Source organism: Mycobacterium lepromatosis (assembly GCF_000975265.2).
GTDB lineage: Bacteria > Actinomycetota > Actinomycetes > Mycobacteriales > Mycobacteriaceae > Mycobacterium > Mycobacterium lepromatosis.
The window spans coordinates 2,767,903-2,825,573 of sequence record NZ_CP083405.1; the positions used below are offsets into that span (position 1 = coordinate 2,767,903).

The window sequence follows — 57,671 nt, forward strand, 5'->3', positions numbered from 1 at the left end:
GGTTGACTGACGGTGACACCACCCGCGGCGGCACAGCGTGGTTCACAATGCTCCATACCGATGATTACGCCCTATAATGAAGTATTTAACGCAATCCGATGACAGTGCGGTGGGAGGTGGGTTGCCCGGTATCACCGTCATCACCGTCGACGGGCATATCGCTTTCGACACCGCCCAATTGGACTCGCAGCCGTTCGTTCTGGCGACTACTGGCATAGGCAAAGTCAATGTGCGGCTGACTTCGACCATTACCCATTAGGACGATCTTTGACGGCGACCTCTCGCGGACATCCCTACCAAGCTTGCGACGCGCCGTTGCCAGAACAAACTACACACCGTCCTGGCCGTTTCCGACGGGTCCACCGGAGGTAGCCGATTCGACCTACAGATCACCGACAATCGTGCCCGGTGCCTGCCCACCGACGCGCCGGCCAAGATCGAAATGAACTTTTTACTGTGACGGGCAGTCTGTACCTGAACACTCATCGCGCTTTAGAACTGACTTGGGGATAGCTATTGACGCCGTCGCACTGGTTGAACATGTTTATACGGCATTCGCCCACGCTGTCTCTACCCAGACCGATTATCGGTTTTAGCGCTCCGGCAGCGAGATTGAGCCGACCACTAAAGGCACCCGCAACACTCGGGCGGACCAGCTGATGCCGGTGCCGGCACGGAAATAATCACAGCGGCCACTAGACCAGCGTCCAGCCCAGTTAGCACCTCCCGTCAGCACGCACAGGTCCCCAGGCCGACCGGCGTACAACGCCCGCGTACGGTCCAGTTATCGGACCACCCCAAAACATCGTCAATACTATTTGTGTCGAGACACATTCGCTTGGGCTAAGAACAGCACCGGTAAGTACAGTATAGTACACTGCGGCGCGCGTAACCTCCACGGGTCACTGCAGCCTAACGGCATGTCGGTCAACAGCGCCCACACACTTTCTTCCAGCAGAAATGCAACGCACCCATAGCTGACCATGGTCGACAGCCGGAATCTTGGCAGTATCTGGCGCAGCCACGTTCGACTAAGGTGAGCTGCATCAATAAATATACACAGCGATGTCAGCGAGTTCGATCAGATTGTCTTCGGACACAACGGCTGGGGGTGCTCGATGCGGTAGCGCCGATGACTACCCGCCCCCGTGCACAGGGTCGCAATAGTCACCACCAGCTGGGCTGCGGATACCGTTACTGGCCGATCCCGCGGTGACCGGTCGATGAATTGGGCCGTCAAGGCGTCTAGGTCGAGAAAAATCATCCTGCAGGATTTCCCTACCCGGTAACAGAAAATGCACCACGGTTACATGAGCTGATCTGCGGCACCGTCGAAACTGGGTGCTGATGGGGGTGGCGGCCGTCGTCGGGTTCGGGCACCGGGTGATGATCCTGTTACTCAACAGCCCGCAAGACCTCGCGCCGTTGCTGGCCGCCAACATACTTGGGTCCCATTGCGGCCGTGCCGAACTTCCGGTTCACTTTGGCCTAGACCGTCGCCCTGCTCGAGGAGTACGAATCACGGGTGATGTTCGCCGAAGCCGTACTGGCGCCAGGGGTCACCGCTGTTCGTGACATCCAACCCGTGCTAAGTAATGATTGTCTCCACCGATGGCTCCTCTGAGGAGCATATGTCCAGCTAGAAAGATCTAGTCAATGAGCCCGGCGAGGTACCCGAATCGGTGGATATCGCGAAAGACTCACCGCCTCTCATACATACATTATGATGTATGTATGAGTCGTCCCATTAGGGTACCGTGTTGGCGCACATCAACTTGCTTGGCCGGGCAATCACGTCGTTTTATCTAAGCGGAGCCAATATTAACAGCGATATCGGTTTCATCGGCGTCCTGTTGTTCCACATTGCTGGCACCGGCCACATGCTGACCGGTGTTCTGCTGGGCATATCTGTAGCCAATGCCGGCGACTTTCTCCGAAGCCCTGATGCGGGCAGCATTCGGTCCGGCCGAGATGTCGCTGGTCACTTGCCTGCGGGCTGGGCGACGCGCGAACCGTAAGCGCGGATCGGTCGGCGCGGTAATCCAGACAGTCGCCGCCCGGGTGATGGTCGACGAGAACATGAACGACGTAGCTGTTGGCTGAAGTGGTGGAAACCATTTACCGACCGCCGACATGGATGAGCGGTTAATTTGGAACAACTCGGCAGCTACCTCGGAGGTGTTTGCTGGCGGCTGGTTCCATTCCGAAAACCTCACTTAAAGAGGCCAGGATAGCTACTCTGGGAGGTGGATCGCAAGAAGTACACGAGATCACCACCGGCGGTGAGAACATACTCACCAGCCATCCCGACATGGTCGAGGTCTCCACCAGCGGGTAGGCTCACAAAAAGTGGAGCGAGATGCCGATCGCGGCTGTAAAGAATTGAGCATTTGCGGCTCGCAAGGACTAACTGAGTTCTTGACTGAATCGGCTCGCGCGCTACAAAACACCCTGCAACGCTTGAGATTGTAATGCGACTGCTTCGCAACCCAGCAGGTAAGGTGCTCAAAAATTAAAACTGCCATTGCGTTTTATGTTTTTAGTGAGGGGTACGAAAGAAATTCGGTACCACGATATTTTAGATAACCAAAAGGGATTGTTGACAGAGTCGAGGGGTGCGCTCTGAGCGTTGATAAAAGATCAATTCGGCAGATGCGGTACACATGCGGTAGACCATCGGGTACATTCCTCTGGTCTCCGTTACCGCTTGTGGGTAGGGAGCCGATGGGTTACTGCAGTACGGTCGGAACAAGAACCAAGGAGGTGGCGTTGTGACACGATCTGCCGCGGCATCTATGGTTCCGGCGTGAGGGGTCAGCGGTGATGACGAAGACGCGCTCGAGGCTGGTCGAGTATGCCCGCACCAAACACCAGACGCCCCTGGTTCTTGTTGGCGGGTTCTTCCAAATGCTCGTGTTGACCGGAAAGGCGTTGTTCCGTCGGCCATTCCAATGGAGCGAGTTCGTACTACAGTGCTGGTTCATTATGCGGGTTGCATTCCTGCCGACCGTCATGGTGTCGATTCCGTTGACCGTCCTGCTGATCTTCACCCTTAACGTCCTGCTGGCTCAGTTCAGCGCCGCAGACTTATCCGGCGCAGGCGCGGCGATCGGGGCGGTCACCCAGCTCGGTCCGTTGACCACGGTGCTGGTGGTGGCCGGTGCCGGATCGACGTCAATCTGTGCGGACCTGGGTGCGCGCACTATCCGCGAGGAGATCGACGCGATGGAGGTTCTCGGCATCGACCCCATCCATAGGCTGGTAGTGCCCCGGGTCCTTGCCGCGACGCTGGTCGCCACGCTGCTCAACAGCTTGGTTATCACCGTGGGCCTAGTGGGCGGCTACCTCTTCGGGGTTTATCTGCAGAATGTTTCGGGCGGTGCCTATCTTGCTACTCTGACAACTATTACCGGTCTTCCCGAAGTGGTGATAGCGACTGTCAAAGCCGCGATGTTTGGACTCATCGCTGGCTTGATCGGCTGTTATCGTGGGCTTATTGTACGCGGTGGCCCCAACGGACTTGGCATCGCCGTTAACGAGACCGTGGTGCTTTGCGTGGTCGCGTTATACGCGGTCAATGTGGTTCTGACCACCATTGGCGTGCGATTCGGAACAGGGCGCTGACATGTCAACCGCTGCCGTGTTGCGCGCCCGTTTTCCGCGGGCCGTCGCCAATCTGAATCGTTATGGCGGAGCTGCGGCCCGCGGAATTGACGACATCGGCCAGATGAGCTGGTTTGGCCTGGTAACCCTCGGAAACATCCCTAATGCGCTGAGCCGCTATCGCAAAGAAACGCTGCGCCTGATCGCCCAGATCGGGATGGGCACTGGTGCAATGGCCGTCGTTGGTGGCACCGCTGCGATCGTCGGGTTCGTTACACTCTCCGGTAGCTCCCTGGTCGCTATCCAGGGTTTCGCGTCGCTGGGTGCCATCGGGGTCGAGGCGTTTACCGGCTTCTTCGCCGCCCTGATCAACGTGCGCATCGCTGCCCCCGTGATCATGGGTATCGTCATGGCTGCCACCGTCGGCGCCGGCGCCACCGCCGAATTGGGGGCGATGCGTATCAGCGAAGAGATCGATGCCCTGGAAGTGATGGGCATCAAGTCGATCTCGTTTCTGGTGACTACTCGGATTCTGGCCGGGCTGGTCGTGATCATTCCGCTTTACGCGTTGGCGATGATCATGGCGTTCCTGTCTCCACATATCACCACGACAGTGCTCTACGGGCAGTCAAATGGCACGTATGAGCACTACTTCCGGACATTCCTGCGTCCCGAGGACGTTCTTTGGTCGTTCTTGGAGGCCGTGATAATCACAGCGGTTGTGATGATCACGCATTGCTACTACGGGTATACCGCCAGCGGCGGACCTGTCGGCGTCGGTGAGGCCGTCGGGCGATCGATGCGCTTCTCTTTGGTGTCGGTGCAGGTTGTTGTTTTGTCCGCCGCGTTGGCGCTTTATGGCGTAGACCCCAACTTCGCTTTGACGGCATAGCGATGACATCATCAGCAAAAATCAACGCGTCACGAAAGCCGCCATACAAATTGGCCGGAGTCGGCCTGCTGGTCGTAACTTTAGTGATTTTCGGGTTGGTCTACGGACAGTTTCGTGGAAATTTCACCCCTAAGATCAAGTTGACGATGCTGGCCGATCGAGCTGGGTTGGTGATGGATCGGGGCTCGAAGGTAACCTATAACGGGGCTGAAATTGGCCGGGTCGCCAACATCGCGGAGACTGTGCGGGACGGCAAGCGGGTCGCCGAATTCACCTTGGATGTATATCCACGGTACCTGTCTCTAATTCCGGCCAATGTGAACGCCGACATCAAGGGGACCACGGTCTTCGGCGGCAAGCACGTGTCCTTGACAACGCCGGAACATCCGTCGCAGAAAAGGCTCACACCGCAGACCGTGATCGACGCCAGGTCGGTGACCACGGAGATCAACACTTTGTTCCAGACCATAACATCAATTGCGGAGAAAGTGGATCCGATCAAGCTCAACCTGACGCTGAGCGCGGCTGCGCAATCACTGGCTGGGCTTGGCGAGAGGTTCGGACAATCAATCGTCAATGGAAACGCGGTTCTTGACGACGTCAATTCGCAACTGCCGCAGGCCCGTCACGACATCCAACAGCTGGCGGCCCTGGAGGACATTTACGCCGACTCCGCTTCGGATTTGTTTGATTTCCTTAATAATTCAATCATCACATCGCGCACGATCAACCAACAGCAAAAGGACTTAGACCAAGTGTTATTGGCTGCGGTCGGGTTCGGCAACACCGGCACGGACATCTTCTCCCGCAGCGGGCCGTATCTGGTGCGGGGTACCGCTGACCTGGTGCCCACGGCCCAGTTGTTGGATGCCTACAGTCCGGCGATCTTCTGCACCCTGCGCAACTATCATGACGTCGAACCCAAGGTTGCATCGTTTCTCGGCGGCAACGGCTACTCCCTCAATGATCATATCGAACTGCTGTCTGGGTTGGGATTCCTGTTGAATCCGACATCAGCGATATCCATCCTCGGGGCAGGAGTTCTCTCGCAAGGACTGCTAACGCCACTCGGGCTAGCCGGAGTGGTAAACGGGGCAGTTAATCCCTACATCTATCCGGAAAATCTGCCGCGGGTGAACGCTCGAGGTGGGCCGGGGGGGGCGCCGGGTTGCTGGCAGCACATCACCCGTGATCTCTGGCCCGCACCCGAGTTAGTCATGGACACCGGCAGCAGCATTGCGCCGTACAACCACTTGGACACCGGTTCACCCTACGCCATCGAGTACGTCTGGGGCCGTCAAGTAGGGGATAACACAATCAACCCATGAAAATTACCGGTACTGTCGTCCGCCTCAGCATCTTTTCGTTGGTGCTGTTGCTGTTCACTGTGATGATCATCGTGGTGTTCGGTCAGATGCGTTTCGGCCGGACCAATGGGTACACGGCGGAGTTCACCAACATCAGCGGTCTGCGGCCGGGCCAATTTGTTCGTGCTTCGGGAGTGGAGGTGGGCAAAGTCGACTCTGTTGCGCTGATCGATGGTGGCACGCGGGTGCGGGTGAAATTCAACGTCGATCGCTCGGTGCCGCTGTATCAGTCGACGACAGCACAGATCCGCTACCTCGACCTGATTGGCAATCGCTACCTGGAGCTCAAGCGCGGCGAGGGACAAGGATCAGAAAAGATAATGCCGCCGGGCGGATTCATCCCGCTGTCACGGACGTCGCCGGCGCTTGACCTCGACGCATTGATTGGTGGTTTCAAACCGCTGTTTCGGGCGCTCGACCCCGACAAGATCAACACCATCGCCTCGGCCATCGTCGCCGTGTTCCAGGGTCAGGGCGGAACTATAAACGACATCCTCGACCAAACCGCTCAGCTGACCACTGCTATTGGCGAGCGGGACCAGGCTATCGGTGAGGTGGTTAAAAATTTAAACGTCGTGTTGGACACGACTGTTCGGCATCGCAAAGAATTCGACCAGACCGTCAACAACCTAGAGATATTGATCACCGGGCTCAAGGATCACGGTGATCAGTTGGCGGGCAGCTTTGCGCACATTAGCAACGCCGCGGGGACGGTGGCTGATCTGCTGGCTGAGGACCACACGCTGTTGCACAAATCAATCAACTATCTGGATGGGATTCAGCTGCCGCTGATCGATCAGCGGCAGCAGCTGGAGGACTACCTTCATAAATTACCGACCGCGTTGAACCAGATCGGGCGCACGGTCGGTTCCTACGGGGATTTCGTGAACTTCTACTCCTGTGACATCACGCTCAAGATCAATGGGTTGCAGCCTGGTGGGCCCGTCCGCACGGTCCGGCTTTTCCAGCAGCCGACGGGTCGGTGCACGCCGCAATGAGAACGCTGGAACTCCCCAATCGACTTCGCATCGGACTCACCGGCATCCTGGTGGTCCTTCTACTAATCGGCGTGGGCCAAAGTTTCACCAGTGTCCCGATCTTGTTCGCCCGACCCAGCTACTATGGGCAGTTCACCGACACCGGCGGACTCAAAAAGGGCGACAAGGTGCGCATCGCCGGCATGGATGTCGGCCGGGTGGAAGCGCTGCAAATCGACGGTGACCACGTCGTGATCAAGTTCTCCATCGGCACTAAACGCATCGGCACCAAGAGTCTGCTGGGGATCCGCACCGACACCGTACTCGGCAAGAAGGTCCTCGAGATCGAGACGCGCGGCACCCAGCTGTTACGGTCCGGGGACAGTTTGCCGTTGGGCCAAAGCACGACTCCCTATCAGAGCTATGATGCGTTCTTCGACGCCACCAAGGTCGCCTCGGGCTGGAACATTGACACCATCAAGCAGTCGCTGAAGGTGGTGTCGGAAACCATTGATCAGACATATCCGCATCTAAGCGCTGCACTCGATGGTATGGCCAAGTTCTCCGACACCATCGGCACACGCGACGAGGAGATCAAACACCTAATTGCTCAGGCCAACCAGGTGGCCAGTGTCCTCGGTGACCGCAGCGCGCAAGTGGACCGATTGTTGGTCAACGCCAAGACCTTGATCGCGGCATTCAACGAACGTGGACGTGCCGTCGACGCGTTGTTGGGTAACGTCGCTGCGTTTTCTACCCAGGTGCAAGGATTGATCAACGACAACCCGAACCTCAATAACGTGCTGGAACAGTTGCACCAGCTAAGTGGCATCTTGGTTCAGCGCAAAGACGACCTAACTAATGTTCTCATTCAGGTCGGCGCCTTCTTACCATCGTTGAATGAGGCCATCGGGTCGGGACCTTTCTTCAAGGTGGTTCTGCACAACCTGGTGCCGTATCAGATTTTGCAGCCGTGGGTCGACGCCGCGTTTAAAAAGCGCGGTATCGACCCAGAGAACTTCTGGCGCAGCGCCGGGTTGCCGGAATTCCGGTTTCCCGACCCCAACGGCACCCGTTTCCCGAATGGCGCACCGCCGCCTGCGCCACCGGTGAAGGAGGGCAGCCCGGAAAATCCGGGACCGGCTGTTCCACCGGGATCGCCATGCTCCTACACTCCGGCGAATCTGGGCGGCAATAACACCATCGGGGACGAGATGGGTTTGCCGCGGCCGTGGAATCCACTCCCGTGTGCTGGTGCGACAACAGGACCGTACGGTGGACCTGCATTCCCGGCGCCGATGGACGTCCAAACGTCGCCGCCGAACCCCGATGGGTTACCCCCGATGCCAGGAATCGCGATCGCTGGGCGACCGGGCGATCCAACTCCGAATGTCCCGGGCACTCCGGTGCCGTTACCGCCGGACGCGCCGCCAGGTGCGCGCACCGAGCAGCTGGCACCTGTTGCCCCGGAGCAGGATTCGTCAGCACCGTTCATTAACCCGGGAGGCACAGGAGATAACGGCGTCACGGGAGGTAGTCGGAATTGAGCACCATCTTTGATGTCCGCAACCTGAAGCTACTGAGGCTGTCACAACCACCAGTTATGGTCGGGTCGTTGGTGGTGGTACTAGCCCTCGTCGTCGGATTCGTCGGTTGGAGGCTGTACCAGAAGCTGACAAACAACACCGTCGTTGCTTACTTCTCTGCGGCGAACGCGCTCTATGCCGGAGACAAGGTCCAGATCATGGGTTTGCGCGTTGGCTCGATAGACTCGATCGTGCCAGCCGGCGACAGGATGAAGGTGACTTTTCACTATCAAAACAAGTACAAGGTTCCTGCCAATGCGTCCGCGGTTATCCTCAACCCCACCTTGGTGGCGTCCCGCTCGATCCAGTTGGAGCCGCCTTATAAGGGTGGCCCTGTGTTGGGAGATAATGCGGTGATACCGCTCGAGCGCACCCAGGTTCCGGTGGAATGGGACGAACTGCGGGATAGCATAACCAAAATTATCTCCAAACTCGGCCCGACTAAAGAGCAGCCGAAAGGTCCGTTCGGTGACGTCATCGCATCGTTCGCCGATGGGCTGGCCGGTAAAGGCAAGCAGATCAATACCACGCTGGACAGCCTCTCGAGGGCGTTGACCGCACTGAACGAGGGTCGTGGCGACTTTTTCTCGGTGCTACGCAGCTTGGCGCTGTTCGTCAACGCACTGCACACCGACGATCAGCAGTTTGTTGCCTTGAACCAAAACCTGGCCGACTTCACCACTCGACTTGCACATTCCGACACCGATTTGTCCAGTGCGTTACAGCAATTCGACAGTGTGTTGTCCACAGTGCGTCCGTTCCTCGTTAAGAACCGCGAGGTACTAGCCGCCGACGTCAATAACCTGGCCACAGTGACCACCACGGTGGTTCAGCCGGAATCGCTGAATGGGGTGGAAACCTTTCTGCACATCGCCCCGACGGCCACGGCGAATCTCAACCAGATTTATCACCCGGCTCACGGTTCCGTTGTCGGTGTTCCGTCGATCACCAACTTCGCAAACCCGATGCAGTTCATTTGCAGCGCAATTCAAGCTGGCAGCAGATTAGGGTATCAGGAGTCCGCCGAACTTTGTGCACAATATCTTTCCCCAGTCCTGGATGCAATCAAGTTCAACTATTTCCCGTTTGGTTTAAACCTGTTCAGTACGGCGGAAGTGCTTCCCAAGGAGGTCGCCTACTCTGAGGCGCGGCTGCAGCCGCCGAATGGATACAAGGACACGACCGTCCCGGGGATCTGGGTGCCGGACACGCCGTTGTCGCACCGCAACACCCAACCCGGCTGGATCGTCGCCCCGGGAATGCAAGGGCAGCAGGTAGGTCCGATCACGGCGGCCCTGCTGACTCCCGACTCGCTGGCCGAGCTCATGGGTGGCCCAGATATCGCACCTATTCAATCCAACCTGCAGACGCCGCCAGGACCGCCGAACGCATACGATGAGTACCCGGTGCTGCCACCTATCGGCTTGCAGGCATCGGTGCCGATACCGCTAACAAGACCGGATGTGGTGCCCGGTCCGATTGCTCCGACACCGGCGCCAACGTTGGTGCCTGCAGCTAACGTCGGCGACCCGCCGTTGCCCGCTGAGCTAGGAGAGGGCCAGTGAGGTGTGCAATGAGTGCGGTACGGGCCAGCCGGCTGCGTAACCGTACCTGGCGGGGGCTGGTGTTGCTGGTGGTCGCGCTGTCGCTGAGCTCGTGTAGCTGGCGTGGAATTTCTAACGTCTCGATTCCGGGTGGTCCGGGCAGCGGCAAGGGAACCTACACCATCTATGTGCAGGTGCCGGACACGCTGGCGATTAACGGCAACAGCAAGGTGATGGTTGCTGACGTGACAGTAGGCTCGATACGCGCCATCAACTTGAAGAACTGGGTGGCCACCCTGACTCTGGGTTTAAACAAGAACGTCCAGCTACCGAAGAACGCCACCGCTAAGATCGGTCAGACCAGTTTGTTGGGCTCTCAGCATGTGGAGTTGGCTGCACCGGCGAACCCGTCGCTGGAATTGCTCAAGAATGGTGACACCATCCCGCTGAAGAATTCGTCGGCGTTCCCCACCACCGAACAAACATTAGCCAGTCTCTCCCTGGTCTTGCGCGGAGGTGGCATTCCGAACCTGGAAACGCTGACGAACGAGGTCTTCAATATCTTCCACGGGCGAGCCGACCAGATCCATGCCTTCCTAACAAAGCTGGATACCTTTGTTAGCCAACTCAACCAGCAACGCAATGACATCACCCACGCCATCGACTCGACCAACCGACTGCTGACCTATGTGGGTGGCCGTTCTGATGTCCTCGATCGAATACTGACCGACATCCCGCCGCTGATCAAGCATTTCACCGACACCAAAAACTTGCTTATCAACGCTATTGGTTCGGTTGGACAACTTAGCCAGGTCGCCGATCAGTACTTGTCGGAGACACGTGACCCTCTGCACACCGACCTTCAAGCGTTGGCATGTCCGCTGCGGGAATTCGGCCGTGGTGCGCCGTATTTAATCGGCGCGCTAAAGTTGATCCTGACCCAGCCGTACGACGTCGACACTGTTTCGAAAATAATGCGGGGCGACTACCAGAATGTGTCGCTGACGTTAGACGTCACTTACAGCGCCATGGACAATGCGGTTCTTACTGGTACCGGATTTTCTGGGGCTCTCCGTGCCCTCGAGCAATCCTTTGGTCGCGATCCTGAGACAATGATCCCCGACGTCCGCTACACGCCGAACCCCAATGACGCACCCGGCGGACCGTTGGTGGAAAGGGCCGATAGGCGATGCTGACTCCTCTCATCAGACGGCAGCTGGCCTTATTTGCCATCCTGACCGCCATTTCGTTGACTGTCCTGGGCGTGTATTACTTGCAGATTCCAAGTCTGGTGGGTGTCGGTCGGTATTCGCTGAAGGCGGAGCTGTCCGCAACGGGCGGGCTGTATCCGGCGGCCAACGTGACCTACCGCGGCATAACTATTGGCAAGGTCACCGATGTCGAGCCGACAGCAACGGGTGCCGAAGCGACGATGAGTATCGACAGTCGCTACAAGATCCCGATCGATTCAACGGCGAACGTGCACTCGGTGTCGGCGGTTGGTGAACAGTATCTGGACCTGGTGTCGACCGGGAACCCCGACAAGTACTTGGCACCCGGACAAACCATCACTAAGAGTAAGTTGCCCAGTGAGATCGGGCCGGCACTGGACTCCGTTAACCGAGGGCTTGCCGCGTTGCCGAAGGAAAAGATCGGCTCGCTACTCGACGAGACAGCGCAAGCAGTCGGCGGATTGGGTCCGGTTCTGCAACGGTTAGTTGGTTCAACTCAGGCGATTGTTGACGCTTTCAAGACCAACATCACCGATGTCAACGACATCACACAAAACTCTGGGCCGATCCTGGACAGCCAAGTCAAATCCGATAATGCAATTGAGCGTTGGGCGCACAACCTGAATATCCTGGCAGCGCAGCCTGCACGACAAGATCAGCATTTGAAAAGTATTCTGTCCCAGGCGGTGCCGACCTCCGATGAGGTAAACGCGGTATTCAGTGACGTGCGAGATGCACTTCCACAGACGCTGGCGAACTTCGAGATCCTGATCGACATGCTCAAGCGCTACCACCATGGTGTGGAGCAAATGCTGGTGTCTCTGCCGCAAGGTGCTTCAATTGCGCAGACGGCGTCAGCGTCGTTCCCGAATATGGCCGCCCTCGATCTGGCGTTGTCGATCAACCAGCCGCCGCCTTGTCTAACTGGCTTCATTCCAGCAGCAGAGTGGCGGTCGCCGGCCGACACCAGCCTACAGCCGTTGCCGATCGGTACGTACTGCAAGATCCCGATGGACACTCCGGCTAACAGCGTGCGCGGATCGCGAAACATTCCGTGCGTCGATGTCCCCGGCAAGAGGGCTGCCTCGCCACGGGAATGCCGCGACCCCAAACCGTACGTTCCGCTGGGGACCAACCCCTGGTTCGGCGACCCGAACCAGCTCCTGACCTGTCCGGCGCCCGGAGCGCGCTGCGATCAGCCGGTCAAGCCAGGCTTGGTGATTCCGGCGCCAACGGTTGACAACGGCCTGAACCCGATGCCCGCTGACCGGCTGCCGGGGACACCGCCGCCGGTCAGCGATCCTTTGTCGCAGCCACGATTCGGTAGCGTACAGTGCAACGGACAGCAACCCAACCCGTGTGTCTACATTCCGAGCGGGCCTTCCTCGGCCGTATACAGTCCCCAAAGCGGTGAACTGATAGGGCCCGACGGAATGAAATACGCTGTCGAAAACTCGACTAAAACAGGAGACGACGGATGGAAGGAGATGCTGGCACCAGCCGGCTGAACCCCCACCGATGTTGACGCTTAGTCGTTTGCGAATGATTTCCCGCAGATCCGGGCGGAAAATTCGACAGGACTCCGGGCTCGAGGCCGGCCACGCCGGAACCGAACTGACCACCGCAGAATTGCCAGAATCGAGAGTCGCAGCCGACGATTCCGGTGTCACGCTTAACCGGTCGCGTTTGGGTCGCGGGTGGCTTGCTGGTATCGCTGCAGCGCTTCTCCTGGCCAGCGGTGGCATAGGGACCGGCGGCTACTGCGCGCTGCGTTACCACCAGGAAAGCCAAGCGATAGCGCGCAATGACACTGCAGCACTGAGGACGGCGGTGGATTGTGTTGCGGCAACGCAGGCTCCAGACAGCAATGCAATGGCGACAAGTGAACAGAAGATCATCGACTGCGGTACCGATGCTTTCCACGCCCAAGCTTTGCTGTACACGAACATGCTCGTTCAAGCATATCAGGCTGCGAACGTACACGTTCAGGTGTCTGATGTGAGGGCAGCGGTCGAGCGTCACAACAACGACGGTTCTATCGATGTGCTCGTCGCACTCCGCGTCAAGTTGTCTAACGATCATGCGCACAACCAAGAAACCGGCTACCGCCTGCGGGTGAAAATGGCGCCCGCTGAGGGACAATACAAGATTTCCAAGCTAGACCAGGTGACGAAGTGACGGTGGTGGTCGAGGAGAGTCAGACTGCCGCAGTCATCCCAAAGCCATCGTCGAATAGCTTGGCGCCATGGCATCTTCGGTTGTTCGCACTAGCTGTTGATGTTCTTCCGGGTCTCGTTGTGGTGTCGACGATGGCGTTGGTCGTTCTCACTGTCCCCCTGCGCAGCGCGTGGTGGTGGCTGTGCATGACAGTTGGCGCCGCCGTTATCCTGTCGATGCTGGTTAACCGGTTGCTATTGCCGACAATCATCGGTTGGAGCTTGGGACGTGCCCTGTGTGGCATCGCGGTGGTCATGTGCGATGGGGCAGACATCGGTCCGTGGCGGTTGTTGCTGCGGGATCTGGCCCACCTACTCGACACGGCCACGGTGCTCGTGGGCTGGCTCTGGCCACTGTGGGATTCACGCCGCCGCACCTTTGCTGACATATTGTTGCGCACCGAAGTGCGTTGCGTCCAAGCGGTCGAGCAACAGCGCACCATACGGTGGTGGGTCTCAGTGACACTGCTGACCGCGGCAGGGGTGTGCCTGGGTGGTGCCGTAGTGAGCTGTGCGGTGGTGTACTCGCATGATCGGGCGGTCGACCAAACTCGCGCGCAGATTGCGATTCAGGGGCCGAAGATGGTCGCGCAGATGCTGACCTACGATCCAAAGTCGCTGCGTGACGATTTCGCACACGCCCAATCGCTGGCCAGTGACAAATATCGGCACCAGCTAGCTGCGCAACAGGACGTAGTGGAGAAGGGGCACCCGGTCATCAACGAATATTGGTCGACAGCGGGCGCGATACAGTCGGCTACGCCGGACCGTGCGACGATGTTGTTGTTTATGCAGGGCCGGCGCGGCGCAGCGCCCGGCGAACGCTACATCAGTGCAACCGTTCGGGTGAGTTTCGCTAAAGACGAGCACAACCATTGGCTCGTTGACGACCTCACCGTGTTGACCAAACTGAGAACACCCGGGAATGGAAAATGAGTCCCCGCCGCAAGTTTCCACCAGGAGAGGGATCGCTGCTCATAGCGCGTACGGTGGCGTCGCAGCAACGATGGGGGTTACCGTTTGCTGCTACGGTTGCTGGGTTGGTCATGTTGGCGGCACTCACGGCATCCACCTTGATGTCGATCTCCCATGCATCCCGTGAACGTGCTGCGGCAAAAGACCAGCAGGTGCTCAGCTACGTCAAATGGTTCATGGCGCAGTTCACGACCCTTGATCCGTATCACGCCAATGAATATGTAGCACGGATATTGACACAAGCGACCGGTGACTTCGCTAAGCAGTACCACGAGAAGGTGAACGAGATCCTCCTCCAGGTCGCTCGAGCTGAACCTGCCACTGGCACCGTGCTCGACGCCGGTGTGGAAAGGTGGAACGACGACGGCAGCGCCAATGTGTTGGTAGCCACTGAAGTCACCTCCAAGTCTCCAGATGAAAAGCAGGTATTAGAGAACATAAATCGTTGGACGGCAACCGCAACTCGAGAAGGGAATCAGTGGAAGATCAGCAACCTGTTGCAGGTGATCTGACAGACGCCGCGGGAATCTCCCCCAATAAGATCGCCTGTGCAGCGGGAGAACAAGCAAGCGGTTACGTTGAGAACCAAGAGAAGACACCTGTGGCAGCAGCTGAAAACGGTAGCTCCTGGAGGAATCGACGGGCCGGTCAGTGGACGGCTATCGCCGTCGTGGTAGCCGCGGTGCTATTCGTTGGCTCCGCAGCGTTTGCGGGCGCAGCCGTGCAGCCCTACCTAGCTGATCGCGCCACCGCCGCAGTCAAGCTCGAAGTGGCGCGGACGGCGGCTAACGCGATCACGGTTCTGTGGACTTATAACCCGGAGAACATAGACACTCTAGCTGACCGCGCGGCGACCTACCTCAGCGGCGATTTTGGGGCCCAGTACCGCAAATTCGTCGATGCTATCGTCGGCCCCAACAAACAGACCAAAATAACCAACAGCACCGAGGTCACCGCCGTAGCGGTCGAATCGCTGGATGCTTCGAATGCCATCGCCATTGTGTATACCAACACCACATCCACCAGCCCACTGACCAAAAACATTCCGTCGCTGAAATATCTATCCTACCGGTTGTTTATGAAACGTAGTGCCGTCCGCTGGTTGGTAACCAGGATGACGACCATCACTTCACTGGATTTGACGCCGAAGCTATAGCAGTCATGCTGCCCAGAAAAGCAGTTACAGCTGAGGATGATTGTGGCTGAAGCTATTTGACGACTAGTCGAATACGGATCAGCTAGGCGAGCCTTGCTCGTGCAAGTCTCACAGCAGTACCACTTGGATAACTTTGATGCACTGACGCCGGCCCACATACCCCTGGTGTCGCCGTAACACGATGGCCCATGAGCTATTGCCGTCGAGCAGGACTGCAGTTATAGTTGCCCAGGCTCCGAAACAAGTCTTGCATATTGTCTAGCACGTAGTTGTCGCTCTCGAAATATGTACATTTCGTCCTTTTGTTTTGCTTAGGAGTAAGGCCGTTCGCACTGCCTTGGGGCCGACAAACACTGTCCGGCATTGTCAGCGCGGTCCAGGTCTCACTCTTTTACCCTACCAGGCTTTGCCTACCGGGGTAGGCTACGACTCCGGTGACTAGCTCTGATGTGGTGCGGCACCGGCTGCGGGTGGTTGTCCACGAAAGGCGCCTAACGGTGAACTGCAGCTGCTCTGATGCCACGACAGCCCCTCTGCCGGGCGGTACGTAGAAAAATTGGCGGTAATCGTGATTTGATCGGTTATCCAATTCGCTGCAACGCCTGCAAGAGTCCTTCGCTGGTGTGGGCTCAAGGGGGGTTCGCAGCATGTCTGGCTATCTTCATTGGTGTATATCACTCGGTGAGATGAAAGCCGTTACGCCGACTTCTTAACTCTTTCGGCTTTAATAAGAATATGACATACACAGCATCAAGCACACAAGTCAAACTGTCAACTTAAATAGCAGAAAAATGACACTTCGGCTACGTTGGAATTACTTTTGCTTGCTTGCATTTTTGTGTGATCTTAGGCGCGATTGGTGCCATTCGGCGATCGCCATCCCGACTGCCCCCGGAATTCGGTGGCACCCTCTACGGTCGTAGATGCGCGTGACGACACCACCCAGCAACAACCCAATAGCCATGCCCAGAGCCGTCATCAACAATGCTTGCGACATACCGGCATCCGCATGACCCTTGAGGTACAGCAGTGACCGAACGCCAAGGAACAACTGGTGCATCGGCTCGAATTCGGCCAGCCAGCGAAAGAACGGCGGTACCGCCTCTAGCGGAACCGTGGCGCCTGCCGACGGTAATCCGAGAATCATGAAGATAAACATGCTTACCAGCAGACCCATCGAGCCCAGCCCTGCGATCAGCGAGCTAGACGTGATACCCACTGCGCTGATTGCAAATACTCCGTAGAGCCACAATTGCCAGGGTAGTGGGATGGGCATGCCAAGCCCGTGGGCGATGGCCAGGTAGACCGCCGATGTGAGAAGGGCCAGCACCACCATTAGACCCCATTTTACCAACAGTGTGTGGAAGCGCGAGATATTGATCTGCTTGGCGTAACGATACACCGGTCCAAACTCGGTCGGTATGTAGCCAAGCATCGAATCTACCAGCGTGCTGACCACAATGCTGCCGGTAAAACCTGTTAGCAGTAGCAAAAGGGCGTAGTAGAAAGCCGATAGCCCGTTGCCAGTGCCATTCGGCAATGGGTTGTAAATGGCGAATTTGATATCGATTGGACTGGTCAGACCTAGTGCCGACGCTCCGGTCAGTTGTGCCCCACCGATTTGAGCTGCTATCTCAGCCGTAAGTCGCTGGCCTGCTTTGCTATTCACCATAGTGATCGCCTGGGTGAGGGTCTGACCGGCGATACTAGATCCCAGTGTGCCTGCACGTGGGTTGCTTGAGATCGTGATTACCGGCCGATCTGCATGTGTGGGCAGAACTGCGCTTGCCCCGAAAGCCCGCAGCTGGGACGAAAAGGTCGGCGGTATCACCGCCGAGCCATACACTCCGGCGCTGTCCAGCAGCTGCTGTGCTTTTCGGTAGGAAACCACGCGTACGTCAAACTTGTTCTTATCCAATCCGGCTAGCAGGCTCTCGACAATCTGTGCACCTGTCGGCCCGGCATCCTCGTTCACTACAGCAATGGGGAAATGATGCAGGTTGGTTGTCGGATTCAAAATTCCGCCCAGATACAGCGCAGCCAGTGCCGACATGATCGACAACGTGATGACAATCGGCGCCGCCCAGAACCGCACGGTCTGTATCGTTTTTGCATCGCAGGTAGAGCCGGACGCGGCGTGTAGTGACTGCGGTTGAGACATGCGGACTCCTATCTATCGTGCCCTAACACTTTATGTCGTCCGCACTGCCACACCTATAAAGAAAGTCCGCACTGCCACACCTATAAAGAAAGATGGTGTGGCAGGCTTGGTCGTCTAACCTTGTGTGCCTCTCCTAGATCAACACCTCTCACGACGCGGTTACCTGTCACCCGCCGCTCGTCGGCGCCGATAAAGTGCACCGCATCGCCCGTTTAGAGGTCACCAAGACCTTCCGGGGTGATTCCAACCGCACGGAAAGTATGAATATAGGCAGGGGGGCCTCCGCCAGACGCACCGCATCGCCATGCACTAATTGCACGCTGTGCAGCGCCACGTTGCGACTGTTCAGGGCAATGGCGGCATCACGCCCGAGTATGACCGACGCATGCGCCCTTCGGGTCGAAGCTCAACAGTGCCTCGTCAATTTCGTGCTGCTAGTAGTTTGGTGAGCTGACGGTCTCATCGGAGATTACCTACATCTGCACGAAAAACTGACTTCGTTGCAGAATCTTTTTTCTTCGAATACAGAAGTCAGCGAGTCTCCTACATTACAGGCATCATCCTGGTGCCTCAATTCTCTCTGCAATACCCAGATGACGATCTCCATATTGCGGTGTGAGTGCGTATCCAAGCCAGTACCCGATGCTCTAGGTCGTTGTTGTTCGCCGACAAGAGCCCACGATTAAGTGCTATCCGGATTGTAATGACGGTCAAACGAGGACGAATTCCTGGAATTCAATCAAGATGTCGTGGTGATGGTAGACCACGCTCAGAGTCCACTAGCAGTACATAGAATTTAATTTCCGCAAAATCTGTTTAGAAACCATAGGTGACCGAATGCAATGCAACACTTAGCGTTACCGGGAACTGGGCAGCTCGAATTTCACAAATAAGATACAAATAAGATGTCGTCAAGAAACGCCATTATGTGACCGCCACCGTGTCGGTGTGCGTTTCGAGCACGTGCAAACTGTAAGGGTTGGTGTGCTTCACCTCCCCGCATATACACTGCTGTGACCGGCTGGCTGTTAGCGGACAACGGTAACAGTCGTATATCATCAAGATATTCAGCGGGGCACTGCTGGTGAATCAATGCGCCGTCTCATGTTGCTTTTGATAGCAACCAACAGACGGCGGATATAGAGGCTACGGACAAGGCGGTTACGGGGCACTGGGAAGCGTGGTCGCCCTGCATCTCGGCAACGGCTAGTCGCTGACGGCCTCTTCAGAAAGCTCAGTCAGGTGCTAGTGGCGATGCGATGCAGCCAGGTAAGTATCGACGACTTGCCTTCGAAAGGTGTATAGTTTTCCCAGGCTCACAGAAATGTCTACTGCGATGGCGGTTCTGCATCATGCAACGATCAGGACGGCCGCGATTCGGGCAATTGGCCTCGTTAGGACTCAGCACTGGCTGGCGAATTTTTTCCGTTGCCAGCCGCCGCGTTCAGCGTCAGAATTATCGGCGAGAAGACTCACCTAACCATGAGCTTACGTATGCTGTCTGACGTCTTACCCGAGAAACCACTACGCTGCCCGTAATGACTACCACTCGCACTGAGCGGAATTTTGACGGCGTCGGCGGTATACGCATCGTCTACGACGTATGGATGCCGGACACGCCCCCGCGAGCGGTGGTTGTGCTGGCGCACGGTTTCGGCGAGCACGCCCTCCGCTACAGCCATGTCGCACAGTACTTCGCCGCAGCGGGGTTGGCCACATACGCACTTGATCACCGCGGACATGGACGCTCGGGCGGCAAACGGGTCCTGGTTCGAGATTTCTTCGAGTATAGCGCTGATTTCGACATCCTGGTCGGGAGTGCCACCCGAGAACATCCTGGCCTCAAGCGCATCGTGGCGGGGCACAGCATGGGCGGGACAATCGTATTCGCTTATGGCGTTGAACGTCCAGACAATTACGACTTGATGGTGCTATCGGGGCCAGCGGTGGCGGCCCAAGACATGGTGTCGCCGCTGCGCGCGGTGGTCGGCAAGGGGCTCGGGCTCGTCGCACCTTGGTTGCCGGTACAGGAGCTTGAGGTCGATGCCATATCTCGGGACCCCGCGGTAGTAGCAGCCTATAAAGATGACCCATTGGTGCACCACGGTAAAGTCCCGGCTGGTGTTGGGCGAGCGATGGTGCAGGTAGGTGAAACCATGACCCGCCTGGCACCGGCGTTAACCAAGCCGTTACTGGTGGTGCACGGTTCAGAGGACCGGCTTGTCCTGGTCGACGGTAGCCGCCGTTTGGTCGAATGTGTGGGATCTACTGACGTCGAGTTGAAGGTCTACTCCGGGTTTTATCACGAAGTGTTCAATGAGCCGGAACGTGACCAGGTGCTCGAGGATGTAGTATGCTGGATCTTGAAAAGAATCTAGACCACCATCGCGGCGGTTATGTACGCAGAAATTGTCATACCACTCCGGTAGTTTGGCGCTATGATCGACAACAAAATGCTGACCCGCATCGCCGCGCTGCTGCGTCAGGCTGAAGGCACCGACAATGTTCATGAAGCTGACGCGTTTATGGTCACCGCGCAACGGTTGGCGACCGCGGCATCCATCGACTTAGCGGTGGCGCGGTCGCATGCGGCCAACCGTTCGCCTGCACAGGCCCCGATTCAGCGCACCATCACCATCGGTACAGCGGGCACCCGCGGGCTGCGGACTTATGTACAGCTCTTTGTGCTGATCGCGGCAGCAAACGACGTCCGCTGCGATGTGGCGTCGAATTCGACGTTCCTTTACGCTTACGGGTTCGCCGAGGACATCGATTCCACGCACGCCCTGTATGCCAGCCTGCTTGTCCAGATGGTGCGGGAGTCGGACGCCTATCTCGCATCGGGCGCGTACCGACCCACACCGACAATCACCGCTAGACTCAACTTTCAGCTGGCGTTCGGAATGCGTGTAGGTCAGCGTTTGACCGAGGCCCGCGATCATACCCGGCAAGCTATGACCGAAGATTGGGATCATCCGCCTGGAACAGCTATAGCGTTGCGAAATAAGGAGATTGAACTGGTTGACTACTATCGCAGCGTGTCGAAGGCGCGAGGTACCTGGAAAGCCACCAGAGCGTCGGCAGGCTATTCGTCGGCGGCGCGGAACGCGGGCGATTGTGCCGGACGACGAGCCCGGCTAGACAACCATACTGAGCTAACCGGGGCGCGGCCCGCGTTGGGTCGATGACTTTGTTGGATCCGGTTCGAGACACCCAGCGTTCCAAAGTTTATGCAGCTGAAGAATTCATCCGAAAGTTATTTGACCGTACGGTCGAACATGGATCACCTGCGGTGGAATTCTTCGGCGCCCATTTGACCTTGCCACCGGAAGCACGGTTCGGTTCGGTTGCGGCAGTCCAGCGTTACGTGGACGACGTGCTTGCTTTACCGGCGGCCCGGCAACAGTGGCCGAGAATGTTGCCGCTCACGGTGCGGGCGCGGCGAGCGGCCACCGCGGCGCACTACGAAAACCTTGACGGTGCAGGCGTTATCGCGCTTCCTGGTAACAACTCTCACTGGGCGATGCGTGAGTTGGTGGTTCTTCATGAAGTGGCGCACCACCTATGTCAGAATCCGCCGCCGCATGGTCCGGAATTTGTCGCCACAGTATGCGCACTGACCGAGCTGGTTATGGGACCGGAACTTGGGCATGTGTTTCGGGTCGTATATGCTCAAGAAGGTGTACGTTGAGCGTATTTAACCGCGACATGCGGGCTCGCGCAAGGTCGAGAACCACGTGGCTGACGCGATCCTCATTGTTGATTTAGAGTGATGGGGGTAGAGGTGCTAGTGGCCGCTGCGGTATGAGCGCATTCTGCTGACCGCTGGCTACGTGACCGTGATCTCTCATCTCGGTGTTCCGACGTTACTGATAAATGGGATGTCAACAGTCCTGACTACCGCTGCGGTGACATTTGCTACCGCGCTATCGGCCAGACTGGCGCTGGAAGCCAGTTTTGTTTGGTCCTAACCTTGGTCCGCGCCTAAGGTAACGCAAGTGCCGGGAGGCACGCCGCCATAGGTTCAACGTACAACTCGTGGGCGCGATCAACCTCGTGCGCGACCTGAGCAACATCCAAATTTCGAATACCTTATCCTAAGAACTGCTTTTGAGTGCTGCCATTGCCGCGGAGTCGAGCAAAAGCATACAGCATCGGTGGGGGTTATCTCGACTATCAATCACTACTCGTTGAACAGCAACGCGAGCAACCGGCATTAGCTGGACGGGGTTATCGACACCGCGACGTTCACGACGAATCCGGCTTGACTAGACCTTTGGGATTGCCGGTGAACGGTAACAAGTAATAGAGCGCCGACAGCGTACAACAAGGTCAACGGCGATAACGCGTCCAGTAAAATGATTTTACTTAATGACGTGTTGAAAGGCGGCAGGGGATAACGCAGTTAGGTTATGTCTGATTGGAGCGCAATACCGAACTGGGAGTGCACACTTGCTGACTTCGACCAATAATACGATGCCCAGCTAGACACCGTGTTTTGGCGCTCGGGCATTCACCCGCCAGGTGCGAAACGCATATGCCGACGGCAGGCTCTCCAACGAGCGGTTGTTGGACATGATATTATTAAGACTTTGTGGTCGATGTTGGGATCGAATGACGCAACTATGCCAGATGATTGCGTTCTAGATCTCATGACACGGAACCGTGTTGCTGAAGAACGACCGGGGAGCTGGCCGCTAAGCCACTCGTGTGCATCGCCGTCATCGGCGACTACACACAACTCGGTATGCCAGCTGGCTACGGCTCTCAAGCATTGCCCACCTCAGGGGGCTGCGTGGCAACGATGATCCCGATCTGGGGGCTAGGGCTGACAGCCCCCCTGCCCACACAACCTCTACCTCCTGCCATCGAATCAGCTTCCACTCGCTAACAAAGCACATCGCCCGACGCGCAGATCCATCTCGGTATTGGCGAAACCCACCGTGTACGGATATGAAGGTGGATCCACACTTGCTAGCCCGCTACGCTACTTGGCAGGCACCATTGCGTCACCACACGCGCAACGGTAAGGGTCCCCTGACTTGGAGCAATTACACTCAACCTCGATACGAACTCGACAGTCGCAACCCTCATGGCCACAAGTCAGCCGGGTCCCTGCCCCATAGCTTGTCATTTGTCCTGCTCTTATCTGTGTCGGAGCCTCGGTGAAGTACAAGTTCATTGACTATCAACTTGGGTTGTCCGACAGGGTGGTACCCATCGGGGCTATTATATACCCCCAATGGGTACCCGGTAAACAGCAACCCTAAGTTGTAACAACGCGGACCCGCCAACCGAACGGTGCTTTTCTAAGAAGGCCCTGATCGTTTAGCGTTAAGTAGGCGGTCTAAAAAACCAACTTCACAAGACGCCACCGGGACTCAATAAGTAACCGTTGTCGTTGATGACGCTCTAGTGCCTTCCTGGTAAACTTTACAACCCACTAACACAGCCAGGCTGCCCTATGGGTCATCTGTACCGCGGCAAGGCACGTTTTTGTGCTTGTTGTTCGCTGTCATAGGGGTATGTCGCATTCTCGAGATCGGCTCACCGGGTGGTTACAGCAGCATCTGGTTGGCGCGCGGTGGGGATCCGAAGTACGGGTGGTGCCGCTGGCATACAAGCCAAGGAACGCTGAGATTGCACGGTTCAACCTGCGGTGGGCGGGTGTTGCTGACCGGGCGGAGGTAGTGGTCGGTGCCGAGCTTGACACGTTACCGATCAGCCAGTCACGTCGTTCACAGCATTGCGGATTCCCGAAGACCGTGAAACTCAGTTACGGGCGCTTTGTGAAACTCCCTCCGCCGACGAACACAACGGCACTTCGACATCGTTCAACTTCGGCGCCTTCCTCGGTCACAGACAGGATGACTAATCGCTCAGCTAGTGAAAACGCTACCGTGTTAAGCAGATCTGGGCGTATACTCATGACCGTTGGGGTGCAGTCCAAGCCGGACAGTGCCTGCGTGAGCCTTAACGTGCCATGAAGCACGTCACGGTGAGTCCATCGATCGGTCGCCCTGTGCCGAGATCCGACCTAGGTTATCGCAAGCTGATCTCCGGTTCACACATGCTGTTCTATCGCGTCACCGCCTATAGCTTCGTCATGGTCATGGGCCAGCACTACTGCGCGAGAGCGACCGTGGTTACGCCGTGACAGCGATCGACCAATCGACTCCAGCGACGACGCACGGCCTTGCGGACTGCCCATCCAATCCGCCAGCTCGGCGGCGGCGGCTTTCTTGCGTGAGGTTAAAAATGACGACACCACCAACGGAATCAAGGGTGCCGTAATTTCTTTTACTGCAAGCGCTTCCAGTGCAGCTTGCTTGAGCTGCAACGCCTCTTCGGTCATGCCCGGCAGCTCAGAATCGGACTCTTCAAAGTCGGTGACGTTGGTAGTAATTTCACCGCATTCGTCAAACTGCAGCACGTGGCCTTCCAGTGCGGCTGTCTCGGTCGTGGTAACTGCCGGCACAGGGGTCTCGGGTTGCCGCTCAGGCTCGATGACATCCCGCGGCAACACTTCGCGCACCACCAGGTGCGCGTTGGCGCCACCAAAACCGAAGCTCGACACCCCGGCCAACGCGTAGCCTCCGTAGCGCGGCCAGTCAGTCGCCGTGTCGATAAACTTCAGGCGCATCGCATCGACTTACTTGTCGCGGTCCCGCTACCCCTAACGACGCGAAATCCGGTTAGGGAACTTGCTCAGAGCGTATGTGCTCTGGAGTTAAAAACATTTACAAAACATAGGCCCTGGTGCTCGACAGCAAGCCTGTGGTCATAGCTGGTCCAGTACGACATCCATCCGTATGGTGGCGGAGACGGCGACGTGGCCGCGATCCGCAAAGAGCTTCTACCGATGCTTACCGCAACGGTGCACGTGCGAGAAGTCCGGGTGCTCCCGAACTCGCCGGCTCTGGCGACTGGGCCGCCGGCGATGCCATCGCGAGTCCGCCGCACACCCCCTTGATCCACCTCGATCTACCCGAATAGTCCGACGTTTCGTCCAACCAGGTAGCAATTCGCCCAACGTTAACAACTGAAGCCGGACGCGGTCGGTCTTGGCGAAGGCTAACTACAGACCGCGCCGACTGTCGCCGAGCTGACGAGCTTGACGTACTTGGCAAGCACACCGGTGGTATAGCGTGGCGCGGGAGGAGTGAAATCCTTTTGTCGAGAAGAAAATTCGACAGGATCCACCAGCACATCAAGAGAGCAGCCGACAACGTCTAGCCGGACCCGGTCACCGTCACGTAGGAATGCGATTGGTCCCGCGTCGACCGCTTCCGGCGCGATGTGTCCTACGCAAAAGCCGGTCGTTCCGCCGGAGAACCGGCCGTCGGTAAGTAGCAGAACATCTTTGCCTAGCCCGGCACCTTTGATAGCACCGGTGATGGCCAGCATTTCGCGCATCCCCGGTCCGCCTTTCGGACCTTCATAGCGAATAATTACAACATCGCCTTTGTCGATGGTGCCGTTCTCAAGTGCGTCCAACGCGGCACGTTCGCCGTCGAAAACCCTTGCGTTTCCTTCGAACACATCGGAATCCAGTCCGGCTGTTTTGACCACCGCGCCCTCAGGGGCCAACGATCCACGCAGTATCGTAATACCTCCCGTCGGATGAATTGGATTATGCAATTTGCGCAGCACCTTGCCATCCGGGTCTGGCGGGGCAATGGCGGCTAGGTTCTCGGCCATCGTCTGGCCGGTCACCGTCAGGCAATCACCGTGCAATAGTCCTGCGTCCAGAAGTGCTTTCATTACCACTGGCACACCCCCGATGTGGTCAATGTCGAACATAACGTACCGGCCGAACGGCTTAACGTCGGCTATATGCGGCACTTTCAATCCGATCCGACTGAAATCGTCGAGCGACAAGGGGATGTCGGCCTCATGGGCGATGGCCAGTAGATGCAGGATTGCGTTGGTCGAGCCACCGAACGCCATCACCACCGCGATCGCGTTCTCGAACGCTTCCTTGGTGAGGATGTCGCGAGCGGTTATACCGCGACGCAACAGTTCGATGACGGCCTGCCCGCTGCGCCGCGCGAAGCCGTCACGACGACGGTCTGTTGCCGGCGGCGCGGCGCTGCCCGGCAAGGACATACCCAGCGCCTCTGCTGCGCTGGCCATAGTGTTGGCGGTGTACATGCCGCCGCATGCCCCCTCGCTGGGGCAGATCGCCCGTTCGATGGCGTTGACATCATCGCGGGGCATTAATCCGCGAGCGCACGCGCCAACCGCCTCGAACGCGTCAATGACCGTGACTTCGTGTTCGATGCCGCTAGAGAGTTTGGCTCGTCCGGGCAAGATCGAGCCGGCGTAGAGAAATATCGCCGCGAGGTCGAGACGTGCGGCGGCCATCAGCATTCCGGGCAGCGACTTGTCGCAGCCAGCCAAAAGCACTGAGCCGTCGAGGCGCTCGGCCTGCATCACGGTTTCGACGCTGTCCGCTATCACCTCGCGAGACACCAGCGAGAAATGCATCCCCTGGTGCCCCATCGCGATGCCGTCGGAAACCGAGATTGTTCCGAACTCAAGCGGATAGCCGCCGGCCGAGAACACTCCCTCCTTGACCGCCTTTGCCAGTCGGTCCAGCGAGAGATTGCACGGCGTGATTTCGTTCCATGATGACGCGACTCCGATCTGTGCCTTGGCGAAGTCATCATCGTCCATGCCGACCGCGCGCAACATGCCACGAGCAGCAGCCTTCTCCAGGCCGTCAGTAACGTCACGGCTGCGGGGTTTGATGTCAGGAGGCATCGTCTAAGTATGCGCGGGGCAGGCGTGCCCAAAATCGGCGGGTAATACCCAGTCGGGGTATGAGAGGTATGTCGGGTAATCGGTGATCGAACCGGGGCTGGCAGCCGAGGTCGATCATGAACCAGACGTTGAGCACGGTATTAGGTGGGCCAGGCGAGGGACTGGATGAGATACGGTGCGGCAAGATGACGATCGCGTACGGATTTTCGCAGCAAAAGGGCAATTACGCTAAAAACTGCGACATATCGAGGGACAAGTGCGGGGCATCGCACGTATGATTGACGAGGACAAGTACGACAAGTACTGCATCAATGTCTTCACCCAGATCAGCTCTGTCAGCACTGCGTTGCGGTCGGTGGCGCTGAATCTACTCGACGAACACCTGGAACACCGCGTCGGCTGTGCCGTCGCCAAGGAGGCAGTGAGGCCAAGGGTAATTTGGCCGAAGCCTCGGCCGCCATCGCACGCCTTGCTCGTTCCTGATCTGTGCTTACGGCAGGGTCCGGCGCGATCCTGCCCGGCAATGTCGCTCACAAAATCGATAAGCCTGGCCAAATCCGCAGCCCACGTGGACAGCTACCGTTACTACCGCCGCTACTGTTGAGTACGACTCTGAACGTCACGGATCGCCGCGCAACTTGCAGTGCTGGCCGCAGCGGCTTTGCATTTATGTAACCGCAGACCTTTTGCCCGCAAGTACGATTCGATGGTCCCATGGAATCTCAACTTAAGCTTGGTACTAGTTGCCCCTAGTATCCTGGTATGCTTTGGCAGCAGCTCTGACCACCGTTCCCGTTAGTGCGTTGCATCCTGCATCTGCCACGCCGGCAGGTGTTGGTTCTCCGCCTGGCGTGCCCGACCATCTTACAACTCATCTCTGTGCTGACGCCCGACTTCGCGGTGTGGGCCACCGGATAGGTGTTCTGTTCGGTTACCCGCGGCCTGTTGTGGTCGATTATCACCTCGATCGTGACCCTATTGGTGCCACCCAACATCACTGGCTGCGCCACGATATCGATCTGTGACGGCACCTCGTCACCAGCCCGCTCACGGCGGCCACCGAGCCTAATGTGCGGTTGGCGACTAGCGCTTGTGTGCGTCTCACGGTGAGGAGGCTGCCGGTGTCGCCCTGGCCGGACGCCTCGCTTTGCCTGAGCTGGTGAACACCGCGGATCAGATCGAGCGAGGCGCCCCCTCGGGTACGTTATCATCACAGTCGCCGGTTGATCACGATGAGCCTGCTTGAGCTGGTCGCTGTCAGCGGCCATTTCGTTTCTTACACGTTCATTTTGACGGTCATCCGCAACATCGTCAGTTTGCGCAAGCCGAATCTTGCCTGGTGGCTGGTCACGTACGAGTCCCGGACTTATTGGCCCGTGTCCCTAATGGCGCGGACCGGACAAGGGGCGACGTCATTTTGTAGATGGTGTATGTGGTCGGCTTGAAAACCACCTTCGGCGTGTTGACTGTGCTGGCTGTTTAGGCGGTCTTGCTCCGCGACAACACGCACCGGCGCAGACGACCCCCGACGGTGCGTTAGGGCTATAAGTTACGGCGGTTCGAGTGGGGCTCATGGCCGGCTCTCCCCGGAGGGTAGGTTGTTATACGAGTGCAGCATGGCGCTGATGCTGTTGGTCTCGGCGACCCTGTTGAGCATAGCCTTGATCGGTATGACGACTACGCTGCAGTTGCTGGATGTTTCGGCGATTATGTCACACGAAGACTGAACTTTGCAGTTCAGTTACGTAAATTTAGCCGTAAATCGGCTTTCCCGGGGTCACGAAATAGGTAACTGTTTTGCGCACTATACCACACTGGCAGAAGCATTTTCCTGGAGGGATGCATATGTCTCGCTGGACGAGAGGCAGGCCGGAGGAAACCTTCTCGCCTCTTGACTTGGTATCGGTGCTGATGTTGGTGCTCAGCACTGGCATTCCCCTGGTGTGGATCTGGACCCTTGTATCGGCGACCCAAGTGTGGCCCCTGTACCCGCTCGCACGCTTTGCCGGAATGGTTGGTGCTATCGCCGCCGAACCCGTTGGACCTGCCGGTGGCACCTGGTCCAGTGGCAGGGCAGGATCCGTCATCGTTTGTCGGCACCGCTATTTCGACCACCGGCATTCAATACAATTAATTATGCGATAGTCGATGTGACCACGCTGCTCATCATCGACTTCTTGGGGTCAATCGATCACGCAGGAATGACCGAAAGAGCCATCCACATTTGGTCGGCTCCACCTGTGCCGGGCAAATAGTATTGGATGAACCTGACTCGGTCGCGTTGACACCAGATCAATTTCTGGCCCGCCAACACCGTGATGAACATTGCCGGGAAGGTACCGCATCGAACTTTCGGACCGGTGATGCGCTGGCGGCCACGGTGAACTATGCCACGCACCAGATGACGATTACGCGCTACGGGGTTATGCAGTATGCTGTCTCCATGTCGATGGGGATGACGGCGAACCACCGCCAAATTCCGAAAGGCGCATAATATCTTTTTGAAGAAGGAAATGCCGTAGGTGGTGATGAATTTCCTAACGTATGGGGTCTCGGTTAACTCGTCGTGGGTCGACAAGGTGACGGTCACGCGGCCCAGTACACAAAATCGACTCTTTCGGAAACACCCGAATTCTGTTCAAATTCTATGCACCAGCAGCTGTCGATGTCGGAAATGAGGGTTAGGTCGGACAAGTTTGGAAGAGTTTCCGCCACACCTGAGAAGCTGGTTTCTCAAGGAATAGAAGCACCAAGGTTCAATTAAAAGTGCTGATAAGTGGTAGCGGAAACAGTGGAAAACTGACATGACGGCCATTGTTGTGTGCGGTTATTTTGTAATAAGGAGTTGCAGCTAGACCACTGACAAAAAACTGTGCTCGCCTGATCTCGTCAAGGGGTCGGTGTGCGTGGATAAGAATCCGTAGATGTAGCAGAATTGACTCGGGATCTCCTGGTACTCAACGAGATTGTCAAAGACCCGACCTGCTCGATGATTGTTACATACCCTGTCGTCACTGACAGCGCAAATATGGCGGACTTTCGTCTGTGGGGTGTGACCTGGCTCCGACGCTTGGTTTCTGGCCACCCTGGCATGGGAAAACTTTCGTGACGAGGCATTCTAGCTGAGCATGTACATGATGCCAACGTCGTATGCGATAGCCTGCACACTGTCTCGGTCGCTGACTACGCGCCGCACTGCGGTGTGGACGAAAGCCGTTACAGGCCAACGTACGTGGCATTTGCACCGCATCCAGAGTTGTGGTGTTCGAAGATATCAAGATTCAGCAGGTGTAGAACAGCATGCTGTGCTCGTATCTGAACAAGTTTATGTGGCTACTCACCGGAAAGTGCGCAAAAAAGGGAAGCCAGCATCTGCATTCGTCTTTCGCTCCGCTGTGCAGCACGGTATTTGACCATACGCTAGTCACCGGTATGCTCATCATTGCCGGGGCGATTCCTGCCAATGCCGTCCCCGAGGAGATCTGTACCGATCATCCGGACCGGTTCTGGTCCATAATAGCCGAAAGCAGCAGTACTGCCCATTCGCTGACCCACTCGGCCGCCTGCCGCGAGGCGTTCCAGGACCTGGACTTGATTGTGGTCGTCGACGTTGCGATGACCGAAATCGCCTGGCTCGCTCACTAGGTGCTCCCCACATCCTCTCAAGTCGATAAGCTGAGAGCCACGTTTTCAATTTCAAATTTCCGCACCACGGCTTTCCGCTACGCAAGTCACTCTTGGAAATTTTGCTAGAAACGCTGTTCACACCTGAGTTTGGGATCGGTGGGAGTGGGAACTTGGCGCCATCGACGACGTGGGCTCCCTGTGGCCGCTACGAGATACCGCCCAGCAGGGGTCGTCAGGCCTATACCGAGGCGTTCCTGGGACGGTAGGCGACCAATCCCGACTGTAGCAAAATTACTTCCCTACATGCTCTATTAAACACTAAGGCCGACAACGCGGCAGAGTTGGCCAGCCTACCCTTGTAGGGACTCGCCAAGAAAACGACGTTAAGACTTATCCTGATGCCCTTCGGTGTGCTGGTTAAACCGACGACAATAGGCGATTCCACACGATCTTGACCAACCCGTGCAGAGTAACATCCACCGTCCACACCTACCAGGACGACTTCGCTCTAGTAACCATGCTGATCATAAGATCGCTTTGGAAATCCCCGAAATGCCGGAAGAGTTACAGGCGTTAACTAAAGCGCCATCCCAGCTGACCACTGCGGCATTTCCTGTCGTGCTATTGATAGGCAAGCGGCGTGGCTACACACGGCCAACGACATTTTCCGCGAACCGTTTTGGGGGCAAACGGGATGCCGGCGGTGCGGTGCGTGTCAACATCGAAGATGCGCACGCTCTCGGACTCACCAGTAGGAGACACGCCCGGATCACGACTGCAGCAGGAAACACTGAAACGACTGTCGAAATCACCGAGAAAATACTTCTTCCCAGATGTCATAGCGCTGCTCAACGGATTTGGGCTCGACTACACCGCCGCCAATGACCACATTTGCACCCCGGGCGTCGCCCCGAACATAGTAACGTCCACCAAATCACGAGACCCTTAAGCCGGTACGCCCTGGCAAAACTCTTCCTGGGTTGATTGAGGCGCTGGGAACGGTCAGTTCCAGATCCTGACCCTGCGCTGAGTGTCCAGGAACAGTGCGTCGTCCTCAGCTACGTCAAAGGCGTCGTAAAAAGCGTCAACATTACGGATAACGCCATTGCACCGAAACTCTGGCGGTGAATGCGGATCCACGGCTAACCGTCGGATTGTCTCGGCGTCTCGAGATTTGGACCGCCATATCTGGGCCCAGCCGAAAAACACGCGCTGTATGCCGGTGAGATCGTCGAGAACGGGAGCCGATTGGCCGTTCAGCGACAGCTGGTAAGCCAATAGCGCGATAGACAGCCCGCCCAGGTCGCCGATGTTCTCGCCGACGGTGAAAGCGCCATTTACGTGGTGGTCGTCGAGCCCTCGAGGTGTGTACAAATCGTATTGCTCGATGAGCGCCTCAGTGCGAGTGTTGAATTCGGTGCGATCGGCGTCGGTCCACCAGTCGACCAGATTGCCGTCGCCGTCGTATTTGGCGCCCTGGTCGTCGAAGCCGTGCCCGATCTCGTGTCCGATCACAGCCCCAATCCCACCGTAGTTGACGGCGTCGTCGGCCTCGACGTCGAAGAATGGCGGCTGTAAAATAGCTGCGGGGAAAACGATTTCATTCATTCCCGGGTTGTAGTACGCGTTGACCGTCTGCGGTGTTATAAACCATTCGTCACGGTCCACCGGACCGCCGAGCTTGGCCAGCTCGCGATCATGGTTGGCTGCGTACCCGCGTTGGCAGTTGCCGTAGAGGTCATCCCGGTCGATTACCAGCCGGGAGTAATCCCGCCACTTCTTCGGGTAGCCGACCTTAGCGGTGAATTTGGATAGCTTGGCCAGTGCGCGCTCTCGAGTCTGTGGAGTCATCCAGGCCAATTCGCTGATGCTGATCCGGTACGCCTGTTGCAGGTTCTCCGCCAGGGCATCAATGCGGGTCTTGGCGTGCAGCGGGAAATATCTTTGCACGTAAAGCTTTCCGACGGCGTCACCCATTAGATTCTCCACTAGCGAAACTCCTCGTTTCCAGCGGTTACGGATTTGCTCGGCGCCGGTCAGCAGGCGTCCGTAGAAATCGAAGTCCGCAGCAATCAAGTCGTCGGTCAGCCAGGGAGCGCGAGCGCAGATCAATCGCCAACGTGCCCAGCACTTCCAGTCTTCGAGGTTAATACTTTCCCACAGTGCAGCAAACGCAATGAGATAATCCGGTTGGCGCACAACTAATTCTGTAACTGAGCCTGGCGTGTTGCCCAACGCGGTCACCCAGGCGTGCCAATCGAAGCCCGCCCCGTCGTTTTGTAGTTCGGCGAACGTACGCAGGTTGTAGGACAAGTCGGCGTCGCGTCGCTTGACCACGTCCCAGTGCGCGTCGGCAAGTTTGGTCTCCAACGCCACGATGCGGGCAGCGGTATCGGCGTGGCACCGGGGCTCTTGGGAGCGTTCGCCCCGATACACCAGGGTGAACATTCGTGCGATGTGTTCGGGGTAGGCCGCCAGCACCTCAGCATGCTGATTATCGTGGAAATAGGCCTCGTCGGGCAACCCGATGCCGGATTGGCTGAAGTGCAGCAGGTAACGGGTCGAATCTTTGGAATCGGTATCCACATAGACTTCAACGCCGCCGCCCATCCCGGTGCGTTGCAGCGCGCCAAGGACGGCAGCCAAATCGGAGGCATTAGTGGCGTTATCGATCACGGCCAACTCCTCCAACAGGGGCTGGGTCCCTCTGCGGTCGACAGTTTCCTTGTCGAGGAAGCTAGCATACAGGTCGCCGATGCGCTTTGCGTCGGCCTCCACGGTCTCCCCCGCTGCGGCTTTCTCGCTGACTTCTGTGATCAAGTCGCGCACCTGCTCCTCGGTCTGGTCAAACAGGTGGCGGAAGGCGCCGTCGGTCGACCGGTCGGCGGGTATCTCGTATTCGTACAGCCAGCGGCCGTTGACATGACCGAACAGGTCGTCTTGGGGTCGGGTATTGGCGTCGACATAGCTGAGGTCGATGCCTGAACGGATGGCCTCTATAGTCACACCGTCATCCTTGCATTTTTTTAGCTACAGCTCGAGACGGCCTGAGACCGTGCCTATTCGTGAACTGGCCTAGGACGCCAGGTAACCTAGCTGCCATGCTTGACGGGGAGCAGACGGAGCGACCGGTCCATAAAGAGTCCGTTTATGTTACCGACTACCCTGATCCTGGTCTCTCCGGTGGTTCCGTCTTCTCGCGGTACGGCATCGCATCAACCGTTCTTGCGGTGCTGTCGGCAGCCGCAGTTGCGTTCGGCATCGTCATCTGGCACGCACACCATGACGACTCGGCTGAACGTGCTTACCTGACCCGCGTGATGCAGACTGCGTTCGACTGGACGGGTGTGCTGATAAACATGAACACCAGCAATGTCGACGCTAGTTTGCAACGGCTGCATGCTGGAACGGTCGGAGAACTTAACACTGGTTTCGACGCCGCCTTCCAGCCTTACCGGCATGTGGTGCAGAAGCTGCAGACACAAAGCAGGGGCCAGATCGAAGCGGTTGCGATCGAGTCAGTGCACAACAATCTGGATACGCAGCCCGGTGTCGCGTATCCCGCGGTGACTACCAAACTGCCGCCTCCGGCGGCCCGTACCGACTCGGTGATGCTAGTCGCGACATCGATCAGCGAGAACGTAGGCGGCAAGCCAACGACGGTGCACTGGAGCCTGCGGCTCGATGTCTCCGATGTCGACGGCAAGCTTATGATCTCTCGCCTTGAGTCGATCAAATGAGAAACCGATGGCGGCTGCTGGCATTCGACATCGTGGCACCGCTGGCCGCGATAGCCGCGCTGGTGATGATAGGCATGGTACTGGCCTGGCCGCGATGGTGGATGTCGGCGTGCTCTGTGTTGGTGTTGCTGATTGTGGAAGGTGTTGGGGTCAATTTCTGGCTGCTGCTTCGTCATTCGGTTACTATCGGTACCGATGATGATGCACCCGGATTGCGTCTAGCAGTCGTCTCGGTGTGCGCTGTTGCTCTGTGTGCGACGGTGGTCACCGAATACATACACTGGACTTCCCCGGATCGAGACTTTAAACGGGATTCCAGAGAAGTAGTGCAGATCGCCACAGGAATGGCAGAGGCGATGGCGTCGTTTACCCCGAGTGCTCCGACCAGTTTCATTGATCGGGCCGCGGTGATGATGATACCTGACCAGGCGGACGTGTTCAAAGAGCAATACCGAAAGTCCAGCACCGATCTGGCCAGGCGCAACGTTACTGCTCAAGCCGCCGCACTGGCGGCCGGAGTCGAGGCTATCGGGTCATCGGCGGCCAGTGTCGCAGTGATTCTGCGGGTAACCCAAAACATGCCAGGTCAGCCACCCAGTCAGGCAGCGCCCGCAGTGCGGGTGACATTGATCAAACGCGGCAGTGACTGGCTAGTGACCAACGTGCTGCCGATCAACGCCCGCTAGATCGGCGACAAGCCGCGGCGCAGAGCGGTGTGAGGTGGGGTACTTCCTGATTGCGGGGGAGAGCCGGGCACTTCGGCTTTAGCCACTGTTGGCCGAACGTACGGCCTTGACCTTGACGAATCGGTCCGATACCCGACGCATCCGGACCATCAATGCGGCCGACGGACTGGTGCTGCCGTCCAGGTAGCTGGCCAGACCCTCGGGCGCTACACCGATGCGAGAGGCGAATTCTTGTTGCCCCAGGCCAGAGCGGTCAATCAGCACCCGCACGTGGCGGGCAACTTCAGCGCGTTCGTTGATCTCGAGGTGGGCGCGAGCGCGTTGCAGCACTTCGCCGAGCGCTTTGCAAATGCCATACGGCCGTGTGCCCTCGAGGACTTCCTCCACCTGGTGGGCCGTCCGTCCGTATGGATCGCGTTTTACCGCGGCGGTAATCAGCTTCCAGATCTCGATGCTACCGGCGTGTAGTGCAGAGCGGATGGCGGCGGTAGACCAGAACTCCACCGGCTGATCGGGGTCGTAGCGACCCTGGTCCGCCGCAAGCTGCTCCGGAGGCGCTGCAGGGTTTCGATCGTCGGCTAACGTCACCTCGCCTCCTCGAGCATCGCTACAGCCACTGACAGACAGCGCCGCCTGACGTACTGCCATTCTGCCTTGGCATCCGGGTCAGACCACTGATCATCAGTGAGGTCAACGGGATGGGGGTCCGAGAGCCTACAGACCAACTGGGTTGCCATCCATTGCCGCATGGGTGATCGACAAGAATAATACCTATCTAGCTCGGCTAGCACTATGGCCGCGGTTTCGGGCTCTATCGCGTCGACCATGTCAGCCAATTCGGCGTAGTCGCGGATGCTGTTACGACACATGATCAGATAGCTCACCAGGCGTAGGGTTTCTGCGCCTGTGGGGATCAGCAACCGATCGCCGGTGGGTAGTTGGACGTGGGCAGTCTCCACCGGGCTGCGCCGCTGATAAGTTGGTTGGTCGGTGGCGTGGGCTTGAGCGACTACTTGCGCCTCCAGCGCGTCGATGGCGACTGAGAACCGGCCACGCCACGAAGTGACCGGATGAACCGGCCGGTAAGACCGGGGCATCGCTCGTGTAATGCTGTTGCGGTACACTAAACCGATGACAGGATTCCTGGCCGCCCAGTGACTGTTGGTTCTGGCCGCTGGGCCACCCGGGGCTGCAGGAATCGCCGCGGTGCTATCGCGTGCCTTACCCGTTGCAGGATCCTCTTCTGACTCCTGCATAGCAGCGCCTGGCAGGATCAGGTTGGGCCGTTTGTTGTTGCGACCACACCCGGTGAAGGCGAGTGGGTCGGCCACGCAGATTGCGTTCGGCGCCAGGGTCTTGAGCTTCGCCGCCGACTTGAGCGCCATCCGCAGGTCGCTGCCGGGCACTATGGTTGCCGAGATGTCGTCAGGGACGACTAGGATCTCACTGAGATCGACTGAAGGGAGTGGCCTGTCGAAGTCGACGGCTGGTAAGGCCCGGGACAGCCAGCGGGGTAGCCACCAGTTCCATTGCGCGAACATCCCCATCAGCGCTGGTACCAGAACCAGTCTCACCGCAGTCACGTCAACCGCAATCGCGACAGCGCACGCCACGCCGATCTCGGCTACTAGCGGCATGCCGGCGAACGCGAAGCAGACGAACACCGCGATCATGATCAGGGCGGCGCTGGTAATAGTGCGTGCGCTGGTGCTTACGCCGTAGGCGACCGCGTCGCGAGTGTTCCCGGTTTGCAGGAAGCGTTCCCGGATGCGGGCGAGCAGGAAAATTTCGTAGTCCATTGACAACCCGAAGGTCATCGCCAGCACCAGCGGGGGAACCGTGCTGTCGATCGAATTGATATGTGTGAAGTCTAGGTTCTCCAGCCAGCCCCACTGGAACACCATCACCAAACTGCCGTAGGCGGCTGCCACTGACAGCAATGTCATCAGCACGCCTTTGAATGCCAGGAACACCGAACGGATCGAGATCAGCAGCATCACGAACGCGATCAATGCAACGAAGACCAGCACCAGCGGCTCCGTCTTGGACACCCGGTCATCGAAGTCTTTGATCAGCGCGGTCGGCCCTCCGACATATACGTGGGCCGTGCCGGGAACCTTAGGAAGCTCCGTACGCATCCAATCGACGGCTTCGCGGGCGCCCAGGTCTTCGGGATCGACCGACAACACCGCGCCCAGCAGCGCACTGCAGTTATTGTCGGCGAATTGCGGTGGTGCCACCGACATGACATTCTTAGCCCGTGCCATCCGGTTGCGGATAGCCTCGATTGTCTGAATGTGTTCGGCTGAAGAGGCGTGAGTATTCGAGTCGTCACGAAAGGTGATCAACACCTGAACGGGCCCTAGTGCGCCTGGGCCGAGCGCTTGGGCCGCAGCCGCCACTCCCGCACGGATCTCGTGCGAAGAGTCGAACTGCCGCAACAGGCTGTTGCCCAACACCATCGATGTCACCGGTGCCGCTATGATCATCAGCATGGTGGACGCCGCCACCGCCGAAATCCACGGCCGGTGCATCACCCATCCTACCCAGCGGTTCCAGAACAGGGACTGGGTACGCTTCGAACAGTGCAGCAGCACTGATCTTTTGACAACCGCCCGGCCGAACGTGGCTAACACCGCAGGTGTCAAGGTAGCCGACGTCAGTATCGCGATAGCCACGGTCAGAATCGCTGCGGTCGCCATCGACTTCAGTGCCGGGGTGTTGATCAAGTAGATACCGGTGAGCGAGGCGATGACGGTCATACCGGACAGCACCACCGCGAGCCCGGAAGTGGCCATCGCGGCGTCGACAGCTTCCTGTGGTTGCCGACCGGACTGCAGCTCCTCGCGAAAGCGCATCAGGATGAATAAGGAGTAGTCGACGGCCAGAGCGATGCCAAACATCGACACCGTCGAGGTCACGAACACCGACATGGTGATGTGCATCGACACTAGGTAGACCAAGCCCATGGTTAACACGACGGTGCAAACGCCCAGGGTTAGCGGAACCGCCGCGGCGGCCAGCGAACCAAATACCGTGAGCAGGACGATCAGAATGATCGGCAGGTTCCATCGCTCCGCTTCGGCGATGTCACGCTTGCTGCTGGCCGCCACAGCTGCGCTGAGTGCGCCCTGCCCGATGACATAGAGCCGCACTCTGCCGTTGGCGGTCCGCCCCGATTGGTCGCCCTTAATACCCACCTTGATGCGTAGTTGCTTGGCGACATCGCTAGTGCCCGAGTTGCGATCATCCAGCCGCAGTGACACCCCATACGGCCGATCGGGTCGCGGCGGTAGCTGGGTAGGGCTGGGCACCTCCGACACACCAGGGAACTCGCCGGCAATCTGTCTTAGCAGCGTGACAGCGTCGTTCATGTCCTGGTAGCTGGCATTCGGGCGGGGGGCAGCCACCAACGCCAACGAGACAGCTCCCTGGTCGGGATATTGTTCTTGGAGCTGATCGTGGACCAGAAGCGACTGTGACCCGGCAACTTCGAACCCGCCGCCGGTGAGCTTCCCCGACTGCGTCATCGCCAAGTAGATTGCCGGTACCAGAGCGAGTAACCAGCCTGTGAAGACCAACCAGCGGAACCGACGCAGGTAGCAGCTCAGGCGCATCATCAACTGCTGGATTTCTTCTCTCCCCGCCTTTTCGCTCTGTGCATGCGCAGGTGAGCGTACCGCAAGCATGCTGTAGATCGGATCGACTGATTGGCAGCCAGGTTACGGTGACGACGATGCCGCTAAGACGATGTAGGTCTACGGGCGAGCAGGATTTGAACCATCTGTGCTGGTGGCGGCCTACCCGTGTGCGGGGGTGGGGGATGTCAGGTGGCTGCGCGTGCGTCAGGGGACGCACGCCGTAGATCACAGTTGTTGGCAAGTAATGCTGATTCGGCGTCCAGCCACAAACCGTAAGAAGTTATCCATAAACACAGGTATTGCGACCAAGTACCGCAGGCAATTTGTACAGATCTTACTACTGTCAGCCTACCAGGCGCTGTTTGGCGGTGTTGGCCGGGCCGTTGGTGACCGGTGCGCTGGACCCATGTACAGCCCAGGGAAATGGCCTGGCAGATCGACTTTCTCGTCAAGTCAATGGGCGACTATGTCGGGACTATTATGGGATTGGACACGCACCTAAGAGACAAACCAGACGATGGCGTAAACTGCTGACCGTTTTGTATGACGCAGTGCAGTCTGCCGATCACCGTTCCGCAGGCGATGGGTTTCATGCAGTGAGTGCAAAGATGGGATGGGTTGCCGAGCTTGACTGATGATTCCACCGCTTCGCTATCGTTGAGTGACACTCAGGCTATCTCGCCTATCCGTGAACGTGCCGCTCTCCCCTGTCCGTCCCTCGCGATAACAGCAATTCGGCTAACCGCCGCCATCGGCCTTCTGACCCGGAGGTGGTAATAAACTTGGCAGGGTGATCTCGGTCGGGTCTGCTAAAGATGCGTTTCGGTGTTGTGATCTATCCGTGGGACCGTTAGCCGAGTGGTCGGTCAGCGGTACATTTAAGTCGCCAGGGTCGGCGACGTTCTCGGTCCGGAACATGAAGAAGAAGATTACCCAGCCGATAGTGGCGATGAGTAACCAGCTAATCAGCCTGTAGATCAGCATTGCTGAGATGGCGCTGGGCAACGACATGCCGCTCGATACCAGGCCCGGCACCAGCACCGCTTCGACGACCAGCAAGCCGCCCGGCATCAATGGTATCGTCCCAACTGCACGAGCGGCCGCGTAGGCGACTGTTAACCCAGCGACCGAAGCGTGGTCACCTGCCGCGTAAGCAGTGAAGCCCAGGCAAGCCACGTCTGCGATCCAGTTGAACAGTGACCAACTGAATGCCAACGCCAAGTCGCGACGACCCAGACTCACCGATTCGAGCTGGGTGAGTGTCTGGTGCCATTTATCCAGGCCGGTATCGGCCGATTTGCCGCGCACCGAGTTAACCCACGACAAAACCCGTCTGCCGATCCCCTCGATCAGTTCCGGTCGAGACGCTACTGCCTGGGCCAGCAACAACAACGCGACGAAACCTCCCAGGGTAAACAGTAACGAGAACGGGTTGTTCTTCGCGCCCAGAAAGAAGGCGCCACCCAGCCCGAGCAGCGCCAATCCTACCGCCTGCAACACGCCCGACATCACCAGCTGCCACGACGCCACCACCGTGGACGCACCCCAGATGCGCTGTTGACGGAGCAGAAACGTTGCCGACAAAACCGGACCACCTGGCAGCGTGGTGCTCAGCGAGTTGGCAGCGTAGAACGCAGCTTCGGACCGCAATTGCTTGACGTTCACCCCGGCGGACTTCAGCAGAGTGCGCTGGATCTGGGCAAAGCTGTGCACCGCTGCGGCCGCGGCCAGCACCGCCGCAAGCAGCCACCACCAGTTGGCTTCACACACACTCGTCCAGGCCTTGGCCAACTGGTCCCATCCCAGTGCCACCTCGACAACAAGAACGATGGCCACAAGACTGAGGACCACCCACCGCACCCACCAGTATTTGCCGTGCGGAGTCTCTCCACTATCAGCAGGAGGCACCCCCACACACCGGAGAAGTCTACGGACAGGGGCTGCATGTGACACGTGCTTAGACTAACGGTGCAGACGGGATTTTAATCCTAGCATAACTCCGAACGTGTCAGGGTTGGTCTACAGTTGTGACTGGATTGTGCCAACTCGCTGATTCTTGTACTGGTCTCCGACAGTAAAAACGTTTGGGACCAGTCAGGGGGGCCGGCTAGGCGTGGGGGATGTTGGCGAAGCTTCGGTAGAGCCTCGGGTCCGCAAGATTACGGCCTGAACGTGGCGTTTACTAGTCATGTTTGTATTGGCGGTAGTCTTGCTATGGGTGCTGAAAAGCTTGAAATCATCGTTGTTCCTGTGCTGTCGGTGTTAGTGGTCAGCGCGATGTTGGCCGGTGAGCGGCGAAATGGCTGGACGCCTACAGTCTGTGGCACGGTATCGCCGGTCTTGCTGGGCGGATTAGCGATCTTGAGCGGCATTTGAACATCTGGCATCAGCCAATTTGTCTATGGGGTTGCCCGGTCTGACCGAGTAGGTGACCCACAGTATCGAAAACACCCACAGATGGTTGATCGAAGAGGTGGCGTATTGCGGGGCGAACAAATCGACAACGCGGGCAACGCTGCGATCCAGGCGCCACAACAGCCAAGCGAAGTGGACCAGGGGTGCAATGTCCACTGGAGGCGTTATCACCGAGCTAGTTACGGCGGCGGCTCTGGTGCTGTTAGCGCTGATTTTCTTCCTGAACGGCGGCGCAACATCTGGCAGCAAGTTGTCAAGATTTTCCCGGTTAATGTCTGCAACAAGATGCCGGAGGTCGGTCGTGATTGCACATTGCCCAAGTTGACCCGGGATCCGGGTCACTTAATCGGATATATGCTGGACACCTTCCTGGTGGGTCCGGACCGATGCAGCCAGGGTGGGTGCGGTGTTGGCCAGTCATGAGTGCGTAACTTGCGCTGCTATTGGCTTCCTGAGTGTTTATCGGCGCCTTAATCCCGCTGTCCGGTGCTGTTATCGTCGGTTTTGGCCGTGGTGGTCGTCCTGCTCGTCAAGGGAGTCCTCTATGCTCTAATCACGCTAGTTTTGCTAGTCCTGGCAAACTAAATCGAGACCAATGTGCTGCACACCGTTTGTGCTGGGCCGAACGGTATCGTTAACCGCCGGGTGGGGCTCGCTATTTCTACCGGCAGTACACTTACAGGGATCGTCGGCGCATTATTATGCAGTACCGACGATCGCACTTCTCAACAAAGCGATCCAGGTGCTGACAGCTCTGGATCCATCTGCCGCGGCACCTCAGCAGACCGATACCTATACCGATACCTATGATGGTGGGGACCTCAGCCAGGTGAAACTGGATAACCCTAAAGCATGCTAAATGCTAGGAAGTGAAGTTCAGAGTCGTCCCTCGCGGCGCAGCAGATCCTGCGCGCTAATACTACCACCGGTGACGCGACGGCGCTGGCGCGAGTTATCATCTCGGCCTCGGGCGTTCAACTTCTCGGTGGCAACTTCGGAATCGTTGTCCTGTGGCCGCATGGTCGGCAGAGCTGTCGTGGATTCGGCCGTCTCAGTCCCGTTGTCGCTAGAGCGGTTCGCTGGAACCGGCATGGCTTGCGTCTGAACGGCGGATGGCGGCGGGGTCGATAACGGAGGTCGCGTTGTGGCGAGCGGTGTAGCTTGCACGCCTTGGCTGCTGGACACCGCTGTAGTGGTCGGGGCGTTGCCAGGTACCGATAGACGGGTAGTCGTCGCTTCCACCGGCTGGCTCGGCCTCGTCTGTATCCGCGCGGTGTTCGCGCCAGAAGGCAGCTCCTGAGGCCGTTTGGTCTGCGGCCAGCTCGCCAAGCCTGAACGCGGCCGCTGCGAAGGCTCCAGCGCGGCGGGGTGAGTGGGGTCATGCGGTGCGCGCGGCGCTGGAGCGGCTATGTTAACCGCTGTGACTGGAGGCCGGACGGGACGCCCGTTGACAGTGGGCCGCTTGCGCTCGTCGTGCAGGTGAATTTCGCCCAGCCCTATGCGGTTCTGCAGGCGCCGAGCCCAGCGAGGCGCCCACCAACAGTCGTCACCGAGCAATTTCATTACCGACGGCACCAGGAACATACGCACTACGGTTGCGTCCAGCAGCAGCGCTGCCATCAGCCCAAAGGCCAGGTATTTCATCATTACCAGGTCAGAGAACACGAACGAACCGGCGACTACGGCAAGGACCAGCGCTGCCGCCGTGATGAGGCGGCCGGTGGTCGCGGTGCCGATCCGGACGGCCTCCTGGGTCGACATGCTTTCCGCGCGCGCCTCCACCATTCGGGATACCAAGAACACTTCGTAATCGGTCGCCAAACCATAGCCTACCGCAACGACGAGAGCGATGATCACCACCATCAACGGTGTCGGCGTGAAGTTCAGCCATTTGGAGAAATGTCCATCAACGAAGATCCACGTCAGGATGCCCATCGTGGAGCCGAGCGTGAGAGCGCTCATCACCGCAGCTTTGATCGGCAAGACGAACGACCCAAACGCTAAGAACATTAATAGCATGGTGGTGGTAATCAGCACAACGACCATCAGCGGGGCTTGTGCAACCAGGCTGTGAATCGAATCCTGCTCAAGCGCTGGGGTGCCACCGACCGATACCGTGCGGCCCTTCGGTGGTGTGATGCTGCGTAGCTCGTTGATCTTCTTCGACGCGTCATTCGGGTTGATCAAGCCGTTCTGAAGGACTCGGACCGACGGATCCTTCGATGCGCCTGGCGCCACGGTGCGCTCTTGCCACATGTTCGCGTAATTGTTGTCCGGCTCAATGAACCCACTGATAGCCATCGCTTTGCTACGAATGTCAGCGATCTCCTGGTCAGTGACGGGCTGATGATTGGTGGTCTGGATAACCAGCGTTAGCGGATTGGTGCGATACCCCGGAAAGAGCTGGTCGAAATGCTCCTGTGACTGCCGCACTGCGTTGTTGGGCGGCAGGTATTTTTCGCTCATGCCGCCGAATGAGAGGTTGCCCAGCGGGATAACTAGCAGGATCATGCCGACAACGATCGGTATGGCGAAAACCAGGGGCCGCTTCATCACGAAGTTGACGAGCTTGCCCCAGAAGCCGACTTCGACTTCTTCGCGGGTCTTGGTCTTTTGCAGGCGGTCCGCGAGCCAGTTGAGACAGGTATGCGACATCCTCCAGTTGCGTAGGAAAGGCACCCGGAACAGGGTCCGTAAGCCGAGTGCGTCAACATGTTTGGCCAAGATTGCCAAGCATGCAGGCAGCAACGTGATCGACAATAAGGCCGCAAGTGTCACCGCTGCGATAAGAGCATAGGTCAGCGACTTGACAAAGCCCTGCGGTAGCAGTAGAAGGCTAGCTCCCGATGCGGCAATAAGCACCGCCGAGAATGTCACTGTGCGCCCGGCTGTCATCACCGTGCGTCGCACCGCGGTTTCGGTATCGTAGCCTTCCGCTATCTCCTCGCGAAACCGGCTAACCACGAAGAGACCGTAGTCCACAGCGATGCCCAAGCCGATCAGAGAAACCACCGGTTGGGCAAAAAAGTGCACTGGTCCGAAGAATGCGATGAAGCGCAGGATACCTAGTGCGCCCGCGATGCTCAGGCCGCCCACCATAACCGGCAAGCAGGCTGCAATTACACCGCCAAATACCAGGAACAACACCACTGCTACCAGCGGCAGCGCTAGGACTTCCATCCGCCGTTGGTCGGTGGCGATAGTGCTGGTCAAGGCGTTGGCGATTGGGTCGAGTCCGGCTAGCTGGGCGTTACCGCCGTCCAGTTTTTGCAGGTCCGGAGCTATGGCTTTGTAGTTGTTGAGGATGGTGTCGTCGTCATCCCCCTTCAGAGGGATGGACACAAACGTGTACTTTTTGTCCGGGGTGGCCATGCCCTGCACGACCGTGTTGGTTGTGTCGGACGCTCGCAGATAACCGGCCCATCCCATTACCTTATTGGAGTTGTTTCGCTGGAACTGGTTGAGTTCATCGGTGATCTTCTTCGCCCATGCCGGATCATCGACGGTTTTGCCGGCGGGCGCATGGAAGATCGCCACGATGTGGCCGCTTCGGTCCCGGCCATAGACCTGGTCGCCAAGAATTGAGGCTTTCACCGACTGACTGCTGTCGTCATAGAAACCACTCTGTGTGACGTGCTTACCTAGGCTCAGCCCGAAAACTCCTCCACACAGGCACAGAGCGACCGTGACCCCGATTACGATGAACCGGTAGCGGTACACAATTCGACCCCACCAGGCGAACACGTAAGCTCCTTACTGGATCTGTAGCGACCCGCGCAGTGCCTTTTCGGTTTTCAACGCGCCAGTGTCACACACGCGAGTTTAATAACGCAGCCAGCGGCTGGAAATGGCACGTGCCACGTTCCTTGTGCAGACAGCGCATCTAGGCTGATTCGCGGCAATGGCTCTCGGAAAATACCCGCGATGTCCTCCAGGTCGACGAACTCTAAGGTAGCCGACGCTAGCGCCCAAACTAGTGTGTTCACGAAAGCCGATCATTTGAACGTCTATTCCGGAGTGCGCGATTCTTTCCAGCGTTTGACGGAACGCTTGACCGTACGCAGAGACCACTAGCTCTGCTAGCCCTTCGTTGTACCACTGCTTGATGTGGGCCAGCCTGTGGCTGCCATCGTCAATTTTCAGCTTAACGAAGATCGCAAATTCCACGTTACGTAGCGCATACAACCACGGCCGAACCACGTCGACGCTGCCCTGCGCTATGTTGATGAACACGGTGACCTTCAGTCTGATCGTGCTGTCTGTATATAACCGGCCGCAACCATCTGCCGTACACGTGAGCAGCCAGCGACCCAGCGTGTCGAAACGCAGACGTTCCGACGGCGGGCCACGATGGCGCCCAAGCCCATGTCAGGATTGGGCGCATCCCGCACCAGCATCACACACCTGGCCGGGGGAGCGAGGCTACCCTCCGGGTCTCGACGCAGTTGCCGGATCGTGCCGTCGGTGTAGGCGGCTCCGGTGTTTCCGGGACCACTGCAACGGTTGCTTGTGCGACCACCAGCATAGTTATCGGTTTATCAAGATCGAGCGCATTGCTTGCGAGATCAATTTCGATTTTTCGGCAAATTAACTTCACTTTTTGCAAATCAACTTCGTTTTTTCCAAATCAACTCGGTAACGATGTTGCCGGCATGCTGCGCTTTCGTTTCGTACTTGGTGGTTGGGCGAACGGTTGCAATTGGCAGCTGGGTGCTGCCATCGGCACGACTCAGCAGTGGTTCGCCGTCGCCGACTTCGGCGATTTGCTCTGCGTAGTCGGGGTGATCCGTCGCGGTGTGCAGGACCCCACCGGGGAGTAGCCGGTCGGCGATCAGTTCAACCGTAGCCGGTTGCAGTAGCCTGCGTTTGTGGTGGCGTGCCTTCGGCCATGGATCGGGGAAGAAGACACGAACACCGGTCAGCGACATCGGTGCGATCAGATGCTGCAGCAAGTAAAGCGCGTTCCCGTGAATCATCCTGATGTTGTGCACCTGGTCTCGATTGATCGCGCACAATAGCTGCGCCAGCCCGCGCCGGTAAACTTCCACCGCGATCACATCGATGTCGGGTTCGTGCTGCGCCATGGCCAGCGTTGCAGTGCCGCTGCCGCAGCCAATCTCAAGCACCACTGGAGCGGAACGCCCGAACCACGCGTCGGTGTCCAGCCGCTCGCCGCTGCGGGTTTGGGGCACCACCGAAATGCCTATTTCCGGCCATAACCGCTCCCAGGTCTGGCGCTGGGCTTGTGACAAGGCGGAGTGTCGCGTACGAAAAGCAATGACCGGTAAATAGCGTGCCGCACCGCTTTGTTCGGAGCCAGGCTCAGGTCGGTTTGTTTCACACGGCTCTAACGACGGGTACGAGTCCGCTCCGCAGTTTGGGCTAGCTGGAGATCTCACTGTTACCGGCGTGGCGGGACGTAACCTCATCTCGGGTTGCGCATGCATTTGTCCATGGTGGCGTATGAATCCTTGACGTAGCCGGTCCCTGGTCCAGATTGATATCCAACAGTTGCTTTCAACTGGTAACGATGGCTCGCATCTTGGCGACGAAGGTGTCACCATTCGGTGGGGTGTGATCGGCCTCCGGCAAACTAGCCGGGTTGGGTAATGAAACAAACTTTGCACCCGAAAAAGCAAAACCAGCAAGGGGTCAGGAGGTCAGGCTAATTGGTTTGGGCCAGCGAAGGACGTGACAAAACGAGGAGCGCCAGATTTTTGTTAACCACCTTGCTTGGTTTGCGTCGAGGGCCGCTGACGGGAGTATGACGGCGATCGTCGAGCGCGCCGGTGCTTAACAAGGCAGATTTGGCGGGGTTCACCGGAAACGGACCCCTCGCAGTGGTGTGGAAACCGTTGCACGCATTTTCGGCGCTGGTGGAGGTAACCGGGCAGCCAGATGATAGGTTTACACATCGTCGTCGAGCTCGACGATCTCTATTCGTCGACACGCTGCGGGCCGCACTGCAAGCGCATAGCCGTCGATTCGGGCGGCTATGCAAACCTGGCTCGCTCATCTGGTGGTTTCATTGGTTGTGAAAGCCCGATTCCAGTCGCGGGCTGGCGGCGCTTAACTAGATCCGCTCGACCTGATCTGGCTGGACAAGTGCAGGCTTTACTGGGGGGCGAGGTAGAGGTGTCGATGTCATTGTCAACAAGGTCGCTGCCGTTGACGATGAGGTGCGTTACCGACGGTTTCCGAGTGCCGTTGCGCAATTGAATTGGAGGCTCTCCTCGTCTGCGATGAATGGGTCGGCGAGTTCTTATCCCTTAATAATTACTTACTATACAATCTAGTCGCTCGGATAGCCGCCGATGCCGATCTAGCTGACGATCCTGCCGCGCATCTGCCGTGGACGACACGGCGTTCGTTCGGCAGCATAGCATCGGAAACTTCGACCTGTTGAGCGAGCCGCATCGTTCATGGTTCATGCAGCTCGGGTATCCCTTAGAGGGGTCGGTACGGCTCTGGTCTCGGGGGTCTCGGGCTGCTTGCGTCCGGTGACGCTAGGGAGGCGCGGTGATCAACACCGCTTACGCGAGCCAGCCGCCCGGATGGCGGCAGTCAAGCCCCGAGTGAAGTTTATTACTCAATTAAACGCGGCGCAGTGGCACTGACGCAACTGGATCGGGGATGATCAGCGTAACTGGTGTGGCAGCGGCACTCAAACTAACGCTTGACGCAGCACGAGTTCGTCAAGTTGACCGACCTGGGATCCGGTGATGCCCCGCTGCCGCTGTTGTTCGTCGTTTCTGCAGCGGCTGAACTGACGGAATCGGACTGTGCTCTCCTGGACACTGCCGTCGATAACACGGAGGTAGTGTCCACGATAGACTGTGCCCCGGACTTGGCGCAACGTGGTTACCGCTAACTGCGAAGCACTGGCCGCGCACGCGTCCTACTACTATTATTATCAAGTGCCCCTACTTCTTCTTCGTTGTTGGCCGCCGGGCCTGATGGTCGGTGAACCACAGGCAGACGATTTGGTCGACGCCATACTTGTGGACTCTCCTTAGGCGGCCCAACACAATGGCGCGATGACCGAGCCCGGGTGGCATGGGTTGACGTGTTGCGTGCAGCACGGGCCTGCGGGAGCGGTGCCAATCGAATTTTGAGCGCACCATATAATTAGGCTGCGCGGTCTGATCCAGCAGGCTTGGAGCCAATTGTCTTACTTTGCAGTCTTACTTTGAACGCAATTGTTATTGTCGGTGCACGGCTAGTTAAATAGGGAGACAGCCAACTTACCTCGGCGGGATATGCCGGGTTCTGAGGCGTATGCACGCGGTCGAGTAACGCAGATAAGCAGGTCATCGTACTACACCTCACCGAGGTAGCGTGGATGATGAGTATATCTGTTGCCCCGCCAGCCTTCGAAGTGTGGCCCGACACTCGGCGTCTCGGAACTGCTGCTACAATTTCGGCGGCAATCCGGAATCCAGACGCGCCAGCCCTGTCGTAACCGTGTGGTGCTGGACTGGTGGGTGGGCAACGTGACGACGTCGCTGCGATCCACGGTGGAAAAGCTGGTCGCGGCTCGGGTACCGGCTTCCAAGTCGGCGTTCAGCACCGCGATGCCGTGTTTGGGAAGTGTCGGCGGTGCAAGCCGTGCTCGATTTTGTGCGTAGCAGAACTGGGCGAGTCGGGCATACCCCTCCGGAAGGCGTCGAGGCTTCAGGACTCGGCAGGCCCGATCGAAACCAACGATCCGGATTCGAGGAGTGTGAATGACGGCAATTCTTGACGTTTTTCGGACTTCTGAATCCTTGCTGTAAGGAGGCATGTACCTGCCCCACACTTCTGAAACAAGTTGGTAACGATAGCCTATAGATAAAGTGTTTGTGTTGCCAAATACAGACGAGTGCATCAACAACCAAGAGAAGCCGACTAAATACGCAGAAGAATGCATGGAGAGGGAGACTTCGATGACTTCAGCGACTATTCCCGGTCTGGATACCGCGCCAACAAACCACCAGGAGTTGCTGTCGTGGCTAGAGGAGGTCGCTGAACTGACACATCCTGACCAGGTAGTTTTCGCTGACGGCTCCGATGAAGAATGGCAACGGCTCACCGAACGACTGGTAGCGGCAGGCACCTTCAAGAAGCTGAACGATGAGAAGCACCCCAACTCCTACCTGGCGTTGTCTGATCCTTCTGACGTGGCGCGGGTGGAATCACGGACTTTTATCTGTTCCGAGCGTGAGATCGATGCCGGACCGACCAACAACTGGATGGACCCCGCCGAGATGCGGTCTATTATGAACGAGCTGTACCGCGGCTGCATGCGCGGCCGCACCATGTGGGTGGTGCCCTTCTGCATGGGCCCGCCGGGTGCCGAGAATCCGAAGTTGGGCGTAGAGATCACCGACTCCGAATATGTTGTCGCGTCGATGAAGGTTATGACCCGTATGGGCACATTCGCCCTAGAAAAGCTCGGCGACGACGGGTTCTTCGTCAAGGCCCTGCATTCGGTGGGTGTCCCGCTACAGCCGGGTCAACAAGACATGCCGTGGCCATGCAACGAGACCAAATACATCAGCCACTTCCCGGAGACCCGCGAGATCTGGAGCTACGGCTCCGGTTACGGTGGCAACGCACTGTTAGGGAAGAAATGCTACTCTCTGCGCATTGCCTCGGCGATGGCCCACGACGAGGGCTGGCTCGCCGAGCACATGCTGATCCTTAAGCTCATCTCCCCGGAGAACAAGGCTTACTACCTTGCGGCGGCGTTCCCGTCGTCCTGTGGCAAAACCAACCTCGCCATGCTACAACCGACAATCCCGGGCTGGCGCGCTGAAACTCTCGGAGACGACATCGCCTGGATGCGGTTCGGTAAGGACGGCCGACTGTACGCGGTCAACCCCGAGTTCGGATTCTTCGGCGTCGCGCCGGGCACCAACTGGAAGTCCAACCCGAACGCCATGCGTACCATCGCGGCGGGTAACACCGTCTTCACCAATGTTGCGCTAACCGACGACAACGACGTGTGGTGGGAGGGCCTGGAGGGAGAGCCTGCGCATCTGATCGACTGGAAGGGCAACGATTGGTACGCTGGCAAGACGAAGACCCCCGCAGCGCATTCGAATTCACGCTACTGCACGCCGATGTCACAGTGCCCGGTTCTGGCGCCGGAGTGGGACGACCCGCAGGGTGTGCCGATCTCAGTCATTCTGTTCGGCGCTCGCCGCAAGACTACAGTGCCGTTGGTAACGCAGGCCCGCGACTGGCAGCACGGCGTTTTCATGGGAGCCACCATGGGTAGCGAACAGACCGCTGCAGCCGAAGGCAAGGTCGGTACGGTTCGGCGTGACCCGATGGCCATGTTGCCATTCATCGGCTACCACGTCAGCGACTACTTCCAGCACTGGATCGACCTGGGCAAGCACTCCGACGAGTCCAAGCTACCGAAGGTGTTCTTCGTCAACTGGTTCCGCTGCGGAGAAAGCGGCAAATTCTTATGGCCGGGCTTCGGCGAGAACAGCCGGGTGTTGAAGTGGATCGTCGACCGCATCGAACACAAGGCAGGCGGACAGGACACACTGATCGGCATCGTGCCGACCGCCGCGGACCTGGACCTGGACGGACTCGACATCAATAGCGACGATGTTGTCAAAGCTCTCGCGGTCGACCCCGCTGAGTGGCGCAATGAACTGCCGTTGATTGAAGAGTGGTTCGAATTCATCGGCGACAAATTGCCCACCAGCGTGCAGGGCGAGTTGGAATCACTCAAGCAACGGCTGGCACAAGCAGAATAACAGCCAATCGTCTATCGCCGCAACGACTTCGATAGATAAACCACACTTAATCCGGCGACAGGCTACCGAGTGCCTAGATTCGAGAAAGCGCATCGCTTCAGCGACAGACTGCTGCAGTCGATGAACCAGTCCTTGGAAAGCCAAGCTCAGTCGACACAGGTTAGAGTATACCTCTATCCGGCGGAGGCATCAGTGTATCCACGACCTCGTCGAGGCTCGATCTGACGTTGTGAGCTACCCGGATGAACGCCAGGCACCGCAGCATCTGTCGTTCGAATCGGTGTTGTCCGTCAGCCGATATCGGGTTGCGGTCATCAGACCTTGGTTCTCGTAAAACGAGATTGCTGATGCTGTGCGTCCGATGCGATTCGCTAACTTGCCAACGGCGAATAAGTCCCCGGTGTCCATGTGACCACTCTAGAAATTAGGGATTGACTTACAAGTTCACTTTGAACTACTTGTATGTCTATGTGACCCAATCCAAGACCACCTGTCTGGTCGAGATTGTCATCACTGCCGCTCGGCCGCGGCTGAGTCATTGTAAGCAAGCGTCTATCCCAAGGCGACGATCTGGAACGGTGGCCCGACAACTGAACTTGGCGCAGCTGATCTCTTGACCAGGCGATGTCACCGATGTGTCGCATAGTGACCACTAGTCGCCAAGCGGGGCAGCATATCTTCCACAAGACACCGAAAACCTTCTGGTTAACCACGCAAAGGTGCTTGACGCAGCGGTGTTCGGTGTTCCCGATGAAGAAATAAGTCAACCCGTGATGGCGGTGGCGCAGAACCTAGACTCGGATGGTGCCACTGACCAATTTGCCGACGTGCTGCTAACTTGGCTGCGGGACCGCTTGGCGAACTTCAAGTTCCTGCGATCCATTGTGCTCGAAACGCAACCGCCATGCATTGACAGTGAGAAGCTCTGCAAGAACGTTCTGGTCAAGAACTATTCGGGTGAAACGATGTTCTGGTTGTTCGACCTATCGGTGTCGCAGTACTCTGAACGTCGCACCGGCCGCTGGTGTTATCGTTACCTTCGGTTCGAACACCGATACTGACTATCGTGCAAGCACGAGACGAAATACTTTGTTATACTGCAGCTTTCATCGTGATCCAGGGTTCATCTGCCGATCGTACAGTGATCATTGTCGAGTCGACGACCTACTTGATCCTACAAATGGGACCGGAGTTCACGTGCTGGCTAACCGAACGCGGTCCTGCCTGTGTTCCCGGCATCACCGACCAGATCTTCGTGGAAAGCTACGCGAAATTTTGCGGATCAGATTCAACCACCAGCAGCGTCATAACGCATTTTCTATCTATTCCTGTGCCGCTCTGCTAGAGGCGCTTGCCGTCGCGCAGCTGGACCCGTCGATGAACCGATATCGTGTTGAGCAGTAGCGGTCTATCGTTCTGCAGCGTTGGCAATCTAGCAGAATTCGGCACCTTGACTACCGTAGCGAGCGCACAAGTGGCGCGTACTCGCCACAGCCCGGCCTTGATGCTCAAGGTGCTAGGCAGTGGCTGGGAGATAGCCAAATTTTGCGTATAGATTGAAGCGTTGTAAACTACGTATTTTCGTGCTATTCTAAGTGGTCCTGGGGCTCTGTTACCCGGTTCCGACAGTACCGTCAACCTTACGCACCGGAATCTTACGCTGGCGAACGGCCTATCTTTCGCTCCTCGGGCACACGATCGACGCTGGTAACCACTCTCCTGGGGGGCTTTTGGATTCGATCACGCGGGAGACAGTAGACTAAGTGTAGCGGCGGCGATCCACACATCAAACCTGTTGATACTCAACGCCGCATGCACTTATGCCTTCTGTCTCAGAAGCCCGAAAAGTGGTGGTGGTGGTGGTAACAAAAAGAGCGTTCGAGACGACCACCGCGAAAAGAAAAACATAGGGATATTATGCGGATAGCGGCAACACCATAGTCAAAGATAGCGTTGATGATTGCCCATTTCTTTGTGTTATTTGGTCGCGAACTGCACTTCAGCATAGCGTTCTTGACTACACGGCCTGGATACGTTGGCAGAGCACACTATCGACACAATACCAAACAGAAGGCGGCACAAGATTGTGCACAGAATCGCCTAGACGAGGTGGTATCTGGCTGCCGACCCTGCTAACTTCCCTGTGACCCCGGCCAACAGGGTTGCTGTCTTTGTCACCCTGGTTTTTGTACGGGCCAATTTGAGGAACCAGGGTCAAGAGATGGCGAAGTACTCATGGCGACTGCCTTTCCTCCACTGTAACAGGCTAGCCGTTGATGCCAGGTTTCCTCTTTTCGAAGTCAGACAAACATACAGCACCAGTCAGTTGCTGGCGTAGATTTCACGAATTCGGTTGTAAGAAAACTTATCCTGTATCGTCAAAGACGTGCTCAGATTCCTCCCCAGTAACCAGCTTCTCGGTTATCGCATTGTGCTGGATTGTATTGTGGCCTTCTCCGAGGATCATCAGTGGCGTGTCCCGGACGTAACGTTCGACATCGTATTCGCACGAATAGCCGCACGGTGGAGAACAGTATTTCTTCGTCTTTGTTGCGCTCAACTGTTCATTCGCGTCGACCTCCGTATTGTTCCCGGATCTGTAATGTGCCAGCATGTGGCGTTATGATTACTAACGGGCCTGCAGGCCAGGGCGAAGGCGGCCCCTACTTCGACGACCTCTCAATTGGTCAGGTGTTTGACTGGGCGCCGGCGTTGACACTGACGTCAGGGATGGCTGCTGTTCATCAGGCAATTGTGGGCGACCGGATGCGCCTGGTTCTGGACGCTGAGCTATCCGCCGCAGTGATAGGCGCACACGCCACACTGGCACATCCAGGATTGGTCTGCGATGTAGCGATCGGGCAATCGTCGCTGGTCACCCAGCGGGTGAAAGCAAATCTGTTCTATCGCGGGCTCAAATTTCATCGCTTTCCGGTCATAGGAGACACCCTCTACACCCGAACCGAAGTAGTTGGTTTACAGGCTAATTCGGCGAAACCTGGCAGGGATCCGACCGGAATGGTGGCGTTGCGAATGACCACAATCGACCAGGACGATCGATTGGTGCTTGACTTCTACCGCTGTGCCATGCTGCCTGCCAGTGCGGCTTGGCATCCCAATGACACATTGAACCGCAACGATGACTTGTCCACCGTCGGCGCCGACGCCGTCGTGTCGGCCTCCGATCCGACCAGACAGTGGGACGCAGCGGCTTTCCGGGAACGGGTGCCCGGGCCGCATTTCGACACCGGTATAGCTGGTGCGGTGTTGCGCAGTACCGGCGACATCGTCAGCAGTGCAACTGAACTAGCTAGGCTTACTTTGAATATTGCTTCTACACACCATGATTCGCGGGTAAGAGGGCTCCGGCTGGTATACGGTGGATACACCATTGGCCTGGCACTGGCCCAGGCCGGTCGGATGCTGCCCAATCTGGCTACGGTTTTAGGCTGGAGATCCTGCGACCATACCGGACCCGTCCACGAAGGGGACACCCTGTACAGTGAGCTGCACGTCGAGTCTGCCGAGGAGACAGAGCAGGGTGGCGTGTTGGGGTTGCGGTCGCTGGTTTACGCGGTGTCTGCAGCGGACGGGCCTGACCGTCTGGTTTTAGACTGGCGATTTAGCGCTCTGCACTTTTAACCCGCTGCACGACGCTAACGCTGGGTTAGGCTTGGCGACGGTGGGTGCGCACCCTGCCAATGAGCCAGCGACTGGTCAAGAAGCGGGCTCATTTACCTGGCAGGTATGATTGGCGGGTAACCGGACTTCATCTTGTGCCAACGTGTTGGGTTACACCGAGTGCGTTGCCGCAGCCGTCGGCGACCGCGAAGGTGTCGGCGTCGAGGCGGCTACATTGCTAACCGTCGGGCGGGCTGGGCTACTTGGTTTGATCCGTACGTGGCCAACTGTCGATCGACGGTGCCGTACGACTGTTGATGGCCCAAGAAGTCGAGCATTCTATAACATTGTCCTGACCCGAAGACGTAATCGCCATGCTTGCGCTGCTCAACACCGACAAAGTACCTCTCCCCTGTTGGTCAATGCCTCAACGTTGGACCGCACCCCCGTCTCGTGTATGGTGTCCACCGAACGAGCTACAGTTGGCATCCGCAGAAATGGCACTGGGTGAGGAGATGGCCGCGCCGTGGCCCAGTAACCGAATGTGGCCTCGGGCTCCGGGGCATGGAATCGGCGCTGGTCTGCTGGTGGCTGACCTGTCCTCGATGTGGGAGGGCTTGCTGTGTGGGTATCTGCTGGCAAACGTGTACGCTACCGTCGTCAAGGCCGAAAGCCTGCGTCGACCGGACCGCACCCGCGCCTTCCTTCGTCGGCTGGATCAGCAGTGAAAAGGTGCCCTAAGGACTGTATTTAGACCATCAAGCCGATGAGCTAAGTATGCTGTTGGCCGTCGCCGACCATCGTGATCGAAGTATCCATGGACGCGGTTGTCGCGATCTACGCGGCGATGATGCCGACACCGTGTGGATGCATGTATCGAAATGCCTGTTTATCATACTAATTCAGTGAGCCACGTTACTGAACGGCACGGTGGTCGATACCTGAGTTGGTGCGTAGGTCGACCAAATGAGTGACAACCTTGCTGCGAAACAGCAAATGATACCGCGTTCGACGCCAGCAGCGAAATCGTGCTTTTCGGCCCGAACGACCACCACATGCACCTACACTCTGCAGCGCCCGCATTGGACTCTCTTCGAATCGGCACACCTTTGTAGTTACCAAAAACCAACTAAAACAATCCTTGTCGAATGCCCTGCCCGGGCCAAAAGAATGTAAAGGATGTATTAGCGCGATCGACTGTCACAAGTCGGTTTCCGGTGATCTAGACCGGATCGTGTTAGATGTTTTGATGCCCAACCTTCCAATACGTGTGCAGCACCGAAACGGTGCATTATGGAGCCTTCATGCTCCAGCACTGTGTCGGGTAGGCATGCTGGAGCACCTTACCTGCTGGGTTGCGAAGCAGTCGCATTACAATCTCAAGCGTTGCAGGGTGTTTTGTAGCGCGCGAGCCGATTCAGTCAAGAACTCAGTTAGTCCTTGCGAGCCGCAAATGCTCAATTCTTTACAGCCGCGATCGGCATCTCGCTCCACTTTTTGTGAGCCTACCCGCTGGTGGAGACCTCGACCATGTCGGGATGGCTGGTGAGTATGTTCTCACCGCCGGTGGTGATCTCGTGTACTTCTTGCGATCCACCTCCCAGAGTAGCTATCCTGGCCTCTTTAAGTGAGGTTTTCGGAATGGAACCAGCCGCCAGCAAACACCTCCGAGGTAGCTGCCGAGTTGTTCCAAATTAACCGCTCATCCATGTCGGCGGTCGGTAAATGGTTTCCACCACTTCAGCCAACAGCTACGTCGTTCATGTTCTCGTCGACCATCACCCGGGCGGCGACTGTCTGGATTACCGCGCCGACCGATCCGCGCTTACGGTTCGCGCGTCGCCCAGCCCGCAGGCAAGTGACCAGCGACATCTCGGCCGGACCGAATGCTGCCCGCATCAGGGCTTCGGAGAAAGTCGCCGGCATTGGCTACAGATATGCCCAGCAGAACACCGGTCAGCATGTGGCCGGTGCCAGCAATGTGGAACAACAGGACGCCGATGAAACCGATATCGCTGTTAATATTGGCTCCGCTTAGATAAAACGACGTGATTGCCCGGCCAAGCAAGTTGATGTGCGCCAACACGGTACCCTAATGGGACGACTCATACATACATCATAATGTATGTATGAGAGGCGGTGAGTCTTTCGCGATATCCACCGATTCGGGTACCTCGCCGGGCTCATTGACTAGATCTTTCTAGCTGGACATATGCTCCTCAGAGGAGCCATCGGTGGAGACAATCATTACTTAGCACGGGTTGGATGTCACGAACAGCGGTGACCCCTGGCGCCAGTACGGCTTCGGCGAACATCACCCGTGATTCGTACTCCTCGAGCAGGGCGACGGTCTAGGCCAAAGTGAACCGGAAGTTCGGCACGGCCGCAATGGGACCCAAGTATGTTGGCGGCCAGCAACGGCGCGAGGTCTTGCGGGCTGTTGAGTAACAGGATCATCACCCGGTGCCCTAACCCGACGACGGCCGCCACCCCCATCAGCACCCAGTTTCGACGGTGCCGCAGATCAGCTCATGTAACCGTGGTGCCAGGAAACCTCAACGCCGTCGCCTATGGTCGCATCAGTGCGGGCCGCTCGAGGTGGTTAACCCAGTTCTGCCGCCGAGCGCAATAGGGTGGCTAATGGCCTGTGCGAGGTAGCCCGCAAGGTGCGCGGTACTAATATCTTACTCTTTGGTCGTGCACTACTTGTGGCAGTTGACATTTGATAAGGCATGTGTGGTTCGTGCCACACTAGGGCCTCGGGTCTCATCACAAGCCCCAGTTAAGTTCAACCCCGACTCCTTCTCCTGGCCCGGACGAGCCCTCGAAAATCCTGGCCAGCCACGTTAAAGCAGCCCTATCCACGCAGCCGACGGCTGCTACCCCGAACACAGTTGGCCAGAGAGAGGTCGCAGGCCACTTTCGGGCGGCTATCATGTCCGCGGATCTGCGAACGGGAAACATTTACCCGCCTTAGATTAACCCACAACCAGACTGGGCGTCAGGCAGCAGGTGTAGGCGTGAATGCGACCGATGACGAGGTGGTGTACACAGCCGATCCGCATCGCGGCCGAGAACCATCGGAAACTTATAGCCGTGCTCCGTCTGCCGCGGCCACCGTAGTCGAGCAAGCCCGCTGGCAATTCACCGGCCGCGGCACACCGACGACTGACCGAGATTCTGGACTGCGCCAGGACCTTGGGCCGAACCAGCCCGAGTCCTGCACTGAAGCTCATTTTTCTTAATTATTGAACGCTACCGCCCGGAGGGCTACCGCGACATGTCCCCGCACCGGTACCGCACATAAACTGATTGGCTGCAGAGGCATTAGCCAGACTTGCCGGGCCGACCAGATAGTGAAGTAATAGCCGCCGATACCCACTACAGTGCGACAATCACAAATGACTTCTGTTCCCTCCGTACACATTACCATCACATAACGCTAAGCGTGTGTACGTCAAAAAATCTAGCCACGCATCACTCAACACGAGTCATTTTAGATAACCAGGTACAACGCGAAAACCCATCGTTTTCAACACTATATCGTATTCGTTAACACTACTTAAGGACAAGCACGTCTGTCGTGCGTTTCTGCTGACAACAACAGCAGGAAAATCTGTGAGATAGGCGTCGAAAGTACACCCTCTTGCTGAGGAGTTAGGCAGCGGTAGCTCTGGTCATCGATGTCGCGGACCTGTGCAATACAAAGCC

45 protein-coding genes and 4 pseudogenes are annotated in these 57,671 nt (G+C 57.7%); 34 read left to right on the forward strand and 15 right to left on the reverse strand.

Features of this window, described 5'->3' with window-relative positions; all coding sequences use genetic code 11:
* The first annotated feature begins 76 nt into the window (after positions 1-76).
* The gene (locus MLPF_RS13100; RefSeq protein ID WP_045843925.1) at positions 77-259 is read left to right on the forward strand and encodes a hypothetical protein; all 183 of its coding nucleotides are present in this window, start codon (positions 77-79) and stop codon (positions 257-259) included.
* 822 nt (positions 260-1,081) lie between these two features.
* On the opposite strand, the gene MLPF_RS13105 is transcribed toward MLPF_RS13100, so the two are convergent.
* Both MLPF_RS13105 and MLPF_RS13110 read right to left on the reverse strand, forming a co-directional pair.
* Positions 1,082-1,264 (reverse strand): hypothetical protein, encoded by a 183-nt coding sequence (locus MLPF_RS13105; protein WP_045843926.1) that lies wholly within the window; start codon positions 1,262-1,264, stop codon positions 1,082-1,084.
* 541 nt (positions 1,265-1,805) lie between these two features.
* Entirely contained in the window at positions 1,806-2,216 is a 411-nt protein-coding gene (locus MLPF_RS13110) for a hypothetical protein (protein WP_156147312.1), read from the reverse strand.
* Positions 2,217-2,907: 691 nt separating this feature from the next.
* On the opposite strand from MLPF_RS13110, the gene MLPF_RS13115 reads away from it, so the two are divergent.
* The 12 genes from MLPF_RS13115 to MLPF_RS13170 are packed head-to-tail and all read left to right on the forward strand — an operon-like array spanning position 2,908 to position 15,548.
* Positions 2,908-3,624: an MlaE family ABC transporter permease gene (locus tag MLPF_RS13115; RefSeq protein WP_420329664.1), complete on the forward strand. Its 717-nt coding sequence runs from the start codon at positions 2,908-2,910 to the stop codon at positions 3,622-3,624.
* 1 nt (position 3,625) lies between these two features.
* A complete protein-coding gene (locus tag MLPF_RS13120; protein WP_045843929.1) occupies positions 3,626-4,495 on the forward strand; it encodes an MlaE family ABC transporter permease in 870 nt (289 codons plus the stop codon).
* Positions 4,496-4,497: 2 nt separating this feature from the next.
* Positions 4,498-5,823 carry an MCE family protein gene (locus tag MLPF_RS13125; protein WP_045843930.1) on the forward strand — a complete coding sequence of 442 codons (1,326 nt, stop codon included), beginning with the start codon at positions 4,498-4,500 and terminating at the stop codon, positions 5,821-5,823.
* Entirely contained in the window at positions 5,820-6,860 is a 1,041-nt protein-coding gene (locus MLPF_RS13130; RefSeq protein WP_045843931.1) for a virulence factor Mce family protein, read from the forward strand. Before MLPF_RS13125 ends, MLPF_RS13130 begins: the two co-directional genes overlap by 4 nt.
* The gene (locus tag MLPF_RS13135) at positions 6,857-8,386 is read left to right on the forward strand and encodes a virulence factor Mce family protein (RefSeq protein ID WP_045843932.1); all 1,530 of its coding nucleotides are present in this window, start codon (positions 6,857-6,859) and stop codon (positions 8,384-8,386) included. The genes MLPF_RS13130 and MLPF_RS13135 overlap by 4 nt, the downstream gene beginning before the upstream one ends.
* Entirely contained in the window at positions 8,383-9,990 is a 1,608-nt protein-coding gene (locus MLPF_RS13140) for a virulence factor Mce family protein (protein WP_045843933.1), read from the forward strand. Before MLPF_RS13135 ends, MLPF_RS13140 begins: the two co-directional genes overlap by 4 nt.
* Before the next feature lie 8 nt (positions 9,991-9,998).
* A complete protein-coding gene (locus MLPF_RS13145; protein WP_045843934.1) occupies positions 9,999-11,165 on the forward strand; it encodes a virulence factor Mce family protein in 1,167 nt (388 codons plus the stop codon).
* On the forward strand, positions 11,159-12,709 hold the full coding sequence (locus MLPF_RS13150) for an MCE family protein (protein WP_045843935.1): 1,551 nt from the start codon (positions 11,159-11,161) through the stop codon (positions 12,707-12,709). The genes MLPF_RS13145 and MLPF_RS13150 overlap by 7 nt, the downstream gene beginning before the upstream one ends.
* 34 nt (positions 12,710-12,743) lie before the next feature.
* Complete coding sequence (locus tag MLPF_RS13155) at positions 12,744-13,379, forward strand: Mce protein (RefSeq protein ID WP_236685230.1); 636 nt, start codon at positions 12,744-12,746, stop codon at positions 13,377-13,379.
* Positions 13,376-14,353 carry an RDD family protein gene (locus tag MLPF_RS13160; RefSeq protein ID WP_045843936.1) on the forward strand — a complete coding sequence of 326 codons (978 nt, stop codon included), beginning with the start codon at positions 13,376-13,378 and terminating at the stop codon, positions 14,351-14,353. Before MLPF_RS13155 ends, MLPF_RS13160 begins: the two co-directional genes overlap by 4 nt.
* Complete coding sequence (locus tag MLPF_RS13165; RefSeq protein WP_045843937.1) at positions 14,350-14,904, forward strand: hypothetical protein; 555 nt, start codon at positions 14,350-14,352, stop codon at positions 14,902-14,904. The genes MLPF_RS13160 and MLPF_RS13165 overlap by 4 nt, the downstream gene beginning before the upstream one ends.
* Entirely contained in the window at positions 14,871-15,548 is a 678-nt protein-coding gene (locus tag MLPF_RS13170) for a hypothetical protein (protein WP_045843938.1), read from the forward strand. The genes MLPF_RS13165 and MLPF_RS13170 overlap by 34 nt, the downstream gene beginning before the upstream one ends.
* Positions 15,549-16,362: 814 nt before the next feature.
* On the opposite strand, the gene MLPF_RS13175 is transcribed toward MLPF_RS13170, so the two are convergent.
* Complete coding sequence (locus MLPF_RS13175; protein WP_045843939.1) at positions 16,363-17,709, reverse strand: YhgE/Pip domain-containing protein; 1,347 nt, start codon at positions 17,707-17,709, stop codon at positions 16,363-16,365.
* A 469-nt stretch (positions 17,710-18,178) separates the two neighbouring features.
* Positions 18,179-18,340, reverse strand: coding sequence for a cupin domain-containing protein (locus MLPF_RS18010; protein ID WP_156147314.1), 162 nt, complete (start codon positions 18,338-18,340; stop codon positions 18,179-18,181).
* A 907-nt stretch (positions 18,341-19,247) separates the two neighbouring features.
* Here MLPF_RS18010 and MLPF_RS13180 point away from each other — a divergent pair.
* The 3 genes from MLPF_RS13180 to MLPF_RS13190 are packed head-to-tail and all read left to right on the forward strand — an operon-like array spanning position 19,248 to position 21,400.
* Positions 19,248-20,087: an alpha/beta hydrolase gene (locus tag MLPF_RS13180; RefSeq protein WP_045843940.1), complete on the forward strand. Its 840-nt coding sequence runs from the start codon at positions 19,248-19,250 to the stop codon at positions 20,085-20,087.
* Positions 20,088-20,147: 60 nt separating this feature from the next.
* Positions 20,148-20,897 carry a DUF2786 domain-containing protein gene (locus MLPF_RS13185; protein WP_045843941.1) on the forward strand — a complete coding sequence of 250 codons (750 nt, stop codon included), beginning with the start codon at positions 20,148-20,150 and terminating at the stop codon, positions 20,895-20,897.
* Entirely contained in the window at positions 20,894-21,400 is a 507-nt protein-coding gene (locus MLPF_RS13190) for a TIGR04338 family metallohydrolase (protein ID WP_045843942.1), read from the forward strand. The genes MLPF_RS13185 and MLPF_RS13190 overlap by 4 nt, the downstream gene beginning before the upstream one ends.
* A 1,296-nt stretch (positions 21,401-22,696) precedes the next feature.
* Here the strand turns inward: MLPF_RS13190 and mymT are convergent.
* Positions 22,697-22,843, reverse strand: a complete 147-nt coding sequence (mymT, locus tag MLPF_RS13195; RefSeq protein WP_082082449.1) for a copper-binding metallothionein MymT — start codon at positions 22,841-22,843, stop codon at positions 22,697-22,699.
* A gap of 612 nt (positions 22,844-23,455) precedes the next feature.
* Between mymT and MLPF_RS18015 the strand changes: the two genes are divergently transcribed.
* Positions 23,456-23,584 carry a type II toxin-antitoxin system ParD family antitoxin gene (locus MLPF_RS18015; RefSeq protein ID WP_082082446.1) on the forward strand — a complete coding sequence of 43 codons (129 nt, stop codon included), beginning with the start codon at positions 23,456-23,458 and terminating at the stop codon, positions 23,582-23,584.
* A gap of 213 nt (positions 23,585-23,797) precedes the next feature.
* Here the strand turns inward: MLPF_RS18015 and MLPF_RS13205 are convergent.
* Positions 23,798-24,358, reverse strand: a pseudogene (locus MLPF_RS13205) (ketoacyl-synthetase C-terminal extension domain-containing protein); the annotation flags it as partial.
* A 110-nt stretch (positions 24,359-24,468) separates the two neighbouring features.
* Between MLPF_RS13205 and MLPF_RS13210 the strand changes: the two are divergent.
* Entirely contained in the window at positions 24,469-24,705 is a 237-nt protein-coding gene (locus MLPF_RS13210) for a hypothetical protein (protein ID WP_045843948.1), read from the forward strand.
* A gap of 78 nt (positions 24,706-24,783) precedes the next feature.
* On the opposite strand, the gene ilvD is transcribed toward MLPF_RS13210, so the two are convergent.
* Positions 24,784-26,475: a dihydroxy-acid dehydratase gene (ilvD, locus tag MLPF_RS13215; RefSeq protein ID WP_045843949.1), complete on the reverse strand. Its 1,692-nt coding sequence runs from the start codon at positions 26,473-26,475 to the stop codon at positions 24,784-24,786.
* A 185-nt stretch (positions 26,476-26,660) separates the two neighbouring features.
* Here ilvD and MLPF_RS13220 point away from each other — a divergent pair.
* From MLPF_RS13220 to MLPF_RS13240, 6 genes and pseudogenes are all read left to right on the forward strand, one after another.
* Positions 26,661-26,958 (forward strand): annotated as a pseudogene (locus tag MLPF_RS13220) (metal-sensitive transcriptional regulator).
* Positions 26,959-27,100: 142 nt separating this feature from the next.
* Positions 27,101-28,202: pseudogene (locus tag MLPF_RS18020) on the forward strand (MFS transporter).
* 530 nt (positions 28,203-28,732) lie between these two features.
* The gene (locus MLPF_RS13225; RefSeq protein WP_156147316.1) at positions 28,733-28,969 is read left to right on the forward strand and encodes a hypothetical protein; all 237 of its coding nucleotides are present in this window, start codon (positions 28,733-28,735) and stop codon (positions 28,967-28,969) included.
* Positions 28,970-29,775: 806 nt separating this feature from the next.
* Positions 29,776-30,120 carry a molybdopterin-binding domain-containing protein gene (locus MLPF_RS13230; protein ID WP_050039396.1) on the forward strand — a complete coding sequence of 115 codons (345 nt, stop codon included), beginning with the start codon at positions 29,776-29,778 and terminating at the stop codon, positions 30,118-30,120.
* A 92-nt stretch (positions 30,121-30,212) separates the two neighbouring features.
* Positions 30,213-30,368, forward strand: coding sequence for a hypothetical protein (locus tag MLPF_RS13235; protein WP_237817212.1), 156 nt, complete (start codon positions 30,213-30,215; stop codon positions 30,366-30,368).
* A 271-nt stretch (positions 30,369-30,639) separates the two neighbouring features.
* Positions 30,640-30,987, forward strand: a complete 348-nt coding sequence (locus MLPF_RS13240; RefSeq protein ID WP_236685231.1) for a hypothetical protein — start codon at positions 30,640-30,642, stop codon at positions 30,985-30,987.
* 117 nt (positions 30,988-31,104) lie between these two features.
* Here the strand turns inward: MLPF_RS13240 and MLPF_RS13245 are convergent, their stop codons facing one another.
* Positions 31,105-33,108 carry a M13 family metallopeptidase gene (locus MLPF_RS13245; RefSeq protein WP_045843950.1) on the reverse strand — a complete coding sequence of 668 codons (2,004 nt, stop codon included), beginning with the start codon at positions 33,106-33,108 and terminating at the stop codon, positions 31,105-31,107.
* A 95-nt stretch (positions 33,109-33,203) separates the two neighbouring features.
* Between MLPF_RS13245 and MLPF_RS13250 the strand changes: the two genes are divergently transcribed.
* Positions 33,204-33,842 (forward strand): hypothetical protein, encoded by a 639-nt coding sequence (locus tag MLPF_RS13250; RefSeq protein WP_045843951.1) that lies wholly within the window; start codon positions 33,204-33,206, stop codon positions 33,840-33,842.
* Positions 33,839-34,528 (forward strand): hypothetical protein, encoded by a 690-nt coding sequence (locus MLPF_RS13255; RefSeq protein ID WP_045843952.1) that lies wholly within the window; start codon positions 33,839-33,841, stop codon positions 34,526-34,528. Before MLPF_RS13250 ends, MLPF_RS13255 begins: the two co-directional genes overlap by 4 nt.
* Positions 34,529-34,606: 78 nt before the next feature.
* On the opposite strand, the gene MLPF_RS13260 is transcribed toward MLPF_RS13255, so the two are convergent.
* The 3 genes from MLPF_RS13260 to MLPF_RS13270 form a co-directional block, all read right to left on the reverse strand.
* Positions 34,607-35,116: a helix-turn-helix domain-containing protein gene (locus MLPF_RS13260; protein WP_045843953.1), complete on the reverse strand. Its 510-nt coding sequence runs from the start codon at positions 35,114-35,116 to the stop codon at positions 34,607-34,609.
* Positions 35,113-38,148 carry an MMPL family transporter gene (locus MLPF_RS13265; protein ID WP_045843963.1) on the reverse strand — a complete coding sequence of 1,012 codons (3,036 nt, stop codon included), beginning with the start codon at positions 38,146-38,148 and terminating at the stop codon, positions 35,113-35,115. Before MLPF_RS13265 ends, MLPF_RS13260 begins: the two co-directional genes overlap by 4 nt.
* Before the next feature lie 759 nt (positions 38,149-38,907).
* A complete protein-coding gene (locus MLPF_RS13270; protein WP_175266508.1) occupies positions 38,908-40,122 on the reverse strand; it encodes a lysylphosphatidylglycerol synthase transmembrane domain-containing protein in 1,215 nt (404 codons plus the stop codon).
* Positions 40,123-40,383: 261 nt separating this feature from the next.
* On the opposite strand from MLPF_RS13270, the gene MLPF_RS13275 reads away from it, so the two are divergent.
* Positions 40,384-40,545, forward strand: coding sequence for a hypothetical protein (locus tag MLPF_RS13275; protein WP_236685233.1), 162 nt, complete (start codon positions 40,384-40,386; stop codon positions 40,543-40,545).
* Between the two features lie 105 nt (positions 40,546-40,650).
* Positions 40,651-41,007, forward strand: coding sequence for a hypothetical protein (locus MLPF_RS13280; RefSeq protein WP_236685234.1), 357 nt, complete (start codon positions 40,651-40,653; stop codon positions 41,005-41,007).
* A gap of 453 nt (positions 41,008-41,460) precedes the next feature.
* Here MLPF_RS13280 and mmpL3 read toward each other — a convergent pair whose 3' ends face one another.
* The 3 genes and pseudogenes from mmpL3 to trmB form a co-directional block, all read right to left on the reverse strand.
* A complete protein-coding gene (mmpL3, locus tag MLPF_RS13285) occupies positions 41,461-44,328 on the reverse strand; it encodes a trehalose monomycolate exporter MmpL3 (RefSeq protein WP_045843956.1) in 2,868 nt (955 codons plus the stop codon).
* 64 nt (positions 44,329-44,392) lie between these two features.
* Positions 44,393-44,981, reverse strand: a pseudogene (locus tag MLPF_RS13290) (NYN domain-containing protein).
* Positions 44,982-45,191: 210 nt separating this feature from the next.
* Positions 45,192-45,863, reverse strand: a complete 672-nt coding sequence (trmB, locus tag MLPF_RS13295) for a tRNA (guanosine(46)-N7)-methyltransferase TrmB (protein WP_045843965.1) — start codon at positions 45,861-45,863, stop codon at positions 45,192-45,194.
* A 1,421-nt stretch (positions 45,864-47,284) separates the two neighbouring features.
* On the opposite strand from trmB, the gene MLPF_RS13300 reads away from it, so the two are divergent.
* The gene (locus tag MLPF_RS13300; RefSeq protein ID WP_156147317.1) at positions 47,285-47,455 is read left to right on the forward strand and encodes a hypothetical protein; all 171 of its coding nucleotides are present in this window, start codon (positions 47,285-47,287) and stop codon (positions 47,453-47,455) included.
* A gap of 447 nt (positions 47,456-47,902) precedes the next feature.
* Here MLPF_RS13300 and MLPF_RS13305 read toward each other — a convergent pair whose 3' ends face one another.
* The gene (locus tag MLPF_RS13305) at positions 47,903-48,367 is read right to left on the reverse strand and encodes a hypothetical protein (protein WP_156147318.1); all 465 of its coding nucleotides are present in this window, start codon (positions 48,365-48,367) and stop codon (positions 47,903-47,905) included.
* Positions 48,368-48,509: 142 nt separating this feature from the next.
* On the opposite strand from MLPF_RS13305, the gene MLPF_RS13310 reads away from it, so the two are divergent.
* From MLPF_RS13310 to MLPF_RS13330, 5 genes are all read left to right on the forward strand, one after another.
* Positions 48,510-50,339 (forward strand): phosphoenolpyruvate carboxykinase (GTP), encoded by a 1,830-nt coding sequence (locus tag MLPF_RS13310; RefSeq protein ID WP_045843966.1) that lies wholly within the window; start codon positions 48,510-48,512, stop codon positions 50,337-50,339.
* Between the two features lie 701 nt (positions 50,340-51,040).
* Positions 51,041-51,400: an AMP-binding enzyme gene (locus MLPF_RS13315; protein ID WP_082082451.1), complete on the forward strand. Its 360-nt coding sequence runs from the start codon at positions 51,041-51,043 to the stop codon at positions 51,398-51,400.
* A gap of 1,561 nt (positions 51,401-52,961) precedes the next feature.
* Positions 52,962-53,981 (forward strand): MaoC family dehydratase, encoded by a 1,020-nt coding sequence (locus MLPF_RS13320; protein WP_045843962.1) that lies wholly within the window; start codon positions 52,962-52,964, stop codon positions 53,979-53,981.
* Between the two features lie 476 nt (positions 53,982-54,457).
* Complete coding sequence (locus MLPF_RS13325) at positions 54,458-54,688, forward strand: CoA transferase (protein WP_050039400.1); 231 nt, start codon at positions 54,458-54,460, stop codon at positions 54,686-54,688.
* Between the two features lie 899 nt (positions 54,689-55,587).
* Positions 55,588-55,998, forward strand: a complete 411-nt coding sequence (locus MLPF_RS13330; protein ID WP_156147312.1) for a hypothetical protein — start codon at positions 55,588-55,590, stop codon at positions 55,996-55,998.
* Positions 55,999-57,671 lie beyond the last annotated feature (1,673 nt).

Excerpts from the sequence above, each read along its gene's own strand:
- MLPF_RS13100 (WP_045843925.1), top strand. The coding sequence starts at position 77 with ATGAAGTATTTAACGCAATCCGATGACAGTGCGGTGGGAGGTGGGTTG.
- MLPF_RS13105 (WP_045843926.1), bottom strand. The coding sequence starts at position 1,264 with ATGATTTTTCTCGACCTAGACGCCTTGACGGCCCAATTCATCGACCGG.
- MLPF_RS13115 (WP_420329664.1), top strand. The coding sequence starts at position 2,908 with ATGCTCGTGTTGACCGGAAAGGCGTTGTTCCGTCGGCCATTCCAATGG.
- MLPF_RS13120 (WP_045843929.1), top strand. The coding sequence starts at position 3,626 with ATGTCAACCGCTGCCGTGTTGCGCGCCCGTTTTCCGCGGGCCGTCGCC.
- MLPF_RS13125 (WP_045843930.1), top strand. The coding sequence starts at position 4,498 with ATGACATCATCAGCAAAAATCAACGCGTCACGAAAGCCGCCATACAAA.
- MLPF_RS13130 (WP_045843931.1), top strand. The coding sequence starts at position 5,820 with ATGAAAATTACCGGTACTGTCGTCCGCCTCAGCATCTTTTCGTTGGTG.
- MLPF_RS13135 (WP_045843932.1), top strand. The coding sequence starts at position 6,857 with ATGAGAACGCTGGAACTCCCCAATCGACTTCGCATCGGACTCACCGGC.
- MLPF_RS13145 (WP_045843934.1), top strand. The coding sequence starts at position 9,999 with ATGAGTGCGGTACGGGCCAGCCGGCTGCGTAACCGTACCTGGCGGGGG.
- MLPF_RS13150 (WP_045843935.1), top strand. The coding sequence starts at position 11,159 with ATGCTGACTCCTCTCATCAGACGGCAGCTGGCCTTATTTGCCATCCTG.
- MLPF_RS13155 (WP_236685230.1), top strand. The coding sequence starts at position 12,744 with ATGATTTCCCGCAGATCCGGGCGGAAAATTCGACAGGACTCCGGGCTC.
- MLPF_RS13165 (WP_045843937.1), top strand. The coding sequence starts at position 14,350 with ATGAGTCCCCGCCGCAAGTTTCCACCAGGAGAGGGATCGCTGCTCATA.
- MLPF_RS13175 (WP_045843939.1), bottom strand. The coding sequence starts at position 17,709 with ATGTCTCAACCGCAGTCACTACACGCCGCGTCCGGCTCTACCTGCGAT.
- MLPF_RS13180 (WP_045843940.1), top strand. The coding sequence starts at position 19,248 with ATGACTACCACTCGCACTGAGCGGAATTTTGACGGCGTCGGCGGTATA.
- MLPF_RS13185 (WP_045843941.1), top strand. The coding sequence starts at position 20,148 with ATGATCGACAACAAAATGCTGACCCGCATCGCCGCGCTGCTGCGTCAG.
- MLPF_RS13190 (WP_045843942.1), top strand. The coding sequence starts at position 20,894 with ATGACTTTGTTGGATCCGGTTCGAGACACCCAGCGTTCCAAAGTTTAT.
- mymT (WP_082082449.1), bottom strand. The coding sequence starts at position 22,843 with ATGACAAGCTATGGGGCAGGGACCCGGCTGACTTGTGGCCATGAGGGT.
- ilvD (WP_045843949.1), bottom strand. The coding sequence starts at position 26,475 with ATGCCTCCTGACATCAAACCCCGCAGCCGTGACGTTACTGACGGCCTG.
- MLPF_RS13230 (WP_050039396.1), top strand. The coding sequence starts at position 29,776 with ATGCTGTGCTCGTATCTGAACAAGTTTATGTGGCTACTCACCGGAAAG.
- MLPF_RS13250 (WP_045843951.1), top strand. The coding sequence starts at position 33,204 with ATGCTTGACGGGGAGCAGACGGAGCGACCGGTCCATAAAGAGTCCGTT.
- MLPF_RS13255 (WP_045843952.1), top strand. The coding sequence starts at position 33,839 with ATGAGAAACCGATGGCGGCTGCTGGCATTCGACATCGTGGCACCGCTG.
- MLPF_RS13265 (WP_045843963.1), bottom strand. The coding sequence starts at position 38,148 with ATGATGCGCCTGAGCTGCTACCTGCGTCGGTTCCGCTGGTTGGTCTTC.
- MLPF_RS13275 (WP_236685233.1), top strand. The coding sequence starts at position 40,384 with ATGGGTGCTGAAAAGCTTGAAATCATCGTTGTTCCTGTGCTGTCGGTG.
- MLPF_RS13305 (WP_156147318.1), bottom strand. The coding sequence starts at position 48,367 with ATGCCTCCTTACAGCAAGGATTCAGAAGTCCGAAAAACGTCAAGAATT.
- MLPF_RS13310 (WP_045843966.1), top strand. The coding sequence starts at position 48,510 with ATGACTTCAGCGACTATTCCCGGTCTGGATACCGCGCCAACAAACCAC.
- MLPF_RS13320 (WP_045843962.1), top strand. The coding sequence starts at position 52,962 with ATGATTACTAACGGGCCTGCAGGCCAGGGCGAAGGCGGCCCCTACTTC.
- MLPF_RS13325 (WP_050039400.1), top strand. The coding sequence starts at position 54,458 with ATGGCACTGGGTGAGGAGATGGCCGCGCCGTGGCCCAGTAACCGAATG.